We start from the raw sequence: 55,397 nt of genomic DNA on the forward strand, positions 1-55,397 counted from the left end.
ACCGGACCCGCGCCGACGTGGTGCTCGGGCGGCGGGCGCGGGACCGGCGGGCGATCTTCGACCGGTCCTGGACCCGGGTCGAGGCGGTGGACTGCGTGCTCTCCGGGGCGCTCGGCGCCGCCGCACTGCTGCGGCGCGAGCTGCTGGCCGGCGCCGGGCTGCGCCCGCGGCTGGAGCTCGGGGAGCACGCGGCCCGACCCCTCACCCTGGCGGCCGCGCTGAGCTCGCGGCGGATCGCGGTGCTGGGCGGGGAGGACTGCCTGGTCGCGGCCGAGCCGGACGAGGGCGGGTACGGGGGCGGGGACAAGGGCGGGGACGGGGAAAGGGACGAGGAGCGGGAGCCGGAGGCGGGCGCACCGGCGGGGGCGGGGGCGGCCGGCCCGGTGGCCGGCGCCGTGCGGTCGCGGCACGAGGAGTGGCTGCGCGGGGTGGCCGCGCTGGTGGAGGTGGTGCAGCAACTGGCCGAGCCCGGGGTGGAGCTGGCGGTGCTGCTGGACTGGGTGTTCGGCTGGGAGTTGCCCCAGCTGCTCCGCACCGACTTCCTGACCTTGGAGGTCGGTGCGCAGCGGCGGCTGTGCGCCGGGGTGGGCCGGCTGGTCGAGCGGCACTGTCCGCCGGTGCGGCTGCAGGCGGTGGCCGCCCGGGACCGGCTGCGCCTCGAACTGGCCTGCCGGGGCCGGGTGGCGGCGCTGCGCCGATTGATCCGCTATCAGGCGGCCTACGGCGAGCCGGCCATGCACCTGGTCACGGGGGAGCGGGTGGCGCAGCCGGTCCCGGTGGTCGGCCCGGCGGTCTCCTCGGCAGCGGGGGCCGGGCCGATGGAGCCCGCGCTGGTGGTGCAGGTGTGGCGCGGGCTGGTACCGGCCCAGCTGCGGCGCCGGCTGCGGCGGCGGCCCGCCTGGCGCGGCTTCGTCGACCGGGCCTACGCGCGCTGGGGCTGAGCGGGCGGCCGGTCCCCGTAGCGCCGTACCCGGAGCGGCCGGTGCCAGGAGGGGCGGCACCAGGAGGGGTCGGCCCGGCCCGCTCGGTGAGAGCTCAGGGAGAGGTCAGGGACGGGAGAACGCCTGATCGGCCCGTCGATCGGTGACACTGGTCGGGTGGAGAGCGAGAAGACCGCGCAGGCGGCCGGAGCGGGCGTCCGGTTCACCGAGGCGGACGAGGAGAAGCGCCGCGGCGTGCGCCGGATGAAGGCGATCGCGACCGGGTTCCTGGCCGTGGCCACGCTGGTCTACGCCCTGTCCACCTGGGCTGGCGCGGCCGGCTGGGGCAGCTGGACCGGCTATGTCTCGGCCGCCGCCGAGGCCGGCATGGTCGGCGCGCTGGCCGACTGGTTCGCCGTCACCGCGCTCTTCCGGCGCCCGTTCGGCCTGCCGATCCCGCACACCGCGATCATCCCCACCAAGAAGGACGCCTTCGGCCGCTCGCTGGGCCAGTTCGTCGGCGAGAACTTCCTCTCCGCGCAGGTGGTGCGCAGCCGGCTGGCCGCGCTCGGCATCGCCCGCCGGCTCGGCGAGTGGCTCGCCGTGCCCGCCAACGCCGACCGGGTCACCACCGAGGCGGCGGCCGCGCTGCGCGGGGTGCTCGCGGTGCTGCGCGACGAGGACGTGCAGGCGGTGGTCGGCGAGGCGATCAGCCGGCGGGCGGCCGCCACCCAGGTCGCCGAGCCGATCGGCCGGCTGCTCGGCAAGGTCGTCGCCGACGGCGGCCACCACGGCGTGGTCGACCTGGTCGCCGTCCGGGCGCACGACTGGCTGAGCGAGCACCACGGGGACGTGGTTTCGAAGGTGGCCATAAAGTCGCCGGGCTGGACGCCCAAGTTCATCGACCATCAGGTCGGCGAGCGGGTCTACAAGGAGCTGATGCGCTTCGTCACGGCGATCCGTGACGACCCGCACCACCCGGCCCGGGGCGCGATCGACACCTTCCTCGCCGACTTCGCGGTGGAGCTGCAGACCGATGCCGCCACCCAGGCCAGGGTCGAGCGGGCCAAGGCCGAACTGCTGGCCCGCGACGAGGTGCAGGAGCTGATCGCCTCCTCCTGGAGCGCGGTGCGCACCCTGGTGCTGAGCGCCGCCGAGGACGAGCAGAGCGAGCTGCGCCGCCGGATCCGCACGGGGATCGGTTCGTTCGGGCAGCGGCTGGCCACCGACGAGCGGCTGCAGCGCAAGACCGACGGCTGGCTGCAGGACGCGGCGCAGTACGTGGTGGAGACCTACCGGTCCGAGATCACCTCGCTGATCTCGGACACCGTGGCAGGCTGGGACGCCGACGACGCCTCGCGCAAGATCGAGGCCAACGTCGGGCGTGACCTGCAGTTCATCCGGATCAACGGCACGGTGGTCGGCGCCCTGGCCGGCCTGCTGATCCACACCGTGGCCACCGCGCTGGGCGGGTAGGCTGGGGCGGCGCCCGGCATGTCATGATGCGAAGTCTGTCTAGCCGGACGACCAAGGAGAAGACGAGCATGTCTCGAGGGATCGAAGGGATCCAGGCGTTCATCGCCGGGCTGCCCAAGGCGGAGCTGCACGTGCACCACGTGGGTTCGGCCTCGCCGCGCGTGGTGGCGGAGCTGGCCGCCCGCTACGAGGGCCGCAGCCAGGTGCCGGCGGATCCCGAGGCACTGGCGGAGTACTTCACCTTCACCGACTTCGCGCACTTCATCCAGGTCTACCTCTCGGTGGTCGACCTGGTCCGTGACGCCGAGGACGTGCGCACGCTCACCTACGGCGTGGCCCAGGACATGGCCCGCCAGCAGATCCGCTACGCGGAGCTGACCGTCACGCCGTACAGCTCGGTCCGCCGGGGCATCCCGGACGTGGCGTTCATGGAGGCCATCGAGGACGCCCGCAAGTGCGCCGAGCGGGACTTCGGCGTGGTGCTGCGCTGGTGCTTCGACATCCCGGGCGAGGCGGGTCTGGCTTCGGCGGAGGAGACCGCGCGGCTCGCCCTGGAGGTGGGCGCCGAGGGGCTGGTCAGCTTCGGTCTCGGCGGGCCCGAGATCGGGGTGCCGCGGCCGCAGTTCAAGCCGTACTTCGACCGGGCCAGGGCGGCCGGCCTGCACAGCGTGCCGCACGCCGGGGAGTCCACCGGGCCGCAGACGGTCTGGGACGCGATCCGCGAGCTGGGCGCCGAGCGGATCGGGCACGGCACGCAGTCGTACCAGGACCCGGCGCTGATGGACTACCTCGGCGAGCACCGGATCCCGCTGGAGGTCTGCCCGACCTCCAACCTGGCGACCCGGGTGGTGGAGCGCCTGGAGGAGCACCCGATCAAGCGGTTCGTGGACGCGGGCCTGCTGGTCACCGTGAACAGCGACGACCCGCCGATGTTCGGCACCGACCTGAACACCGAGTACGCGGTCGCCGCGCAGCTGCTCGGGCTGGACGAGGCCGGGGTGGCCGCCCTGGCCAAGAACGCGGTGACGGCCTCGTTCCTGGACCAGAGCGGCAAGCAGCGGATCAGCGGCGAGATCGACGCCTACCTCGCGGGCTGGGAGCGCCGCTGACGGGACGGCTTGCCCGCGGGCCGGGGCGCGGCGACGGCCGCGGCCCGGCCCGTGCGCTTGCCGGTGCGCCGGGGTGCGGCCGGGGATGCGGTCCGGGGCGCGGGCAGGGCGGGTGCCTCGGCCGGGGCGGTCGGCGCGTCGGGCGCCCCGGCGCCGCGGTGCAGCAGGGCGCGCTCGGCGGCGGTCCAGGCGCTGGTGGTCAGCAGGTAGAGCGCGGCCGCCAGCGGGACCAGGGCGGCGAACAGCACCGTGCCGAACGCCAGGTAGGGGGCGACGGCCGCGCCCGGAGCCTGCGGCGCGGCCTTGGCGGCGGCCTTGGCCCGCCGGAAGCCCACGTAGCCGACCGCGGCCAGCGCCGCGTAGAGCACGCCGAACACGGCGTACTGGCCCACCCCGTGCGCGGCGCCCAGGTGGGTGCCGAGCGGTACTCCGGCCAGCGTGTGCCCGAGCAGGTCGTTGTGGACGCCGTCCACGGTGGGCAGCGTGAAGAGGCGGTACATCACCGAGAAGAACGGGATCTGCACCAGCATCGGCAGGCAGCCCGCGAACGGTGAGGCCTGCTCCTCCCGGTACAGCTCCGCGAGCGCGGCCTGCAGTTGCTCGGGACGGCCCTTGTGCTTCTTGTTGAGCTCGGCGACCCGCGGTGCCAGGCGGGTGCGGCTCTTCTCGCCGCGCGCCGCGGCCCGGGCCAGCGGGTGCAGCGCCAGGCGCACGCAGATGGTGAAGAGCACGATCGCGGCCGCGGCCGGCACGACGTGGGCGAAGGCGCCGACCACGGTGTGGGCGAGGCCGATGGCGGGATCGAAGATCGAGAAGATGGACATGCGGGGAGGGCCCTCCGGCGTCTGACGGAATGTGAGACGGCGGACGGCCGCGCAGCGGGCGCGGCGGGACGTTCGGTGCCCGGACGTGGGCTACCGGCGGTGGGACGCGGGGAACGGGACGTGCGGTCCCGGGAGGCTACGCGGCCGCCAGGGCCGCGCCCGGTGCCCTGGGCCGGCGGCGGCCCCGGGCGTCCGGATCACGTTGTGGCAGGAAGGCGGTGCGCAGGGCGTGCCGTCGCAGGGTGCCGTCGCGCACCGCGTGCGGGGCGCGCGAGCCGAGCAGCCGGGTCAGCACGAAGCCGGCCGAGAGCACCCCGGCCAGCACCACCAGGGTGGCGGCCGTGGCCAGCGCGGTCAGGCCGGTGCTGCCGCCGGGCAGCAGGTCACCGGTCAGCACCCGGAGCATGCCGAGCAGCAGGACGAGCGGATGCACGACCGGACCTCCTCGGGGCTGTGGCGGTGACGCGGGAACACGCCTAGAGGCCGATGGTACGACAACCGGGGTCGGTCACCCAGGGCCGCTGTCCGGCGGTCGGCGGTTTTTCGGCGGCCGTCAGCGCAGCAGGACGGTGTTGCCGGTCGCGGCGCTCTGCCGGGCGGCCTCCAGCACGCTGAGGGTGGCCACGGCGTCCAGCGGGTCCACCGGGGGCGGGGTGCCGGTGGCCAGTGCGTGGGCCAGGTCCGCGTAGAAGGCGGGATAGTCGCCGGGGTCGGTGACCAGGGGTGTCGCGTGCTCGTCGGTGCCCAGGGTGCCGTGCCGGGCGGGGTCCTCGACGCCCCAGGGCCGGCCGTCGCCGGGGCGCCGGCCGGCCCGCAGGTCCGCCTCCTGCGGATCCAGGCCGTCCTTCACGTAGCCGGCGCGGTCGCCCAGCACCCGCAGCCGGGGACCGGCCAGCGGGGCGATCGCGCTGGTCCACAGGTGCGAGCGGACGCCGCCGGTGTGGCCGAGGGCGAGGAAGGCGTCGTCGTCGACGACCGCGCCGTCGCGCCGCACGTCGATCTCCGCGTAGACGGTGCTGACCGGGCCGAACAGGGTCAGCGCCTGGTCCACCAGGTGGCTGCCCAGGTCGTAGAGGGTGCCGCCGGCCTCGGCCGGGTCGGCCAGCTCGCGCCAGCCGGCCTTCGGCTTGGGCCGGAACCGCTCGAAGCGGGACTCGAAGCGGTGCACCCGTCCCAGCGCGCCGGCCTCGATCAACCGCCGGGCGGTGCGGAAGTCGTTGTCCCAGCGCCGGTTCTGGAAGACCGTCAGCAGCGCGCCGCGGGACTCGGCGAAGCCGCACAACGCGCGGGCCTCCTCCGCGGTGGTCGCCAGCGGCTTGTCCACCACGGTGGCCAGGCCCACGGTCAGCGCCGCCCGGGCCAGCGGCACGTGGGTGCGGTTGGGGGTGGCGACGACCACGACGTCGTACTCGGCGGCCTCGGCGAACAGCTGCTCGGGGGTGTCCAGCGCGCGGGCGTCCGGGTGCTCCTCGGCCAGCTTGGCGCGGCGCTCGGGGTTGGCCGTGACCACGGCCGTCAGGCTCAGGCCCGGGGTGGTGGCGATCAGCGGGGCGTGGAAGGCGGAGCCGGCCAGACCGTAGCCGATCAGGGCGACGCGGTACGGGGCGGGGGAAGCGGCGGTCATGCTCCTCACTCCACCACGTGGGCCCGGGTCCGGTGGGCGGGACGCGCTGCCGCGGCGCGGGTGGGCCGACTAGGCTTGGCCCCGTTGGGGCAGCCGGTGGCGCTCCGGCCGGCCGCCGACGTCCGGTCCGGTGCGATGCGGGAACATCCGGAACCATCGCAAGACTTCGGGAGAGACGTACGTGGCAGAGCGCAAGCCCATCGAGTCCTGGCTGACCGACATGGACGGGGTCCTGATCCACGAGGGCACCCCGATCCCGGGCGCCGACGAGTTCATCCGCCGGCTCAAGGAGTCCGGCAAGCCGTTCCTGGTGCTGACGAACAACTCGATCTACACCCCGCGCGACCTGGCCGCCCGGCTCTCCGGGATGGGCCTCGAGGTGCCGGAGGAGTGCATCTGGACCTCCGCGCTGGCCACCGCGAAGTTCCTGGCCGGCCAGCGCCCAGGCGGCACCGCCTACGTCATCGGCGAGGCGGGCCTGACCACCGCGCTGTACCAGGCGGGCTACGTGCTGACCGACAACAACCCGGACTACGTGGTGCTGGGCGAGACCCGCACCTACAGCTTCGAGGCGCTGACCAAGGCGATCCGGCTGATCAACGCCGGATCCAGGTTCATCTGCACCAACCCGGACGAGACCGGCCCCTCCACCGAGGGCGTGCTGCCGGCCACCGGCTCGGTGGCCGCGCTGATCACCAAGGCGACCGGCGTCGAGCCGTACTTCGTCGGCAAGCCCAACCCGTTGATGATGCGCGAGGCGCTGAACACCGCCGGGGCGCACTCGGAGAGCGCGGTGATGATCGGCGACCGGATGGACACCGACATCGTGGCCGGCCTGGAGGCGGGCATGGAGACGGTGCTGGTGCTCACCGGGCTGACCGCGGCCGAGGACGTGGAGCGGTTCCCGTACCGGCCGACCCGGGTGGTCAAGTCGATCGCAGACCTGATCGAGCTGGTCTGACGCACGGTTGGGGGGAGGCTCGGGGGGCGGAGCGTGCCAGTGGGGGCGGCCGAGGGGGCCGAGCAGGCGCAGGCCGAGGAGAAGCGGGTCAGCTGGGCGGAGGGCTACTTCGACCTGGTCTTCGTCTTCGCGATCACCCAGGTCTCCGGGCTGCTCAACCGGGACCACGGCGCGGGCGGGCTGCTGCGGGCGCTGGTGGTCTTCGTCCCGCTCTACTGGGCGTGGGTCGGCACCACGGTGCAGGCCAACGTCCGGGACGTGGACAACCCGCGGGACCGGTTGGGGATCTTCGCGGTCTCGCTGAGCGGCCTGTTCATGGCGCTGGCGCTGCCCGAGGCCTACGGGACGCGCGGGCTGCTCTTCGGCGCCTCGTACTGGGCGGCGCGGCTGGTGCTGTTCGGCCTGATCGTGCGGGTGCGCGGCAGTTGGCGCGGCCCGTACGGCATCGGCGCGGCGATCAGCGGCCCGCTGCTGCTGGCGGGCGGGCTGCTGCACGGCGAGGTCCGGCTCGGACTGTGGGCGCTGGCGGCGCTCACCGACCTCGCCGGGCCCTCGGTGCTGCGCCGCCGGCTGGCCGCGGTGGTCTACCACCCGGGCCACCTGCCGGAGCGGTTCGGTCTGCTGGTGCTGGTCGCGCTCGGTGAGTCGATCGTCGGCACCGGCGCGCCGGTGGCTGCCGGGCGCAGCCTGACCGGGGCCGAACTGGTCGCCGTGGCAGCGGCGTTCACCATCTCCTGCGGGCTCTGGTGGCTGTACTTCGTGCACGCGGGGGAGGCGATGCGGTACGCCGTCGAGGTGGCCGAGTCGCGCCGCGACATCATCCGGCTGGTGTACTCCTACGGCCATCTGTCGCTGGTGGCCGGGGTGATCGCGGTGGCGGTCGGCTTCAACGAGACCGTCGCCCGCCCGGACCGGATGCTGGATCCGGGCACGCTCGGCCTGCTGTACGGCGGCTGCGCGCTCTTCCTGCTGACCTTCAGCTACACCCGCTGGATCATGTTCAAGGCGGTGGCCTGGCTGCGGCTCGGCACGGTGGCGGTGCAGCTGCTGCTGGTGCCGCTGCTGTGGCGGCTGCCCGCGCTGGGCACGCTGCTGACGCTGGCCGGGCTCCTGGTGCTGCTCAACCTGCTGGAGTTCGTCTGGCTGCGCCGGGCCGCCTCGCGGTCGGCGGGCCGGGAGGCGGCGGAGGTTGTCGGCGCGGCTGTGTAGCGTTCGCGGTGAACGGTTGACGGGCGGGCCGCTGGGCCCGGTGTGGGAAGGTTGATGTGGTGACCGAGGTCGCTGAGGTGGACGCCGCCGTGTCGAGCAGTGATGGGGGCACCTCCCTGACGGAGTCCGGGGGGGAGTTCGAACTGCCGCAGTCCTGGCGGGAGGTGCTGGCGGGGGAGACCGAACAGCCGTACTTCGCCGAGCTGGCCGCCTACGTCGCCGCCGAGCGGGCCGAGCACGAGGTGTTCCCGCCGCGCGGGCAGGTCTTCTCGGCGCTGGCCGCCACCGCCTACCAGGACGTGCGGGTGCTGGTGCTCGGCCAGGACCCGTACCACGACAACGGCCAGGCGCACGGCATGAGTTTCTCGGTGCTGCCCGGGACCAGGACGCCGCCCTCGCTGCGCAACATGTTCAAGGAGCTCAACACCGACCTCGGCCTGCCGGTGCCGGACAACGGCTACCTGATGCCGTGGGCCGAGCAGGGCGTGCTGCTGCTCAACGCGGTGCTCACGGTCCGCGCGCACGAGGCCAACTCGCACAAGGGCAAGGGCTGGGAGAAGTTCACCGACGCGGTGATCAAGGCGGTCAGCGCCCGGCCCGAGCCGTGCGTCTTCGTGCTCTGGGGCAACTACGCCAAGAAGAAGCTGCCGCTGATCGACACCGAGCGGCACGTCGTGGTGCAGGGGGCGCACCCCTCGCCGCTGTCGGCCCGGCTCTTCCTCGGCAGCAAGCCGTTCTCGCAGATCGACGAGGCGCTGACCGGCTTCGGCAGCGAGCCGATCGACTGGCGGATCCCGGACCTCAAGGCCTGACGAGGCGTCGGCCCGCTCGGACCGGTGGCCCGCGAGCCGGCCGGGCGGGGCCGAGCCGGCCGGCCAGGGCCGAGCCTGACCGGCCGGCTCGCGGCCGGCGCCTCAGGCCGCCGGGCTGCCGGAGGCGGGGGTGCCGGTGGGGGCGCCGAGGAAGCTCTCCCAACCGCCGGACGGCGCCTGGCCGATGCCCAGCGTGCGCAGCTTGCGCAGGGTGGACTCGTCCTGCACCTCCAGCCACTCCACCAGCTGACGGAACGACACCAGCCGGACCTCGGGCTTGTCCGCGATGGCCTTGATGGTCGCCTCCACGGCGTCCATGTAGATGCCGCCGTTCCACTGCTCGAAGTGGTTGCCGACGAAGAACGGGGCCCGGTTGCCGTTGTACACGCGGTCGAAGCCGGCCAGGTAGGAGCCGGCGGCCGCGTCGCGCCACTCGTTGAACTTGCCCGGGTCGCCCTTGGGGTCGCCGTTCGACTGGTTGGCCATGATGTTGTAGTCCATCGAGAGCACCTCGAAGGAGTGCCCCGGGTACGGGATGGACTGCAGCGGGAAGTTCCACAGCTGGCCGTTCTGCACCTTCTGCGGCCAGACCTGCTTCTCGCCCGGCGAGCTGGCGTCGTACTTCCAGCCGAGCTTGGCGGCGGTCGGCAGCAGGTTCTTCTGCCCGTCGAGGCAGGGGGTGCGGCCGCCGATCAGCTCCTTGGTGTAGTCGAAGGGCAGCGGCGGCAGGTCGGTGAAGCCGGTGTTGGTCTTCCACTGGGTGACGAAGGAGACCGCCTGCTGGATCTCGCTCTCCCAGTCCTCCGGCGACCACCGGTTGACGCCGTTGTGGTCGGAGCGGGTGGAACAGAAGTGGCCGTTGAAGTGGGTGCCGATCTCGTGCCCCGCCAGCCAGGCCTGGCTGATCATCTTGATGGTGTTGCGTATCGCGCCGTCGGACAGGTACGGGATGTCGGAGGCGCCGACCGAGTGCTGCGGCGGGTGGTAGAGGCTGGTCTTCGTCTTGGGCAGCGTGTAGATGCCGGAGAGGAAGAAGGTGAAGGTGGCCTTGTGCTGGTCGGCGAGCTTCAGGAAGCGGTCGAACTGGCCGTCGTCGGTGGCGCCGGCGCCGTCCCAGGAGAAGACCACGAACTGCGGGGGGCGCTCGCCCGGCTTGAGCTTCTCGGCCTTGGGCTGGTTCGGCTGTGGGCCGGTGTCGGAGGTCGAACCGTCGCCGATCGGGGTCACCTTGCCGGACGGCGGGACGGAGGGCACCAGGGTGGTGCCGCTGCTGGGCGAGCCACCGGGGCTGCCGGCGCCGGCCGGGGCGCTGTCGGAGTGTGAGGCACCGCTGCTGCCGCACGCGGTGAGTGCCCCGAGGGCGGCCGTGGCCGCGGTGGCGCCCAGTACGGTCCTGCGCGAGATGCTGCTCATGGTCTCCCCAGCCAGCTCGATCCGGGCCGTTCCGCGGGCATGGCGGAAGCTGCCAGGATAATTACGGCATTTGATCAGATTTTTTCAACCAGGATGTCACGGAGCACTGGTTCAATCCAGGAGCAACCGTACCCGTGACGCCTCTGCAGATGACGCCAGAAGTCGGCCGCCGGCTGCGCCGACAGGGGTTCTGTTGCAGGCCTGGGACACTTCGGGCACGCGGGTGCCGGGGGAGAATCCGGGAAGCCGCGGGGGAATCGAGCCTCAGGCGGGGTCGACGGGCAGCACGGCGGCCAGCCGCCGGTGCCGGCGGACCAGCCGCGCGACGGACGCGCTGATCGCGGTCGCGGCGGCGCAGGAGACCGCCATGCTCAGCCAAGTGGTGTTGAACCAGTGGCTGTTCAGCCAGCCCAGGGTCACGATGTAGCCGGCCCAGACCAGGGCGGCCAGCGCCGACCAGCGCAGGAACCGGTGCGAGGGCGCCGGTGAGTGTCCGATCGCCAGGTCCAGCACGGTGCGGCCGCCCGGCACGAAACGGGCCACGATCACCACGGCGGCGGCGGTCCGGTTGGTCCGCCCGTCCAGCGCGTGCTGCACCCTGCGGACGTTGCCGGCCAGCTTCGGCCGCTTGGCCAGCCGGCGGCGCAGGAAGGGCGCGCCGCGTCGGGCCAGGGCGAGCAGCAGGACGTCCCCGAGGAAGGAGGAGACCGCGACGGCGCCCGCGAGGATCAGCGGTGCGCCGGCTATCCGGTCGGTCTTCAGGACGGCCAGGATCACCAGGGTGCCGCTGGGCAGGAAGGGCAGGAAGGCGTCGCCGAGGACGGCCAGCACTGCCAGCACAGAGAACCAGGACGACGTCACGAGCGCCGCGCTTCCCATGGATCCAACTCCCTCCGGACCGCCCGGAGGAGAACAGGTGGCTCGGGGTACCACGCTATCGGCTCTGTATGAAGGCTTGCTGAGGGCCCCCCACGCTGCGCGCTCCCCCGGGTACCGAGCGGTGCCGCAGACAGGCGTGGACCCCGGCGACGGGGTGTCCGTCGCGGGGGTCCACGAGGGTCGCCCGGAACTGGTCCAGTCCACTGGCGTGACTGTGGCGCGGGCGCTGGTCGGCGCCCCGCTGCGGGATCCAGCCTGCCCGACCCGAGGGGCGCCGCGCGAGATCGGCGGCTGGCGAGAACCGGCGCTGGCGTGATCCCGCCAACACGGAGGGCGACGACGGGGTGGTGGTCGGCGAGCCGCCCGATGGACGCCGCTTCAGCCGCGCAGCGGGTCCGGCACCGCCTGCCAGGGCCGGACCAGCAGCACGAAGGAGGCCAGCGCCGCCAGCGCCATGCCGAGGATCACCACCGTCATCGGCAGCGCGCTGTCGTGCCCGCCGAGCCCGACCAGGGCCGGCGCGATCGCCCCGGTGAGGAACTGCATGGTGCCCAGCAGCGCGGAGGCGGTGCCGGCCGCGTGCGGAGCGCGCTGCAGGGCCAGCGCCGAACTCGGCGTGCTGACGGTGCCGAGCCCGGCCGCCATCAGGAAGAGTCCCACGGTGATCCCGGGCAGCCCGCCGTGGTGCCCGGCCGCCATCAGCACCAGCGCCACCCCGGAGAGCGCGAGCAGCAGGACCCCGGCCAGCTGGATCAGGTGCGAGGGAAACCGGCCCAGCAGCCGACGGCCGGTCAGCTGGGACAGGCCCACCAGCCCGGCCTCGACCAGTGCGAAGACCAGGCTGTAGCGCTGCGCCGAGCCGTGGTAGACCTCCTGCACCACGTACGGCGAGCCGGCTATGAAGGCGAACAGCGCGCCGAAGCCGAAGGACACCGTCAGCAGGTAGGCGCTGAACAGCCGGTCGGCCAGCAGGGCGCGCATGGTCCGCAGGGTGTCGCGCAGCCCGCCGGTGCGGCGCCGCTCGGGCGGCAGCGTCTCGCGCACCAGCAGTGCTGAGGTGACCAGGATCACCAGGCCGAGCACCGTGAGCGCCCCGAACACCCCGCGCCAGGAGGTGACGCGCAGCAGCTGCCCGCCGAGCACCGGTGCCACCAGCGGCGCCGAGCCGGAGATCAGCATCAGCGAGGAGGCGAACCGGGCGGCGGCCAGACCGTCGAACAGGTCGCGCACCACGGCCCGCGAGATCACGATCCCGGCCGCGCCGGACAGGCCCTGCAGCACCCGGCAGGCGATCAGCACCCGGACGTCCACCGCCAGCGCGCAGCAGGCGGTGGAGATCACGTACAGCGTCATGCCCACCAGCAGCGGACGGCGCCGGCCGAGCGCGTCACTGAGCGGCCCCGCCACCAACTGGCCGAGCGCCAGACCCACCAGGCAGGCCGTCAGGGTCAGCTGGACCATGGCGTCCGAGGTGTGCAGGCCGGTGGTGATGCCGGGCAGCGACGGGAGGTACATGTCCATCGAGAGCGGCGCCAGCGCGCTCAGCGAGCCCAGCACCAGGGTCAGCAGCAGGCCGACCGACTGGACGGTGGTGAGGGGTTGCGGGGCGCGGGCGGGCGCCGGGGTGGTCGCGACGCGGCGGCTGTCAGGCATCACCCCACCGTAGGGCCTGTACCGATGTCTCGAACACCACAACGGCCGAGGCGGGGAACAGGCGCGGCCGGCGCGCTGTTGTCCCGCAGCGGAACGGCAGTGCGAAGCGGAAGGTTGACCCATGACCGGCGAGGACCAGCGGCAGACCAGGCAGGACATCCGGGGGGTCGCGCGCGGCACCGCCCCCGCCCCGCTCTCCATCCTCGACCTCGCCCCCGTGGGTGCCGGCTACACCGCGGCCCAGGCGCTGACCGCCACCACCGAGCTGGCCCGCGGCGCCGAGCGCTGGGGCTACCACCGCTTCTGGGTGGCCGAGCACCACGGCATGCCGGGGGTGGCCAGCTCCACGCCCGCCGTGCTGATCGCCCACCTCGGCGCGCACACCAGCACGCTGCGGCTCGGCTCCGGCGGGGTGATGCTGCCCAACCACGCGCCGCTCGCCATCGCCGAGCAGTTCGGCCTGCTGGAGGCGCTGCACCCGGGCCGGATCGACCTGGGGCTCGGCCGGGCGCCCGGCACCGACCCAGCCACCGCCCGGGCGCTGCGCCGGGGCGAGCACGAGGACCCGGACGACTTCCCGCGCCGGCTGTCCGAGCTGACCCACTTCCTGGACGGCGACTTCCCCGCCGGGCACCCCTACGCCCGGCTCAGCGCGGTGCCGAACGGTCCCGAGCGCCCGCCGCTGTGGCTGCTCGGCTCCTCCGGCTTCAGTGCCCAGCTGGCCGGGCGGCTCGGTCTGCCGTTCGCCTTCGCGCACCACTTCAGCGCGGAGAACACGGTGCCCGCGCTGGAGTTGTACCGCAGCAGCTTCCAGCCCTCCGAGGTGCTGGCCGAACCGTACGCGCTGATCGGCGTCAGTGCGGTGGCCGTGCCCGAGGGCGGACGGCAGGCCGCGCGCCGGCTGGCCGCCTCGGCCGGGCTCGGCATGCTGCGGCTGCGCCGGGGCATGCCCGGGAAGATCCCCACCCCGGAGGAGGCCGCCGCCTACCCCTACAGCCCGGCCGAGGCCGACTTCCTGGAGAACTGGCTCGGCAACGTGGTGCTGGGCTCCCCGCAGGAGGTCGCCGAGGGGCTGGAGGAGCTGCGCAAGCGCACCGGCGCCGACGAGCTGATGGTCACCTCGCACGTGCACGGCCACCAGGCGCGGCTGCTCTCCTACGAGTTGATCGCGCAGGCGTACGGCCTGGCAGCCGATCAGGACGCTGACGACAGGCCCTAGGCGTACTCACCAACCTCCGTGGTCAGTACGCCTAGGGCCGCAGCGCGGGGTGGTCGGAGCCGGGCAGCTTGATCCGCCCCTCGCGCAGCATCCCGGCGACCAGCGAGGCCTCGCCGGGCCGGGCGAAGTACCAGCCCTGCGCGGTGTCGCAGCCGGTCAGCCGCAGCCGCTCGGCCTGGGCCGCGTTCTCGATCCCCTCGGCCGTCACGGTCAGGCCCAGGTCGTGGGCCAGGCGTACCATCGCGCCCACGATCTGCTCGTCCGCCTCGCTGCGGCGCGAGCGCAGGTCGGGCCGGCCGACCGGGGCCGGGTCGCGGAAGCCCTCGATGAAGGTGCCGTCCAGCTTCAGCGCGTGCACCGGCAGGCGGGAGAGGTAGGCGAGGTTGGAGTAGCCGGTGCCGAAGTCGTCGATGGCGATCCGCACGCCCATGTCGGCCAGCGCCTGCAGGGCCTGCAACGGCCGGCCGCTGGGGCCGAGCACGGCGCTCTCGGTCAGCTCCAGCTGGAGCAGCCGGGCGGGCAGTCCGGTGCGCTCCAGTACCTGGGCGACGTCCGCCACCACGTCGGAGTCCCAGACCTGACGGGCCGCCAGGTTGACGCTGACGAAGGCCTCGGTGTCGGGGAACTCCGCCAGCCAGCCGCGCGCCTGCCGGCAGGACTCCTCCAGCACCCACTTGCCGAGCGGCACGATCGCCCCCGACTCCTCGGCGAGCGGGATGAACCGGTCCGGTGACAGGGTGCCGAACCGGGGGTGGCGCCAGCGCACCAGCGCCTCGGCGCCGTGCACGGTGCCGTCCGCCAGACCCACCAGCGGCTGGTACTCGACGGTGAACTCGCCGCGCTCCAGCGCCGGGCGCAGCGCGGTGGTGAGCAGCCGGCGGGTCAGCTGGTGGGCGCCGCGGTCGCGGTCGTAGAGGGTCCAGCGGGCCCGGCCGTCGGACTTGGACCAGTAGAGCGTGGCGTCGGCGTCCTTCACCAGGTCGGTCGGGCTGGTGCCCTGCACCGGGCGCTCCACCACCCCGACGCTGGCGGTGACCGCGAGCCGGTGCCCGGCCACCTCGAAGGGCCGCTCCAGCAGGGTGAGCAGTTGGGCGGCGAGGTTGGTCAGCTGCTCGCTGCCCTCGCTGTCGGCGACCAGCACGGCGAACTCGTCGCCGCCCAGGCGCGCCACCAGCAGCCCCTCGCCGGTGACGAAGCGCCGCTCCAGCCGGGCCGCGACGGCGCTCAGCAGCTGGTCGCCGATGTGGTGGCCGAGGGTGTCGTTGATCGCCGCGAAGCCGTCCAGGTCCACGTAGCAGACGCCGACCCGGCGGCCGCCGCCGTCGCCGGGGCGCTGCGGGTCGGGCAGGCAGGCGGCGTTGAGCCGGTCGAAGAAGAAGGTGCGGTTGGGCAGCCGGGTCAGCGGATCGTGCAGTGCCTGGTAGGCGAGCCGGTCGCCGAGCCGGCGCCGCTCGGTGATGTCCTCGAACATCGCGAACGTGTAGAAGGGGCGGCCCTGGGCGTCGCGGACCAGCGAGATGGTGACGTTGCTCCAGACCTCGCGCCCCTCGCGGTGCTTGAGCTGCTTCTCCACCCGCAGTCGGTCGCGCTTGCCGTTCACCAGCTCCAGGTAGAGCCGGCGCGGGGTGTCCTCGGGCTCGATGATCTCGTGCAGGTGCATCCGGACCAGCTCGCCGACCTCGCGGCCGAGCATCGCGGCGAAGGCGGGGTTGGCCTCGATCACCAGGTCGTCGGTGTCGATCAGCAGCATGCCGATGCCCGCGTCGGCGAAGGCCGCCCGGAACCGGGACTCGCTGGCCCGCAGCGCGGCCAACAGCTCGTCGGTGTCGGCCGCCAGGGGCTCGCCCTGCCCGGCATCGGCGACGGCGGGTGGCCCGGCGGGCGGCGGTACGGGTGGCAGCGCGGCGGCGGGCAGGGGGGCGGCGCAGTGGGGGCAACTGACGGGGGAGGGCAGCCTGGTTGGCGGCGGATCGGTGATGGGGAGCAGAGTGTTGGGACGCACGCCGTTGCGGTGTGCGTCGGCCCCCTCGTTCCGGCCTCGCACTGCTCGCTCCCGTCCGCCGCTGACGCTCGCTTGCTCACGCTCTTCAGGGGCGCTGCTGATTGACGTCGCGTCAGTCGCATGGGCCGATGCCCCGACCGGCAGGGCCGGACGGTTGTCAAGAGCAGAGCACTGTGCTCGATCATAGGCCGCCAGGGGAAGCCGAGGCCACAGCCGTCAGGGTGAATCACCGCTTCCGGTGGAAGCACGGCCGGGGATGGACACGCCCCCGGCGGACACCATGCGGTGTCCGCCGGGGGCGTGCGCGGGGCAGTTCGCGCCCCTGCCGGGCCGGGAGGCTCAGGCCAGCTTCGCGCTGAGCGTGATGGTGGTGCCCGCCAGCGCCTTGCTCACCGGGCAGTTGGCCTTGGCATCCTCGGCGGCCTTGACGAAGCCGGCCTCGTCCAGACCCGGTACCTCGCCGACCACGGTCAGGTGGATCCCGGTGATGCCGGTGCCCGGCTGGAAGGTGACCTCGGCCTGCACGTCGAGCTTGGTGGGCGGGGTGCCGGCGCCGGCCAGGCCGTGCGAGAGCGCCATCGAGAAGCAGGCCGAGTGGGCGCCCGCGATGAGCTCCTCAGGGCTGGTCTTGCCGTTCGGCTCCTCGGAACGGGCCGGCCAGGAGACCGGGAACTGCCCGATTCCGGAGGAGGCGAAGGTCACCTCGCCGCTGCCGTTGAGAAGGTTCCCCTGCCATGCGGTGCGAGCGGTGCGAACAGTTGCCACGATCGGTACCTCCTGCTGCTCTGATGCTCTGGAAAGAGACGTCGGTATGACAGATCCGGTCACGCCGGTCCCAGACTACTGGTCAGGGCAACTGACAGAAGGTCACCCGGGCACCGCCGGGATCGGTGCACGGCACCATCCGTCCGTACGGAGAGTCGAACGGCTCGCGCAGCACCTGGCCGCCCAGGCCGAGCACCTGGTCGGCCACGTGGTCCGCCTCGGGCACCGCGAAGTACACCGACCAGTACGGCTGCGGCACCGCCGCCCGGTAGCGGCCGCAGACCGGCAGGCCGTCGGAGCCGGGCACGCTCCAGGCGGTGTAGTCGAACGCGCGCCCGTCGCCGACCTGCTTCTGCTGGTAGGGGAAGAGCTCGGCGTAGAAGGCGTCCGCCGGGTCGGCCTCGGGGGTGGTGAGGTCGTGCCAGCACATCGCGCCCGGCTCCCCGTAGACCGCAGCGCCCGGGTGGCCGCCCGGCTGCCAGAGCCCGAAGGCGGCCCCCGTCGGGTCGTAGCCGAACGCCAGCCGGCCCGCGCCCGGCACCTGGTGCGGGCCGAAGACCGCGGTGCCACCCGCCCGGCTCACCCGGTCGTAGACCGTGTCCAGTTCACCGGTGGCCAGATAGAGGTTCCAGGACCAGGGCAGTTGCTCGGCGCCGGCCGGCGGTGGCAGCAGTCCGGCGGCGGGCCGGCCGTCGAGCAGGCACATGGTGTAGCCGTTGTACTCGGCCCCGAGCTGTTCGAACTCCCAGCCCAGGATGGGGCCGTAGAAGTCCTCGGCGTCCAGGGGGTCGGCACAGGTCAGGTCGGTCCAGCAGGGGGCGCCGTCGGGGTAGGAGTCGCGCAGGGGCATGGGGCGGGGCCTTTCAGCGGGGGAGCTGTCTCTGCGTCAGAATCCGGCCCGGCGTCACTGTCCGCAACTGGAAGGTGATCGAGCGTGGCCGCTCGGCGCCGGTCTGGGCCGTGACGTCTGCCGGGCCGGTCGCCGGGTCGGGTGACCGGGTCGGGGCACCGGGACGCCCGGAGGTTGTCCGGATGGTGGGCGATCCGGGCAATTGGGGAGAGTCCGGGCCGGGGTGCCTGTTAGATTTGCCCGGCCCGCGCGCCGGGCAGTCCCCAGGCCACCGGCCCCTTTCGCGCCCGGCCCCGTGGCCCGGCGCCCGAACCGGAGCAGACGCGATGACCGAGCAGCCCGCGACCGAATCCACCGCCGCGATGGCGGACGTCGACGACGCCGTCCGCGAGGAACTGGCCGACCTGCGCCAGAGCATCGACAACATCGACGCCGCGGTTGTCCACATGCTCGCCGAGCGGTTCAAGGCCACCCAGCGGGTCGGCACGCTCAAGGCCGCCCACAAGCTGCCCGCCGCCGATCCGGCCCGCGAGCGGAACCAGATCCGGCGCCTGCGGGAGCTGGCGGCCGGTGCGCGGCTCGACCCGGTCTTCGCGGAGAAGTTCCTCACCTTCATCATCGCCGAGGTGATCCGCCACCATGAGGCGATCGCCAGCGACGCCGCGACCGGCGGGCCGGCCGGCGGCTGACGGCGCGCCGGGCCCGCGCACGCAGCAGTTCAGCCGCGACCAGTGCGGCCGCGACCGGGACCGGGTCAGTGCAGCCGGGACCGCCCACCGCCGGGCGCCGTGGCGCCGCGGCGGGTGCGAGTGGGGCGGATGTCCGGCCGGCCCGGCCGCTCCTCGGTGGGCGGGGCCGCCGCGCGCTGGCGGGCGCCGAGCAGGGCCAGGGCCGCGGCCGCGGGGGGCTCGGTGAGGCCCAGTTCGCGCATCGCGGCCTGGTGCTCGGTGCACCACAGCGGACTGGCCGGGCTGCCGTCGGCGTAGGCGAGGCCCTCGGGCGGGAGGTAGTGGACCCCGCACTCGGTGCACTGGAAGAGGAGCCGCATCTCAGTTCACGTGTCCCTTCCCGCCGCAGTGGGCACAGGGGGACAGGTAGTTCTCCTGCTTGGGCTGCCGCGTGCCGTCGGGCGCGGTCTCGACGGTGTGTCGGATCTTCTCGGTGACGCCAGTACCGCCGCACCGCGGGCAGATCTGGTGACTCACGGTGCCGACGCTACTCCGGACGGCCGCCGCTCGGGAGGGGTTTCACACGTTCGTGGGACACGCTCGGCACCGGCGGGTCGAGGGCCACCTGGTCGGGCTCCGCGCCGCCCGCTCCGCCGACCTGGGCGGCGAAGGCACCGAGCAGCACCAGCAGGCCGCCGAACAACTGCAGGGTGCCGAGGTGCTCGTCCAGCAGGAACCAGGCGGTCACGGTGGCGACCACCGCCTCGATGTTGGCCACCACCCCCGCCACCGGCGGGGAGAGGTGGCGCACCGAGACCACGCCGGTCAGGTAGGCCAGGACGGTGGCGACGAGGATCATCCAGGCCGCGGGCAGCAGCGCGGGGATCTGGTGACCGGCCATGGTGACGTGGCCGCCGAGCCTGCTCCAGTGGCCCTGCCAGGGGCGGGCGACCACGGTGAGCACGAGGGCGCCGATCAGCAGCCCGAACGCGGCCATCCCCAGCGGGTCGGCGGGCTTCTCGCCCCGGCCGCCGGCGTCGGCGAGCACGAAGTAGCCGACCTGGCAGCAGGCCGCGCCGAGCGCGAAGAGCACGCCGACGGCATCGAAGCTCAGCCCCTGCCAGACCTCCACCACGCAGGCCAGCCCGGTGACCGCGACCGCGGCGCCGATCGCCGCGCCCCGGCTGACCGGGCGGCGCTGGACGAAGCGGACGTAGCCGAGCAGCAGCGGCGGCCCGAGGTACTCGATCAGCAGCGCGACGCCGACGGGTATCCGGGATATCGCCGCGAAGTAGCAGGCCTGCACCCCGGCAACGCCGAGCAGCCCGAACCCGAGCACCAGCGCCGGGCGCTCGCGCAGCACCGCGCGGTGGCGCCAGGCCACCGGCAGCAGCACCAGGGCGGCGCCGGTGGCCCGCAGCCAGACCACCTGGAGCGGGGACAGGCCCGCCTCGATCAGCGGTTTGGCCGCGGTGCCGGAGCCGCCGAAGGAGACGGCGGAGATCAGCGCCAGGGTGAGGCCGATGGCCCGGCGGGAGTGCTGCGCGGGGGCCGGGGTGGAGTGCATCGGAACATTCTGCCAGCAACCCGAACATATGTGCCGGTGGCCCGGGGTGGGGTGGCCCGGGCGGCCCGGGACCGCCCGCTGTCAGGCCGCCTCGCCGACGGCCGTCAGGCTGCTGCCCGTCCCGGAGGGCTGGACGGGCGTCGTCGGCGGATTCGACGACGGGCGGGACGGGTCGGGGGTGACCGGGGGCCGCGACGGCCGGCTCGGCGAGGTGGGCGGCGCCACCGGGGTGGACGGCGTCGAGGGCTCCTCGGGCCGGACCGGCGGCGTCCTGGTGGGCGGCTCGCTCGGCACCTCGGGGGTGGGCGAGGGGGCCTGCGAGCGGCTGTCGGGCGAGGTGTCGGGGCGCTGCGGGGTGGCGGACGGCGAGGGGCCCGGCCTGCCCGGGCGCAGCGAGGGGGTGGGCGAGGGATCGGCGGCGGCCTCGTCCGGCGCGATCGCGCCCGGCGGGGTGAACCGGCCCACCGGCGTGCCCTGAAGCGCGGACTTCATGTAGGCGGTCCAGATCTGTGCCGGGTAGCCGCCACCGTTGACCCGCCCGCCGCCGGCCGTGCCGGAAAGCGTGACCTGCTTGCCGGTGCCGGCCTGCTCGCCGAACATCGCCACCGAGGTCACCACCTCGGGCGTGTAGCCGACGAACCAGGCCGAGCGGTTGCCGTCGGTGGTCCCGGTCTTGCCGGCCGCCGGACGGCCCAGCTCCTTGGCCCGCCAGCCGGTGCCGCCCTGGTCGGCCACCACGCCCCGCAGCATGTCGGTGACCTGCCGCGCGGTCTGCTCGCTCACCGCCCGGCTGCTCTGCCGCGGCGGCAGCGGAACGTCGGCGCCGTCCAGCTGGAGCGACTGGACCAGGTACGGGGCCTGCTGCTGCCCGTCGTTGTCCAGCGTCGCGTAGACCCCGGCCATGTCCAGCACGCTCGGCATCGAGACGCCCAGCGGCAGCGAGGGCACGACGTTCAGCTCATTGGTGTCGGCGGGCAGGCCGAGCGCGATCGCGCTCTGCTTGACCTTCTCCAGGCCGGTGTCCTGGGCGAGTTGGGCGAAGGCGGTGTTGACCGACCAGTCGGTGGCCTGGCGCAGCGTGATCTGGCCGTACTCGGCCTCGCCCTCGTTCGGCGGCGCGTACGGCGGCTTGGCGCTGCCGCCGCGCACCGGGCGGCGGTTGGCGCCGTCGTAGACGGTGTCGGGGGTGACGGTCCGCCCGTCCTGGGTCTTAGCGCCGTTCTCCAGTGCGGCGGCCAGTGCGATCGGCTTGAAGGTCGAACCGGCCTGGTAGTCGCGGCGGGTGGCGTTGTTGATGAAGTGCTGGGTGTAGTCGGCGCCGCCGTACATGGCCAGCACCGCACCGGTCTTCGGGTCCACCGAGACCGCGCCGGCCTGGATGTCGCCGTCGCCCGGGCGCTTGGCCGCATCCAGCTTGTCGGTCAACTGCCGCTGCACGGCGGTCTGCAGGTCCGCCTGGCGGGCCGGGTCGATGCTCAGGGTGATCCGGTAGCCGCCCTTGGCGAGCGCCGCCTCGTCCACCAGCTTGTGCGAGACCAGGTAGTCCTTGGCGGCGTCCACCAGGTAGCCGGCCTGGCCGGACAGGCCGAGGGCCGGCTGCGGTGCGCGGACCTGCGGGAAGGTGGTCGCGGGCCGGTCGGCGGCGGACAGCCAGCCCTCCTGGACCATGCCGTCCAGCACGTAGTTCCAGCGGGCGGTGGCCGCGCGCTTGCCCGCCTCGGTGGCGGTCGAGACGTCGTAGACCGAGGGCGCGTTGAGCAGCGTCGCCAGGTAAGCGCCCTGCGCGGCGTCCAGCTTGCTCGCGTCCACGCCGAAGTAGGCCTGCGCCGCGGCCTGGATGCCGTAGGCGCCGCGCCCGTAGTAGGTGGTGTTCAGGTAGTTCGCCAGGATCTCCTGCTTGTCGAGCGTCGCGTCCACCTTGATCGCGATGAAGATCTCCTTGACCTTCCGGCTGACCGTCTGCTCCTGCGTCAGGTAGGCGTTCTTGACGTACTGCTGGGTGATCGTCGAACCGCCCTGGGCGCCCTTGCCGGTGGCGGTGTTCCAGCCGGCCCGCAGCAGCGCGGCCGGGTTGACGGCGCCCTCGCGGTAGAAGCCGCGGTCCTCGGCGGCCAGCACCGCGTGCTGGGCCTCGGCGGATATCTGGTCCAGCGGCACGCTCTGCCGGTTGGTCTGGCCGGTCTGCGCGAGCACCGTGCCGTCCCGGTAGAGCCAGGTGTTGCGCTGCGCGGTGGCGGCGGCGTGCGCGTCCGGAACCTTGACCAGCACCACGCCGAGCGCGAAGAAGCCGGCGCCGAGCAGCAGCACGGCCAGGGTGGAGAAGAGGCTGAACCGCCAGGTCGGCACCAGCCGGTGCCAGCCGCGGCGGCGCGGATGCCCCGAGTGCAGCAGACGGCGCGGCAGGGAACGGGTAGCGGGTCGCGGCACGAGGCCATTCCTCTCAGCCTGGGCAGGGGACCGTGAAAGCCTGCCTGGCTCCGCCTGGTGAACGGTAGGGACTTTTGTCCCTTTTGAGGAAAGTGACAGGAGAACAGACGGTTGCGGGTGAATCGCACCCTCGGTCCGCGCGACCGGTCAGGCGGCCCGATGCTCCGTCAGGTCCGTGGCCAGGTCGGGCAGCGGCAGCCAGAGCCGGACCGCGAAGCCGCCGCCGCACTCGGGCGCCGCCTCGATGGTGCCGCCCAGCAACGTGGCCCGCTCGCGCAGCCCGATCAGGCCGTGCCGCCCGCCGGGCAGGCCGGAGTCCGGGCACGGCCCGGCCGGCGCCTCGTTGCGCACGCTGACGTGCAGCGCCTCGGGGGTGATCCGGACCAGCACCTCGGTCTCGGCGCCGGGCGCGTGCTTGCGCACGTTGGTCAGCGCCTCCTGCACCGTGCGGTACGCCGCGCGCTCCACCGGCTCGGGCAGCGGCCGCTCCGGGCAGCCGTCCAGGCTCAGGGTGGCGGCCACCTCGGCGGCGGCCACCAGGCGGGGCAGATCGGCCAGCCGGGGCTGCGGCACCAGCTCGGTGGGCCCGGCCCCCGCCGCGCGCAGCACCAGGATCATCGAGCGCAGCTCCTCCAGGGTGGCCACCGCCAGGCCGCGCAGGGTGGCGGCGGTCTCCCGGGTCACCGGGTCCTTGGTGGTCACCTGGAGGGCGCCGGCCTGCACCGCGATCAGCCCGGCCTGGTGCGAGACCACGTCGTGCATCTCACGGGCGATCCGGGCCCGCTCCTCGGCGATCACGGTCTTGGCGTAGAGCGCCCGCTCGTGGTCGCGCAGTTCGGCGAGTTCGGCGACCCGCTCGGAGAGGTCCCGCTTGGTCTGGGCGAGCAGTCCGAGCGCCACCGGGCCGACGCCCAGCATGGTCGCGAAGATCAGCTGCTGGGTGATGCTGCTCAGGCTCTCGGCCTTGAAGGCGCTGATCGGCCAGGGCAGGAAGCTGCCCAGCACCACCAGCAGCGCCGCGAGCGAGCGCTGCCAGCGGGCGCGCTCGGTGCGCGCCACGGTGTACGCGGCGACCACGGCGGCGACCAGCGCGTTGCCCGCGTACAGGCCGGGGAGGGTGAGCAGCAGCACGGTGCGCGGGAAGGGGCGGCGCAGCACCAGGGCGGCGGCCGCCAGCAGCGAGACCGCGAAGTGCCAGTCGTGGGTGGACGGCACGTTGAGCAGGGCGTCGAGCGAGGCGGGGATCACCAGGAGCGAGTCCACCAGCCACGGGTGCCAGCGCCGCTCGGGACGCCAGAGCCGGCCCATCGACCGCTCCGTCCACCCCTTCGCTCCGGCTGCCACGCTGCTCGCTTTCGATCCTGACCCGACTGGCCCCGGGCACTCTGGCGACGGTACCTCACCGCTCCGGCGGGTGCGCGGGAGTGCTCGGCGGATGGGACCGCGCAGCGCCCGTGGACGGTTCCCGGGCCGGCGCCCCGGCCGCCGCCGTCAGCAGGCGCTGCCCCGGGGCAGCCGGTAACGGGCGTCGATCCGGTACTCGCCCGGGGTGGTCACGGTCAGCTTGGTCCAGTCGCCGTCCTGGCTCAGGCAGGCGCCGCCCGGGCCGTGCACGGTGAGCCAGGGCGAGTAGGGGATCCGCAGCTGAACCGGTCCCGCGGCGCCGACGGTGAGCTGGATCTTCTCCGGGTCCGCCCGCAGCACGGTGGTCGGCCCGTCGGCCAGCGGCCGGGCGTCGGTGAACCGGAAGAGCTGCCAGTGCTCGTCGTGCCAGACCTCCTGCAGGTAGCCGAGGCCGCCGCGCACCAGCGCGGCCTCGGCGTCCCCGGCGATGTCGGTGGGGCCGGAGGGCAGCGCGACGTAGCCCACCGCCCAGCGCTGCAACCAGTCGTGATAGCTCGCCGCGGTGAGCGTCTTGTCGTAGAAGAGCGGGTTGCGCTGGACGTCGGCCTGACGGTTCCAGCCGCGGGCCAGCTGGGTGACGTCGGCCAGCCGCCAGGACTCGTAGTGGTTGAGCATCGGGACCGCTTCCAGGCGGGTCTGCCCGGCGTTCAGCTGACGCAGCTCGGCGACGAGCGCGTCCGCCTGGTGGGTGGGCGAGGGGGTCGGGATGCCGATGATGTTCGCGGTGATCGTCCAGTAGGCCGCCATGCCGAACCCGGCGACCAGGGCGGTGAGCCGCCGCCAGGACCGGATCGGGCGCCACTGTTCGGCGCCGAGCAGGGCCAGCAGCACCACGCCGCCGAAGATCAGCGCCAGCCGCTGCACGTTCATGCCGATCGGCGTCGCGAAGGCCAGCGTCAGCCCGGAGCCCACCGCGTACACCAGGGCGCCGAAGCGCACCGCGCGCCAGTCCTTGGGGACCAGCAGCGCCACCACCAGCGCGGTGCCCGCCGAGAAGATCGCGGTGGAGGAGGAGATCGGGTCGACCCCGAAGAACGGGAAGAGCGCGGCGCAGCCCAGCACCACCACCGGCGGCGGCACGGCCATCGCCCAGCCGGTCCGGTACCGCTTGGTGAGCAGCAGCGCGGCCGCGGCCACGTCGACGAAGAGGCCGGCCACCGGGCTGGACGCGGTGGCCAGCAGCGCGCACAGGGCGACCGCGGCGACCCGCCACCAGCTCGCCGCGCGCTGCTGACCGGCCACCACCACCGCGGCCAGGCCGAACATCAGGCCCAGCGCGAAGGTGACCCGTCCGGCGGCGATGTCGCAGGTCAGCGCGAAGGCCCCCCAGAGCGCGGCGGGCAGCGGCCGGCGCACGCGGGAGCGCTCCAGCAGCACGGCGAGCAGCGCGGTCGAGAGCACGGCCGCCGCGACGGCGGTGGTGCGCACCCCGAACAGGGCCATCAGGTCGGGGGCGAGCACGCTGTACGAGGCGGGGTGCATGCCGCCGTACCAGGAGAAGTTGTACGCCGAGTCCGGGTGCTTGGCCACGAAGTCGGCCCAGGCGAACTGCGCCGAGAGGTCGGCGGTGACCCCGGCCATGAAGCACGCCCAGAGCAGGCCCAGCACCAGTGCGGTCGCCGTGGAGAGCGTGACGGGGGAGGAGGTCCAGCGTCTCCAGCCGTCGCGCCGCGCCACCGGGGCGGCGGGCTCGGGTGGCGTCGGCGGTGCGGTGGGCTGCTGCAGAACGCTCACTGCGCGTGGTTCTCCCGTCTGGGTGGGGGCAACAGGTCGGCCGGTGCGGCCGGGTAGCTCCAGCCCCCGCGAGCTGTCACCGCCTGCTCGTCCATCTTGCGACGATGCTTCCCCGCCACCGCCACCGGGGGCGGCCCCCTACTGGCGGACCCTCTTACCGGAGAGAACGGATCGGCAGCTGGGAACGGCTCACAGACGGTGCCTCACCGGCGGTGGCTCGCAGGCGCTGCCTACCCGTGGTTGGGAAAGGCGACGGGCCGCTCTCCCGTAGGAGAGCGGCCCGTCGTGTTGTGCGCCGCCAGGGACTCGAACCCCGGACCCGCTGATTAAGAGTCAGCTGCTCTAACCAACTGAGCTAGCGGCGCCTGTTTCAACGCGGAGAACATTACCTGACCAGCGGGCCTATGCCGAAATCGGGTGAGAGCAGTGCTCTCGTCATGGAGCGCCGCTCGCCAGGAACACCCGCAGCAGCAGCCCGTGCAGCTGCTCCTGCTCGGCGGCGGACAGCGGGGCCAGCACCTCGCTCTGCACGGCCGCCGCCTCGGTGCGCAGCTCGTCGAGGGTGACGCGGCCGGCCGGGGCGAGCGTGACCTGCATGCGGCGGCGGTCGGCGGCCGCGCGGGTGCGCTCGACCAGGCCGGCCCGGCTCAGCTCGTCCAGCAGGCGCACCAGGTCGCTCGCGTCGATGCCCAGGCGTTCGGCCAGCTCGCGCTGGGCGTGCGGGCCGAAGTCGGCGAGCGCGGCCAGCACGGACAGGTGCCACAGGCGCAGGTCCCGCTCGGCGAGCCGGGCCGCCAGCCGCCCCCTGGCCCGTCGCCCGGTCTGTGCGAGCAGGTAGCCGGTGAGGTCGAGCAGGCTCGGGGGTGTGGCATCCATGCCAGGGATTGTAGGGTGAACACCAATGATGGGTAGTCACCCACTAATATCCGCTCCCGCCGCCCGGAGGGCCCGTTGGACGCGCTCTACCCACGCCTGCTGGTCACTCGCTTCGCCGCGTGCTTCCGCTTCTATGACGCCGTCCTGCCCGAGCTGCTGGGCGCGGTGCGGCAGAAGGGGGACGAGTGCGGCCCGTACGCCAACTGGGACGTGGCCGACCAGGCCGTCCTGGTGCTCTACGACCGCGCCGCGCTGGCCGACGCGATCGGGACCGGCGAGCTGCCGCCGCCCGCGCCGCCCGCGCAGGACGCGCAGGACGCCGCGATGCTGGTCTCCCGGGTCGCGGACGTCGACGCGGCGCTCGCCTTCTGCCTGGAGAACGGCGGCACCCTGGTGACACCGGCCACCGACCGCCCCGAGTGGGGGCCGACCCTGCGCTCGGCCCATCTGCGCGACCCCGAGGGCCGGTTGATCGAGCTGCAGTCCTACTGAGCGGGTCCGCGGGGGTGCGCCGCGGGCCGGCGCACCCCCCCGGGCGGGTCAGGAGGCCGGGGCCTTGGTCCGCAGGATCTCGATGAACGCGCGCAGCCAGCCCGGGTGGTCCGGCCAGGCGCGCGCCGAGACCAGCACGCCGTCCACCACGGCCTCGCCGTCCCGGTAGTGCGCGCCGGCCGCCCGCACGTCCGGTTCGAGGGCCGGATAGGCGGCGGTGGTCCGCCCGCCCAGCACGCCGGCCGCCGCCGTGATCTGCGGGCCGTGGCAGATCTGCGCCACCGGCTTCTCGGCCTCGAAGAAGTGGCGGGTGATCCGCTGCACCTCGGGGTCGTTGCGCAGGTACTCGGGCGCCCGGCCGCCGGGGATCACCAGTGCCACGTACTGGGCCGGGTCGACCTCGCCGAAGGCCAGGTCGGCGGGCCAGGTGTAGCCCGGCTTCTCGGTGTAGGTGTCGAAGCCGTCCTCGAAGTCGTGCACCACGAAGCGCAGCTTCTTCCGGCTCGGGGCGGCGATGTCCACCTGGTACCCCTCCTCGCGCAGCCGCTGGTACGGGTAGAGCACCTCCAGCGACTCCGCGGCGTCCCCGGTGATGAGCAGCACCTTCACAGCCATCCATGGCCTCGATTCAGAAGTTCCCAAGGGGTGGGCGGCACGGGCGGGTGCGGTAGCCGCCCGCTCACGCAGCGGCACCGCCGTCCGGCCCCGCGTACCTCCCCGCCGGGCGCGGCCGGGAAACGCGGGCCGTCGGTGCGGGCGGGGGAATCCGCCCGGGAAACGCCGAAGGCCCCTCGCTCTCGCGAGGGGCCTTCGACCGTCGGTGCGCCGCCAGGGACTCGAACCCCGGACCCGCTGATTAAGAGTCAGCTGCTCTAACCAACTGAGCTAGCGGCGCGTGCTGACGTCGAGAACATTACACGGCCCGGTCGGAATAGCCGAATCGTCACCGGCTCGTCGCGCACTGTTGAGGTCGCGTGCACGGGCGTGCTCAGCTCGGGGCCGGGGCTCCGTCCCGGGCGTAGCACCACCAGCAGACCGCCAGGCAGAACGCGTAGAAGGCGACGAAGACGTAGAGCGCGTCGGTGGCCGGGGCGAGAGCGAACATCGCCGGGACGAAGAAGGCGCCCCAGGCCGCGAGAGCGGTACCGACGCCGGCGGCGGCCGAGACCTCGCTCTCGGCCGTCCGGCGCCCGGCCGGGTCCTGGGGCGCCGCCCGGTGCGGGCCGAGCAGCACCCGCGGCAGCTGGCGCAGACCGGAGCCGGTGCCGAGACCGGCGAAGAGGAAAACCAGCAGGAAGGCGGCGCAGCTGAGCCGGAAGTTGCCCGGGTCGCCGGCCGAGGGCAGCGCCCTGACCGCCACGATGACGGCGAGCGCCAGCCCGGCGAAGCAGATCGTGGTGCACCAGGCGTCGCTCACCCGGGCGCCCAGCCGGCCACCGAGCGGACGGGCGAGCACGCCGACGAGCGGGCCGACCCAGACGAACCCGGTCGCCGAGCAGCTGGGGTCGGCCGCGGTGAAGGTGCGGTCGAGCAGGTTCGGCAGGGCGGCGGCGAAGCCGAGGAAGGAACCGAGGGTGCCGAGTTGAAGCAGCGCCAGCAGCCAGGTGTGCCGGTTGCGCAGGGCGGCCCGGTACGGCGCGCCGGGCACCCGCAGGTCGTTCATCAGGAACCAGGCCAGGACCGCCAGCAGCGCCGACGCCGGGATCCACAGGAGGGCGGCGTTCTGCGGCCAGAGCTCGCCCCCGCCGCGCGCGCTCTGCCCTCGCCCGGCCGGTGCGCCGAGGAACCCGGTGGTGATCACGATCGGCGTGAGCACCTGCGCCAGGGGGATGCCGAGGTCGCCCAGGCCGGCGTTGAGGGCGCGGGCCCGGCCCCGGAGCGCCGGCGGGTAGAAGGGGTCGAGCGTGGCCTGCGAGGAGGAGGCGCTCGCGCCGCCCAGCCCGCACAGGGCGGCCAGGGCCAGCAGCACCCCGTACGGCGTGGCGGTGTCGCGCACCGCGAAGCCGAGCCCCAGCAGCGGGCCGATCAGGGCCGCCGTGCTGAGCGCCGTCCAGCGGCGCCGGCCGACCGCCGGGCCGAGCAGGGCGTAGCCGGCCCGCAGGGTGGCGCCGGTCAGACCGGGCAGCGCGGCCAGCCAGAACTTCTGCGCACCGGAGAGCGCGAAGCCCGCCCGGTCGAGCTCCACCACCGTCACCGACCAGATCTGCCAGACCGCCGTGGCCAGGAGCAGGGCCGGCGCGGAGACCGCCAGGTTGCGGGCCGCCACCCGGCGGCCGGTGGCGGACCAGAACCGGGGGTCCCGCGGGGTCCAGTGGCGGATGGCGGCCCCGGGCCGGTGGTCCGGGCGGCGCCGGGTCGCGCAGGGCTCGTCGACAACGCTCAACGGGGCTCCCGGGAAAGGCGGTCGAAGGTCAGCGGTCCCCACGCGGAGCGCGCCACCAGACCAGCAGCACGGCCAGGAACGAGCCGATCGAGAAGGCCGTGGTCCACCAGGCGGTGTCGGTGTCGCCGATCATCCAGGCGTTGGTGGCCACCGTCAACGCCCACAACTGGCCGACCACGACGGCCAGGACGATCAGCGAGCGCGCCGCGAGCAGGGCCGGGCGTCCGGGCGCCGGGCGGCCGTCCGGGCCCGGGCGCGGGCCGAACCGCCGGGCCCGGGGACCGGTGCGGCCGATGGCCGGGCGCAGCCGCGGCGAGCGGCCCGGGGCAGGGCGGTCGGCGCGTCGAGGGGCGCCGTCCGGGCGCCCGTCGAGCGGGTAGCCGTGGTAGCCGGCCGGCAGCCTGGCGTCCTGAGGGTCCGTCATGTGCTGGCCACCGCCGTGGCGCTGGCGGGGGCGGAGGCGGGGGCGCCGGGCGTGTCGTTGCAGCCGGCCTGGTCGGCGAGCTGGGGGTCGCTCTCGCGCAGCTGGCGGCAGAGGCCGTTCTCCTCGCTCTCGCCGGAGCGGGCGGTGCCGATCGCCCAGATGCCGCCGGCCGAGTCCTCCACCAGCACCACCTTCGGCAGGCCGCGCGGCGGCGGCCCGCCCGTCACATCACCGGTGCGCACGTCGAAGGTGCCCTGGTGGCAGGGGCAGTAGAGCTCGCCGGCGGTGCCGCGGTCGGGGCGCCACAGGACCCCGCAGGCCTGGTGGGTGCAGACCGCCGAGTAGCCGACCACCGCGCCGTTGGTCAGCCGGATCCCGATCGCGCGGTCGTGTGCGGTGGGGTAGTCGAAGGTCACCGTCTCACCGGGGCCGAGCTGGTCGGCGACCTTGAGCGGGTCCGCGCCGCCGTCGCCGTGCCGGGGCAGCACGCCCGCGGCCACCACGGTGGAGCCGACCGCGAGGCCGCCCGAGACGGTGGCCAGCAGGCGCAGGCAGTCGCGGCGGGTGGTGTCGGGAGTGCCGCGGCCGAAGGCCGGGGGGACGGCGGCGCCGGCCTCCTCGGGCCGGCCGGGCTGCTCCTCGGGGGGCGGCACGGTCACGCGGACACTCCCTCTCCGGTCGTCCGGCGCCGGTCGGCCCCGATGGGTGTGGTGGTCACCTGGCGTCCCGCCGCGGCTGGGCGAAGTAGGCGTCGCCGCACAGCAGCCGGCGGCAGCGCCCGCAGTACGCGGCCCACCGGTCGAAGCCGAGGCGCGCGAGGACGCGACGGGCCTCGGCGGGTCCAGCGGGGGCGGTGGGGGCGGACCCGGTGGCGTCCGCTCCGGCCGGGGTGATCGCCTCGCCGCAGCGGCGGCAGGCGAAGGTCGCGCCGCTCAGTCGCCCGGGCCCGGCCAGGCCCGCGAGCCGGGCCGGCCGCAGGCCCGCGGCGGCCGGGCGCGGCAGCGGGCGGGTGAAGGCGCCGAAGGGCAGCAGGACCAGGGTCGGCACCACCGCGGCCAGGTGCAGCACGGCCAGGAACTGGTAGCCGCCGCCGTGCAGCGCGAGAGCCGAGAAGGTCAGCAGCAGGCCGGTCACCGCGATGGTCAGCAGCGCGAGCAGCGGCAGGAACTCGGGGCCCGGCCGTGGCCTGCCGCCCGGCTCGCCGCCGCGCGAGCGCCGCCACAGCAGGTGGCCGGCGCCCGCGATGACCAGCACCGCCGCCAGGTCCAGGCCGCGGAACAGGACCCAGCCCAGCGGGCCGTCGGCGTCGAAGGAGAGGAGCCGAAAGCCCCACACCCGCAGCTGGTAGCCGGAACCGGCCGGGTCGGCCGCGGTGCAGCTGAGCCAGCCCCAGGTCAGCGGGATGGTGATCACGGCGGCGAGCAGAGCGCCCCAGAAGACCAGCTGGTGGGCGACCCGGCGCAGCGGCGCGTCCTCGCCGGTGGGCTGCCGCAGGCCGATCAGCGCGAGCGCGCGGCGGGGCACCGCGGCCGCCGCGGCCCGCAGCCCGCGCCAGGAGCGGGCGGTCCGGCCGGCCGGGCGGTCGCCCAGCCACAGGGAGCAGCGGTGGGCCAGGCCGAAGGCGAGGAAGACGGTGCCCACCGTGTAGGGGAGCAGCGTGACGTCGAAGTCGCGCAGGCCCCGGCTGCCCAGCAGGATCGCCGCCAGCACCGTCAGCACCGTCAGGGTGCCGGCCAGTGTGGCCCGTTGGGCGGGGGTGCGGGCGAACCGGTCCGGCTCCGCCCAGGGCGGTGGGACGGTGTCGAGGGGGCCGGTGGCCGGCGGCTCGGCGTCCGGCGGCTGGGACGCGGCCCTCTCCTGATCGGACACGGCCACCTGGGGACCTCCACGGACGGCTGCCGCGCACGTCCGCCCGGCACTCCCCCGCACGCTAGGCGGGCGGCGGGGGCGGCGCCCGCCGGGGCGGGCGTCCGGGTGACGGGGAGTCAGGAGGGTGGCTGATGGCGTGTCAGCCGTGGTGGGGGTCGGGAGGTCACAGCTCCGGGTAGTGGCAGGCCGCGGCGTGGTCGACGCCGGTGGCGGCGGCGGTCAGTGGCGGCGCCGTGGTCTCGCAGGCGGGGCGGCGCTCGGGGGCCAGGGCGGCGTAGACCGGGCAGCGGCTCCGGAAGGCGCAGCCGGCGGGGCGGCTGGTGGGGGAGGGTGGATCGCCGGGGAGCAGCAGGCGGGTGCGGCCGCGCTCGGCGACCGGGTCGGGGATCGGCACGGCGGAGAGCAGTGCGCGGGTGTAGGGGTGGCGCGGGGCGTCGAACACCGCGTCGATGGCGCCGTGTTCGACCGTGCGGCCCAGGTACATCACGCTGACCCGGTCGGCCAGGTGGCGGATCACCGACAGGTCGTGCGAGACGAAGAGGTAGGCCAGGCCGAGTTCGGCCTTCAGCCGGCGCAGCAGGTTGAGCACGCCGGCCTGGATCGAGACGTCGAGCGCGGAGACCGGCTCGTCCAGCACCAGGAGCTGCGGCTCGACGGCCAGTGCCCGGGCGATGGAGATGCGCTGGCGCTGGCCGCCGGAGAACTCGTGCGGGTAGCGGGCGGCGTGGCCGGCCTCCAGGCCGACCTGCCTCAGCAGCTCGGGGATCCGGCGGGCGATGTGGGCGCGGTCGGTGCCCTGGGCCTGGAGCGGCTCGGCGATGATGTCGCCGATCGGCAGCCGCGGGTCCAGGCTGGCCATCGGGTCCTGGAAGACGATCTGCAGCTGGGCCCGCAGCCGGTGCGCGGCCTTGGCGTCGAGGGCGGCGGTGTTCTCGCCGAGGAACTCGATCCGCCCGCCCTGCGGGGCGCGCAGGCCGAGGATCTCGAAGAGCGTGGTGGACTTGCCGGAGCCGGACTCGCCGACCAGGCCCAGGGTTTCGCCGCGCCGGAGGTCCAGCGTGACGCCGTCCACCGCGTAGACCTCGCCGACCTTGCGCTTGAAGACGGTGCCCTTGAGCACCGGGAAGGTCTTGGTCAGCCCGTCGACGGCGAGCACGGTCGGCAGCGCCTCGCGCGCCGCGGTCGGGTCGCCGGACGCGGCGCCGGGCGCGGCGGCGGGCAGTTCGGGGACGGGGTAGACCTCGGCGGGAGCCGGCCGGTCGGCGGCCAGCTCGGCGGCGCGCAGGCAGGCGGCCTGGTGGTCGGCGGGTCCGGCGAGCGCGGGCTCCGCCTCGTGGCAGCGCTCCTCCACCAGCGGGCAGCGGGCCGCGAAGGGGCAGCCGGGCGGCAGTTCGGTCAGGGCCGGCGGGTTGCCGGGGATCGGCACCAGCGGACCGCCGCGCCGGTCCAGGCGCGGCACGGCGCCGATCAGGCCCAGCGTGTACGGGTGGTGGGGTGCGCTGAACAGCTCGTCCACCGAGGTGTTCTCCACCACCCGCCCGGCGTACATCACCGCGACCCGGTCGGCCATCTGGGCGATCACCCCGAGGTCGTGGCTGACCAGCACCAGGGATGCGCCGGTTTCGCGCTGGGCGGTGCGCAGCACGTCCAGGACCTGGGCCTGGATGGTGACGTCCAGCGCCGTGGTCGGCTCGTCGGCGAGCAGGATGTCGGGCTCGTTGGCCACGGCCATGGCGATCATCGCGCGCTGGCGCATGCCGCCGCTGAACTCGTGCGGGAAGCCGTCCAGCGCCCGGTCCGGGTCGGGGATGCCGACCAGGTCGAGCAGTTCGGCGGCGCGGCGGCGGGCGGTGGCCTTGTCGACCTGCTGGTGGACCTGGACGGCCTCGGCGATCTGGTCGCCGATCCGGTAGACGGGGGTGAAGGCGGAGAGCGGGTCCTGGAAGACCATCGCGATCCGCCGGCCGCGGATCCGTGACAACTCCCGGCCCGGCAGCCCGATCAGCTCGCGCCCGTCGAGCTCGACCGAGCCCCGGACGCTGGCGGAGCCCGGCAGCAGGCCCAGGATCGCCAGCGCGGTGACGGACTTGCCGGAGCCGGACTCGCCGACGATGCCCAGCGTCTCACCGCGGCCGAGCGTCAGGTCGACGCCGCGCACGGCGGTGGTGGCGGCCTTGCCGCGGCCGCCGGCGAAGTCCACCCGCAGGTCGCGGACGGCCAGCAGTGGGGTGGCGGTGGTGGTGGTCATCAGGCGGTGCCCTTAACTCGGACCTTGCGGCGCTTGCGAGGTGAACTGTGGCGCCCGGCCTGGGCGGTGGGGTCGAGCGCGTCGCGCAGCCCGTCGCCGATCAGGTTGACGGCCAGGACGAAGAGGACCAGCAGGCCGGCGGCGAAGTAGAACATCCAGGGGTAGGTGGGGGCGGCCTCGGTGCCGTCGGCGATCAGGGTGCCGAGCGAGACGTCGGGGGCCTTGACGCCGAAGCCGAAGTAGGAGAGTGCCGTCTCGCTCATCACCGCGGCGCCGACCGAGATGGTGGCGTCCACGATCAGGTAGGAGGCGGCGTTCGGCAGGATGTGCCGCCAGATGATCCGCAGCGGCCGCACGCCCATGAACTGGGCCGCGCGGACGAATTCGCGCTGCTTGAGGGAGATGGTCATGGAGCGCACCACCCGGGCGGTGATCATCCAGTTGAAGGCGGCGAGCAGCACCACGAAGGCGATCCAGCCGGTGTCCTTCAGCCGGGGCGAGACGATCGCGATGATCAGAAAGCTCGGGAAGACCAGCATCAGGTCCACGAAGAAGATCAGCAGCCGGTCGGTCCAGCCGCCGAAGTAGCCCGCGCAGGCGCCGACCACCCCGGCCAGCACGGTGGAGAGCAGGGCGACCAGCAGCCCGATGATCAGCGACTTCTGGAGTCCGCGCAGGGTCTGGGCGTAGACGTCCTGGCCGAGGCTGCCGGTGCCGAACCAGTGGGTGCCGGAAGGGGGTTCGCGCAGCGCGGTGTAGTCGACGTCGGTGTAGCTCCAGTGCGTCAGGTACGGGCCGACGAAGGCGAGCAGGAAGAGCAGCACCACCGCCGCCAGGCCCAGCAGCGCGCCGGGGGCGCCCAGCAGGCGGCGCAGCACCAGGCGTCCGCGGCTGGCCGCTCTCGCGGGGGCGGCGTCGCCGGGGGCGGGCGGCGCGTCGATGACGGTGGTGGTCACAGCGGCATCTCCCATCAGACACGCACCCGCGGGTCGAGGGCGGCGTGCAGCGTGTCGGCCAGGAACCCGGAGGCCAGGATCGTCACCGCGGTGAAGAGGTTGACGGCCACCACCGCGTTGATGTCGTTCTCCTGGACCGCGCTGATGAACCACTCGCCCATGCCGTGCCAGCCGAAGATCATCTCGGTGAAGGTGGCGCCGGTGAAGATGCTCAGGATGTTGTAGGCGAAGAGGGTCGACATCGGGATCACCGCGGTGCGCAGCCCGTGCTTGAGCAGCACCTTGCGGCGGCTCAGGCCCTTGGCCTCGGCGGTGCGCAGGTAGTCCGAGCCGAGCACGTCGAGCATGGTGCCGCGCTGGTAGCGGCTGTAGGCGGCGATGCCGGTGAGCGCCAGCGAGAGGGTGGGCAGCAGCAGGTGCACGCCCCAGTCGAGCAGGTGGGCACCGAGCCCGCCGCTGAGCCCCGGGGTCTCGTAGCCGGTGAAGTTGATCAGCTGGTGGCCCGAGGCCTGGTTGACCGCGATCGCGCCGTTCTTCAGGAAGAGCGCGATCAGGAAGATCGGGGAGGAGAGCAGCACGAACGAGAAGACGGTCAACGCCCGGTCGGAGATCCGGTACTGGCGCACCGCGCTCCAGGCGCCGGCCGCGACGCCGAGGACGGTGCCGAGCAGGCTGCCGATCACCAGCAGGCGCAGCGAGACCCAGAGCCGGCGGCCGAAGTCGGCGTTGACCGAGGTGTTGTGGATGCTCTGGCCGAGGTCGCCGTGGAGCACGCCGTCGGCCCAGTGCCCGAAGCGCACCACCACCGGGGTGTGGTCGTTGATCCCCAGCGCGGTCAACTGCCGGTCCACCGCGGCGGCGGAGGGTCGCGGCTGCTTGTTCTCGAAGTAGGCGCGGGGGTTGAGCGCGGCGCTGGAGAGCGCGTAGGCCAGGAAGACCGCGACGACCAGGAGGACCACGTAGTAGGCGAATCGTTTCGCCAGATAGCGCAGCATCAGCGCCCTCTCCTGGCGCAGCAGAGGCCGCGACTCCCGATAGTCATGCTCAATTGCCTTCGCTCGATGGGTATTCGGAGCAGCTTCGCGCAGCGGAATTCTGGGACCGGTTGGTCGACCGGTCAAGACCATGCGCAAGGACTGCTTCGACCGGTTCGGCGAAGCAGCAGGTCAGAGTGTTTCAGGCGGTCACAGCCGGGGTGTTGCGGCAGTGTTGCGCCCCGTTGCGATTCGATCAGATGTGATCACGCCCCTCTGGTCGGGGAACTGATCGGCTGTTACGTTCTGCTGGCCGGACACCCATTTGGCTGCCCACGTTCAAGTCCTGCCACACCTGGCTGCCGCACACCGATCCGCACACCCGATCCGTCCCGCGCAGCCCGATCCACCCCTGATGCCTGAGGAGAACCCTCCATGGATGCCACCCAGCGGCCCGGCCGCACCCGTTCGCGGCTCCTGCGGTCGATGGTCCCGGTCGCCGCGCTCGCCATGGTGATCACCGGCTGCGGCTCCAGCGGCTCGGGATCGGGTTCGCAGGCGGCGCCGAGCGCCGTGCCCAAGCTCAACGCGGAGGACATCAACCCGCAGCCGCTGGACAACGTCAAGGACGGCGGCGAGTTCCGCGAGCCGCTGCAGCAGTGGATCGACCAGTGGAACCCGCTGCAGGTGGACGGCACCTACGGCGACTCGGTCGAGATCATGAAGATGGTCGAGCCGATGCTCTTCCGGATCGACGCCAGCGGCACCTTCCAGCCGGTCCCGGACTTCCTGCAGTCCGCGACCGTGGTCTCCACCTCGCCGCAGGTAGTGCTCTACAAGCTCAACCCCAAGGCGCACTGGTCGGACGGCAAGGCGCTCAGCTACCTGGACTTCAAGGCCCAGTGGCAGGCCGCCAACGGCAAGAACCCGGCCTTCAACGTGGCCACCACCGCCGGCTACGACCAGATCAGCGACGTCTCCCAGGGTGACGACCCGACCCAGGTCAAGGTCACCTTCGACAAGCCGTTCGCCGACTGGCAGAACCTGTTCTACCCGCTGCTGCCGGCCGCCGGGATCTCCACCCCGGACCAGTTCAACAAGGGCTGGATCGACCAGATCCCGATCACCGGCGGGGCCTTCAAGCTCGGCTCGCAGGACAAGGCCGCGCAGACCCTCACCGTGGTGCCCGACCCCAACTGGTGGGGCCAGAAGCCCAAGTTGGACAAGTTCGTCTACCGGGTGCTGTCCTCCTCGGCGATCACCCAGGCCTTCCTGAACAACGAGATCGACTACGCGAGCGCCGGCCGCGCGGACGCCTACAGCCAGCTCAAGGCCGACTCGAACGCGGTGATCCGCACCGCCGGGCCGTGGGACGAGGTGCACATCTCGTTCGGCTCCAACGGTGCGCTGGCCGACCAGAAGGTCCGCCAGGCGCTGGGCAAGGCGATCGACCGCAACGCGCTGATCCAGGTGGCCAGCAAGGGCGTTCCGGTGGTCTTCCCGGCGCTGGGCAACCACATCCTGATGACCAACCAGGCCGGCTACCAGGACAACTCCGGCGAGTGGGGCAAGTTCGACCCGGCCGCCGCCAAGCAGCTGCTCACCCAGGCCGGGTGGCAGGACGCCGGGTCCGGCAGGACGCGCACCAAGGACGGGCAGCAGCTGGAGCTGCACTACGTCATGCCGCAGGGCTCCCCGCAGCAGGCGGTCGACATCGCCACCGCGACCCAGAACATGCTGGCGCAGGTCGGGGTGAAGCTCGACGTCGACCGGGTGCCGGACAACGACTACAGCGAGAAGTACATCAACGTCGGCAAGTTCGACCTCGCGAGCTGGCGCAACACCGGGTCCTTCCCGCCCTCGGTGGCCATTCCGAACTACCAGATGCCCAGCGGCGACAACGTCTACCAGAACTTCTCCAAGCTGAGCACGCCGGAGATCGACGGTCTGCTCAAGCAGGCCGCCTCCACCCTGGACCCGGCCGCCGCCGCGAAGCTCTACAACCAGGCGGACGCCAAGATCTGGGAGCTGGGCCACACCCTGGAGATCTACCAGCGACCGCAGGTGACCGCGTTCCGCAAGGGCCTGGCCAACTATGGGGCCGCCGGTCTGGCGGACATCGACTACACGAAGGTCGGCTGGCAGAAGTAGGACTGAGTGATGGTCAGAGCGGCGCGCTGTCGGGCAGCGCGGTGATCACGAGGCCGGTGCGGACCGGCGGGGGTGTGCCTTCCCCGCCGCTGCCGTACCGGCCTTGACCTTCCGCGTTGCCCGCAGGACGCCTTTCTCGCTGTTTCCCTGGGAGGGAATCTATCCGGACATTCGGGGCGATCGCACCACGCGACACCCCAGGCGGGCGTGGCGGTGGGGACGCTGTCACCCGGTTCGCGCACTGCTTCGTCAACTCTCCTTGACCGCCGGGCGGTAGCCGGCGGGGCGGTTGCGCGGGCCAGGTGACGCTTCCCGGTGGCGTGCCGTCGCGGTGCGTGCGCGGACCACCGTCGGCTGCCACGATCGGCCGGGAAAGCCGAGCGTGTTGGGAGTGTCGAGCGTGTTGGGAGTGGCGCAGCGATGACCGGAGAAGCCGTACCCGGGGTCCGGGGGAACCGAGCAGGAGCCGTCCGATGAGCGCCGAGGCCGCCGAGCAGGGCGGCGCCGCGCGGGACCCCGTGGTGCGGCGCATGGTGCCGCGCAGCCGGGGCGAGGCGCACCGCACCGCCACCTCGCTGGAACTCTTCTTCGACCTCTGCTTCGTGGTCGCGGTCGCCCAGGGCGGACGCCAACTGGCAACCGCGCTGGGCGAGGGGCACCTGCGGGTGGCCCTCCTCGGCTACCTGCTGGTCTTCTTCGCGGTCTGGTGGGCCTGGATGAACTTCACCTGGTTCGCCTCCGCCTACGACTGCGACGACGTGCCGTACCGGCTCACCACGCTGCTCCAGATCACCGGCGCGCTGATCCTGGCGGCCGGGATCCCGCGGATGTTCCTGAACCGGGACTTCACCCTCGGCGTGCTCGGCTACCTGGTGATGCGCCTGGCGCTGGTCACCCAGTGGCTGCGCGCCTCGCGCGGGGAGAGCGGCGCGGCGCGCTCCATGACGCGCCGCTACGCGGCCGGGATCGCGCTGGTCCAGGCCGGCTGGGTGGTGGTGCTGTTCCTGCCGAGCCCGGTGATCCCGTGGGTGCTGCCGCTGGGGGTGATCGCCGAACTGTCGGTGCCGGCGTTCGCCGAGCGGCAGGTGCAGAGCGCCTGGCACCCGCACCACATCGCCGAGCGCTACGGGCTCTTCACGCTGATCGTGCTCGGCGAGACGGTCTCGGCAGCCACCGTGGCGGTGCAGAGCGCGGTGGACGAGCACGAGGCGCTGGGCAAGCTGATCCCGATCGCGATCGGCGGCATCCTGATCTGCTTCGCGGCCTGGTGGATCTACTTCGCCGCGCCGATCCACGAGCATCTGCGCTCCAACCGGCAGGCCTTCCTCTGGGGATACGGCCACTATCTGATCTTCGGATCGGCGGCCGCGATCGGTGCCGGGCTGGAGGTGGCCGTCGAGTACGCGGTGGGCAAGGCACACATCTCCGCCGTCGCCGCCACCGCCGCGGTGACCGTGCCCGCCGCGCTCTACCTGGCCACCGTCTGGGCGCTGCACTCGCGGCACAGCAAGACCGGGGCGGCGCAGTGGGTGCTGCCGGTGGCCGCCCTCGCGGTGCTGGCCTGCACCGCGGCCGGGGAGTGGGGGGTGCTGGCGGCCGGGCTGGTCGCGGCGGCGGCGATCGCGGTGGGGGTGTGGCTGCACAGCCGGCCGGCGGTGGGGTGAGGGCGGGGCGGGGCGGGGCGTTGTCAGCGTCGCCTGCGAGGATTCCGTGACCCTTTTGTCCCTCCGCTGAGGAGCCTTCCGTGTCACTCGCCGACCTGCCCTACGCGCACCTGCTCCAGCCGCACACCGGACCGCTGCGCCGGGACAACCGCTACGACACGGTGCACTTCGACGGCCTCACCTTCGAGGGCGAGCAGGCCGGCGGCACGCTCTTCCTGGAGTGCGCCTTCACCGACGTCACGCTCACCGAGGTGAAGCTGCGCCAGGCCCGCCTCACCGAGGTCCTGCTGGAACGCTTCCGCCTGGTGGCCTGCGAACTGGTGGAGAGCGAGTGGCAGGACGTCACCGCAGTGGGCGGGCTGCTCGCCGGGATCTCGGCGTACGGGGCGCAGCTGCGCCGGGTGACGCTGCGCCAGTGCAAGCTGGAGTCGGTCAACCTGCGTGGGGCCGTGCTGCGCGAGGTGGTCTTCGAGGACTGCCAGCTGCGGGACGTGGACTTCGGCGGCGCGAAGCTGACCGGGGTCACCTTCCCCGGCAGCTCGCTGGAGGAGGTGCGGTTCGGCGGCGCCACGCTGGCCAAGACCGACCTGCGCGGGGCGAGCCGGCTGCTGCTGCCCGACGGTCACGAGGGGCTGCGCGGCGCGCTGATCTCCTCGGCGCAGCTGATCGAGCTGGCCCCGCAGTTCGCCCAGGCACTCGGCGTGCAGGTGCGCGACTGAGGCCGACAGGCCCCGGGCCGCCCGGTCGACCGGTTCGACGCCGGCTACTCGCAGCGCTTCACCGGCCACCTGGAACCGGGAGCGGCGAGCGTCACGGGGTGGGGCGGGCCATACTCACACCTGGGCCGGAGGTACCGGTCCCGGGAAGGGCGCGGATGGATCAGGACATCGTCGGCGACTACATCCGCTTCGCCGGAGCCTGCCCGGTCTGCGGCGGTGAAGCCGCGTGCTGGGGCGGGCAGGTTCTGGTCCGCGAACGCCTGGAGTGGAGCATCGAGGCGGACTGCCCTGCCTGCGGTCCCTCGGCAAGCTGCGGGAGCGGGGGCATCCCGGACGATCTGCGCGAGCGGTTGATCGGCGAGTGCGGTCCCGGCCACGTCGATCTCCCACGGCCGGATGCCCGGGCGGCGGTCGTCATGAAGGTGATCCGGGCGGGATCGGACCTCGACCTGAGTCAGGCCCGAGGAGCGCTCCAGGCCCTGCGATCGGGGCAGTACACAGGGACCATGCCCGAGATCGAGCTGCTCGCCCGCAGGCTGCGCGCCGCGGGCGTCGCGGCCCGAGCCGTGCGCTCCTGAGCGTGCTCACGCTGCGGCCTGCCCCACGGGCAGGCCGCAGCGTGGCGTCCGGTCAGGCGGACGGGGTGCGGAAGTAGTGGCCCTGGTCGAGGTCGTCCAGCAGGTTGGAGCGGGTGGGCTGCCAGGCGAGTTGGGTGCGGGTCAGGTCGGCGGAGGCCGGGCTGTCGAGGGCGGCGAGGGCTCCCAGGAAGCCGAAGTGGCCGGTGGCCTGATCGGGGGAGATGGCGGTCACCGGGATGTCCAGGTGCTTCCCGATCAGCTCGGCGATGCTGCGGAACGGCACGCCCGGGTCCGCGACCGCGTGCAGGGTCGAGCCTGCCGGGGCCTGCTCCAGGGCGAGGCGGAACAGGTGGGCGGCGTCGAGCCGGTGCACGGCGGGCCAGCGGTTGGAGCCGTCGCCGACGTACGCGGAGACGCCCTTGGCGCGGGCGACGCCGATCAGGGACGGCACGAAGCCGCCGTCCCCCTCGCCGTGGCAGGTCGGGGGCAGCCGCAGGACGGACGAGCGCACGCCGCGGGAGGCCAGCGCGAGGGTCGCCTCGGCGGTGGCGTGGCGGATCTCCAGGCCGGTCGGCGGGGTGCCGTGGAGCTCGTGGCCGTCGCGTTCGGTCGCCACCTGGCCCGGGCTGACTCCGAGCAGGCCGGAGGCGATGACGAACGGACGGTCGGAGCCGGCGAGCGCCTCGCCGAAGGTGTCGACGGCGCGGCGGTCCGCCTCGGCGGCGCCCTGGAAGTCGCCGGAGAAGGCGATGTCGTGCTTGAACGCGAGGTGGAGCACGCCGTCGCAGGCGGCGGCGGCATCGCGCAGGACGTCGAGATCGTCGAGCGTGCCGCGCAGCGTCTCGGCACCGGTCTTGGTGAGGGTGGCGGCCGACTCCTCGGAGCGGGCCAGGCCGACGACTTGGTGACCCGCGTCGATGAGTTCGGGAACGACGGCCGAACCGAGCCAGCCGGACGCGCCGGTGACGAACACGCGCATGGGGAACCTCCAGGTGCTGGGCTGCCTCGCGGCGCAGGACAGGCCTGTGGCGAAACAGGTGATGTCATTTGCTGACATCACCAGCGTAGCCCTGATGTCAGTGGATGTCATCACGTATGATCTGCCCCATGGGTCGATGGGAGCCGAACGCACGAGGCCGGCTGGAGCAGGCGGCTCTGGAGCTCTATGTCGAGCGCGGATACGTGCAGACCACCGTCGCGGAGATCGCCGCACGGGCGGGGCTGACCGAGCGGACGTTCTTCCGGCACTTCGCCGACAAGCGCGAGGTCCTGTTCGGCGGCGCGGGCACCCTGCGCGAGCTCATGGTGGGCGCCGCCACGGATGCGCCCGACTCCGCCGCCCCGATCGACGCGGTCGCCGCGGCGCTGCGGGCCGCCGGTGCCATGTTCGAGGAGCGTCACGACGGCGCCCGGCTCCGCCAGAGCGTCATCGCCGCCAATGCCGAGCTCCAGGAGCGCGAGCTGATCAAGCTCGCCTCGCTCGGCGCCGCGCTCGCCGAGGCGCTGCGCGGGCGCGGCGTGGGCGATCCGGCGGCGGGCCTGGCCGCGGAGGCGGGGATAGCGGTGTTCCGGATCGGCTTCGAGCAGTGGATCAACGGGCCCGGCGAGCCGAGCATCACCCAGGTCCTGGAGGCATCGCTCGCGGAGCTGAAGGCCGTGCTGGCGGGCGGCGGTTCGGGCTCTGGGGCGCGCCGCCCGCCGCACGGTCCCTGACGCTGACGCTCCAGGAGCGGCGCACCGCACCCTCTCTGACGCGTCAGGCGGTGGAGCGGGCGCGGTCGAGGCAGGTGGTCAGGTCGTGCCAGGCGTCGGCCGGCGCCGTCGGGTCGCCGTACATCACGGCCGGCTCGTCCCGTTCCTTCCGAGCGACGGGGATCAGATGGTGTCGAACTCGCCGCGCTTCACTGCTGCCAGGAAGGAGGTGAAGGCGGTGGCGGGGAAGGCGAGGGCGGGGCCGGTCGGGTTCTTCGAGTCGCGCACGGGGACGAGGCCGGGGAAGTTGGGGGCGATCTCGATGCACTCGCCACCATTGCCGCTGTACCGCGACTTGACCCATTGGGCGTCGGTCAGGTCGATGTTCATTGAAGTTCCTTCCGCACGGCGTGGATCATGGTTCGGGAAGCCCCTGTGGACAGCGACTCCACCTGGAGGTGATCGTAGTCTCTCTCCCAAGCTGAGACGGTGTCATGGCCTCGCTCCAGGAAGCCTCGCAGGTGTGATTCGGAGTAGCCGACGACTGTGCGATCCGGCAGGGTCAACAGGGTGACCGGTAGGAGGAACGGGCGGTACTCAGCGAGGCTGAGCGGCGCGACTTGGATGGTGATGTGCGGGAGGCTTGCCAACTCCTCGATGTGATTCAGTTGTTCGATCATCACCGAGCGCCCCCCGATCGGCCGTAGTAGGCAGCTCTCGTCCATGACCGCTTGGATGACCGGCGGCGACTTCCGGTCGAGCACTTGTCGCTGCCGGGTGGCGAGAAAGGCACTGCGCTCGTCGGCTTGCGTCTGGGTGATGCTGCCACGCCGCACGGCTGCTGCTTCCATTGCCGCGGCATATGCCGGAGTTTGAAGGATGCCAGGGACGACCGCGAGTTGGAACGTCCGCAGGCGTCGGCACCGCCGCTCGCAGTCGGCGAACTCCTCGAAGCCCTCCAGCAGGGCGGCGCGGGTGTATCGCCGCCACAGTTCGACGAACTTCCCGTCCGTCTCGAACACTTCGTCGGCTTTAACAGCGAAGTTCCTTGTTGGAGGACGCTTCCCTCCTTCGATGTACGAAACAAGGGTGTTCGAATAGCCCATGCGCCTCCCGAGCTCGATCTGCGACCAGCCCCTGGCCCGGCGTGACCTGCGGAGTTCCAGGCCGAACCGCGTTGCCTGTGATGACGTCGCGTCAACTTCCATGTCGTCCACGATTGCTCGGGCCTTCCACGCGTCAGTTTCGTCAAAGTTCAAGCCCTATCGATCCTAGGACTCGGTGCCGATTCTTGTAGTGGAACGACTACAGAGCGCACTCTCTTCCCGGTCGGTGCGCGAGAAGCAGGGGACCGCCATGACCTCAGACCTCACGCCCCAGGCCGCCAGCCACATCGAGACCTGGCGCCCCCCGTCGCTCGACCGCGGGCTGCCCGAGTGTGCGTGTCCCGCCGGCTGCGGGGGGCGTCCGGAGGCGATGATCCGCCTCGCGCCGGCGTACCCCACGGTCGTCCCCGGCGGCGCCCAGCCGCCGGCCGACGCCTACGAGCCCACTGTCAAGGGTGAGTTGGTCTACGACGCGCTGAACCGCCGCGCCGGCACCCTGATGGAACGGCTCGGCGACCGGGTCTACCTGCGCCCTGTGAACGGCGGCGTCGAATGGGAGGCGACGCTGCCGTGGTTGCAGCGGCCGGGCGCCCCGTCGTGAATCCCGTGCGGCTAGTGCTGCTCGTCGAGCATCAGTGAGAGCAGGTCGCGCAGGGTCTCGCGCTGCTCCTGGCTCAGTGGCTTCAGGGGGTGGCCGGCGAAGGGCATGCGGGCGCGCAGGTCGGCGATCACCGTCAGTCCCGTCTCGGTGGCCGCGACCAGTTTGACCCGGCGGTCGCCCGGGCTCGGGCGCCGTTCGGCCAGGCCGCGCGCCTCCAGGCGGTCGACGATGGCCGTCACGTTGGACGGTTCGGCGTGCAGGTACTCCGCGAGCCGGCGCATCGCCACCGGCTCCTCGGCCGCGAGCAGGGCCTTGGCCTGGAGCGGGGTCAGCTCGTACGGGGTGGCGGCGGCCTCGGACTCCCGGGCGTAGCGGCGGTTGATCGCGGCGAAGAGGGCCACGACCTGCGAGGTCAGTTCATCCGAGGGCACGGGAGGCATGACACCAGTCTACCGAGATGCTTGACAAGGGAAAACATCGGCCTGCATAGTTATCAAGCCAGGTAGTTATGGTTAATAAGTATTAAGGATGGGCAGATGACCGCCACCAAGACCGTTCTGATCACCGGCACCTCCTCCGGCATCGGCCTGGCCACCGCCATCGCCGCCGCTCAGGCGGGCTGGCGGGCCGTGGCCACGATGCGTGACACCGCCAAGTCCGGTCCGCTGCTGAAGGCCGCCGAGGCCGCCGGCGTGCGCGACCTCGTCGAGGTCCGGGTGCTGGACGTGACCGACCCGGCCTCCGTCGAGACCTGCCTGGCGCAGGTCGTCGCCGACCACGGGCGGCTGGACGCGGTGGTCAACAACGCCGGGGCCGGTCACGTCGGGACGATCGAGGAGGAGACGATCGAGGACGTCCGGGCCGTCATGGAGGTCAATTTCTTCGGCGTGGTCCAGGTGACCCGGGCCGCGATGCCGCTGCTGCGCGCCAGTGGCGGCCGGTTGCTCGCCGTGACCAGCGTCGGCGGCGTGGTCGGCCAGCCGTTCAACGAGGCGTACTGCGCGGCCAAGTTCGCGGTGGAGGGCTTCATGGAGTCGCTCGCGCCGGTGGCCGCCACCGTGGGCGTCAAGGTGAGCGTGGTCGAGCCGGGCGCGGTGGCCAGTGAATTCGTCGCCAACGTCGGTTTCGACCCGACGGCGGAGCCGGCCCCGGGCCCCTACGCGCCGGCGTTCGCCGCTTACCTGTCGCACGCCCTCGGCGCGTTCGGCGCCGCGCAGACCATCGAGCAGGCCGCCGTCCCGATCATCGAGGTGCTGACCGCCGAGCACCCCGCTTTCCGGGTGCAGACCTCCGACGCCGCCCGCGCCTTCACCGGCGTGAAGCTCGCCGACCAGGACGGTTCCGCCGTGCAGGCGTTCACCGCGCCCTGGGTGAAGTAGCGCGGGCCCGCCCGACCTCCTCCGAATGCGGCCGCGCGCGAGCGGTGACATGTTGGTGACAGCCCTGGTCGACGAACCGCGAGGAGGAGCCATGGGCATGATGGACAGGATCAAGGAGATGCTCGGCGGCCACAGCGAGAAGGCCACCGACATGGCGGACACCGCCAAGGGGCGGGCCACCGACGCCGGCCAGCAGGCCGCCGACAAGGCTCAGCAGCAGATGCCGGATCCGGCCTCCGATGCCATGGGGAACATGACCGGCCGGGCGAAGCAGGGCGGCGAGAGCGACATCCAGCAGGCCGAGTCGGACATGGAGAGCGAGGGCGGCCACGAGTGGGAGAAGTAGCCCTCCCGGCCGATCGACAGCAGAGCGAACCAGACCCGAGCGAACCAGACCCGAGCGAACCAGACCCGAGCGAACCACAGCAGAGCTAACCACAGCGGGCGGGGCGCATCCGAGGACCGGATGCGCCCCGCCCGCTGTGGCGAGCGCCCGCCGCGGTCACCCCCGCGGCGGCAGCGGCGGTCGGCGCAGGTCCGGGTGCGGGGTGTCGGCCGGCGGCGGGGCGGCGGCCGGGTGGGCGTGCAGCAGCTCCAGGGCGACCCGGACCGCCTCGGCCAGCTCGGTGTTGTGCCCGGCCGCCCAGTCGGCGGGGCTGCGCAGCACCGGGATGTCCGGCTCCACCCCCCGGTTCTCCATGCCGAAGCCGTAACCGCCGCTGAACCAGGAGGCGTTGGCGGGCACCGAGATCTGGGTGCCGTCGCCGAGCGTGTGCCGGCCGATGGTGCCGACCACGCCGCCCCAGGTCCGGCGCCCCACCACCGGTCCCAGGCCCAGCAGTTGGACGGCGGCGATGATCACGTCCCCGTCCGAGCTGGTGGCCTCGTCGGCCAGTGCCACCACCGGCCCGCGCGGCGCGTCGCGCGGCCAGCGGGCCGGGCGGCGGCCGCGGGTGTGGTCCCAGGCGAGCACCCGGCGGCTGAGCTTCTCCAGCACCAGTTCGGAGACGTTGCCGCCGGCGTTCCCGCGCACGTCCAGCACCACGGCGGGGCGGTCGAGTTCGCGGCGCAGGTCGCGGTTGAACTGCGCCCAGCCGGAGCCGCCGAGGTCCGGGATGTGCAGGTAGCCGCAGAGCCCGTCACTGAACTCCCGGACCAGGGTGCGGCGTCTGGCCACCCAGTCCTGGTAGCGCAGCGGCCGCTCGTCGGTCAGCGGGGTGATCGCCACCCGCCGCACCGGCGCGTCGGGCCCGCGCCGGAAGGCGACTTCCAGGGTGCTGCCGCCGGCCCCGGCCAGCAGCGGGGCGGGGCCGCGCACCGGGTCCGGGGTGCGGCCCGCGATCGACACCAACTCGTCGCCCTCGCGCACCTGGTGGCCCGCCAGCGGGGCCCGGGCGCGCGGGTCGGAGGACTCGCCGAGCAGTACCCGGTCCAGCAGCCAGCGCCCGTCCGGCTCCTGGTGCACCCCGGCGCCGAGCAGCCCGAGCGCGTGCTGCACCGGGGCGGGTCCCTCGCCGCGCCGGGCCGGGGTGACGTAGGCGTGCGAGGTGCCCAGCTCGCCGAGGAGTTCGCGCAGCAGGTCGGCGAAGTCGTCGGGGGAGGCGATCCGCTCCAGCAGCGGCTCGTACTGGGCGACCAGCGTGGGCCAGTCCAGGCCGCCCAGCGCCGGGTCCCAGAACTGCTCGCGCACCACCCGGGCCGCCTCGTGGTAGGCCTGGCACCACTCGGGGCCCGGGTGCACGGTGTGGGTGATCCGGCGCAGGTCCACGGTGACCGCACCGCCGCCGGCGCCCAGCGGCAGCAGCTTGAGCACCCCGGAGGCGAAGGTGGAGACCGCCGAGCCGTCCCCGGCCACCGCGTAGCCGTCCACCTGCTCCTGCACGGTGCTGCGGGTGGCGGTGGCCAGGTCGAAGTGCTCCAGGGCAGGGCGTCCGGAGATGTCGGTGGGGCTGGCGAAGGTCTCGCCCAGGGTGCCGGAGATCGGCCAGCGCAGCCAGAGCAGGCCGCCGCGCACCGGCGCGGGGGTGGAGTACTTGGAGGCGATCACCGGGAACGGCACCAGCCGCTCGCCCAGGCCCTCGACGTCCACCAGTACGCTGCCGTCGCCCGGCGCCGGGTCGGCCTCGTCGCCCACCGGGGCGGCGAACGGCGAGGGCGTGTCGGCGGCCAGCGGCACCAGGTAGGGGCGGCAGCCGAGCGGGAACGAGAGGTCGCCGGTGTGCACGTCGTGCACCGGGTCGAAGCCGCGCCAGGAGAGGAAGACCAGGTAGCGCCCGTCCCGGGTGAAGACCGGCTGCTCGTCCTCGAACCGCCCGTCGGTGACGTCCAGCGGCAGCGCCTGCGCGCTGTCCAGGCACAACAGCCTGATCCGGCGCAGCGAGCGCCCGGCCACCGGCTGCGACCAGGCCAGCCAGCGGGAGTCGGGCGAGAAGGCCGGACCCCGGATCGGCCCGTAGCCGGCCCTGGCCAGCTCGCGCACCGAGCCGTCGGCGCAGGTCACCAGCAGCAGCCGCCCGTCACCGGCGGCCACCGCCAGGCTCTGCCCGTCCGGGCTCGCGACCAGCTCCAGCACCCGGCCGAGCAGCCCCGCCGCGATCCGGCGCGCGGGCGGCTGGCTCTGGCTGCCGGGCAGCGCGGCCAGTTCGAGGGCGTCCTCGCCCTCGGCGTCGGTGACCCAGGCGACCTGCCCGGTGTGGCCGAGCACCGCGGGCAGCCGGGCCCGCACCCCGGGGGTGTCGGCCAGCGCCCTGGTCGGGCCGTCGCGGTGGGTGAGCCAGTACAGGCTGCCGCGCACCCCGACCACCCCGGCCCGTCCGGTGCTGTCGCAGACCAGGTCGTTGAGGTGCCGGGCGGCGTTCACCTGGTACGGGCGGCGCCCGGTGCGGGAGCCGCCCAGGCGCACCGAGAGGCGGCGCGGGCCGGGCGCCGCCAGGCTCTGCAGCAGCCACAGGTCGCCCGCGTGCTGGTAGACCACCCGGCGGCCGTCGGTGGCGGCCTCGCGGGCGTAGTAGGTGGCGTGGTCGGTGTGCCGGCGCAGATCGGCGCCGTCCAGCGCGCAGGAGTAGAGGTTGGCGATGCCCTCGTGGTCGGAGAGGAACGCCACCCGGGGGCCGTCGGGGCCCTCGACCAGCATCGGCGAGGAGAGGTGCCCGGGCAGCTCGGGCAGCAGCTGCGCGCCGTCCAGCCAGAGCCGCCCGGTGGCGCCGCCCCGGTAGCGCTTCCAGGCGGCGGGCTCGTGCGGGGCGGCACCGGTCAGCAGCAGGGTGTGGCCGGCGGTCAGGTGCGCGTCGCGGACCGGGCCGAAGGGCAGCCGGCGGCCCGGCGCGCCGTCCGGTGGCAGGGCGCGGGCCCAGGTGTAGTGGGCGAACGGTTCGTGGTACGAGGTGACGGCGAGCACCTCGCCGCTCGGCAGCCAGCCGCGCACCCGGGTGTCCTGGCTGCCGAAGTAGCTCAGCCGGACCGACTCGCCGCCGGTGGTCGGGGCCGTCCACACCTCCGGGGTGAGCGCGGCCCAGCTGGTCCAGGCGATGGTGCGCCCGTCGGGGGAGAGCCGGGGGTGGCTGACCCGGGTCCGGTCGCAGCTGACCCGCCAGGCGCGGCCTGACGACCCGTCGGGGTCGAGCGGGGCGAGCCAGACGTCGTCCTCGGCGGTCAGGGTCAGCAGCTCGCCGCTCAGGTGCGGGTGGCGCAGGTATCCGGGCTTCTCGCTCACCTCTCCCATGGTTCGGCGGTGCCTGGGGCCCGGCAACCGGAGGCGCTCGGCGCTCCGGCGCACGGCGGCCTTCCCGCAGGTCAGGCGGCATCCGGCGGAGCGGGCGCGAGGGCGCCGCCCGGGCAGCCGCCGCGCCGGGCGCCGATGGGGCGGCTGCCCGGGCGGCGCGGCGGTCAGGCCGCGAACAGGTCCAGGATCGGCTGCTGCCCGATCACCGGAACGTCCAGCACCGGGTCGGCGGCCAGGATCGCCTGGTGCAGCTTGCGCAGCCGCTGCGAGGGCTCCAGCCCCAACTCCTCGACCAGACGCCCGCGCAGGCTGTGGTAGACCTCCAGCGCGTGCCACTGCCGGCCGGAGCGGTAGAGCGCGGCCATGCACTGCGCGTGCAGCCCCTCGTGCAGCGGGTGGCGCACGATCAGGCTGGTCAGCTCGGCCACCAGGTCGGCGTGCCGGCCCAGCCGCAGGTCCGCCTCGATCCGCCGCTCCAGCACCCGCAGCCGGCTCTCCTCCAGCCGGGCCAGCTCGATCTCCAGCACCGGCCCGACCTTGACGTCCACCAGCGCCGGACCGCGCCAGACCGCCAGCGCCTCGCGGTAGATCAGCGCCGCGCTCTCGTCGTCGCAGGCGTCCGCGGCGTCCCGGCCCAGCTCGGCGAGCCGGTCGTACTCGTGCACGTCCACCCCGCCCGGCTGCACGTGCAGCAGGTAGCCGCCGTGCCGGGTGGCCAGCACGTCCTTGGCGCCGAACACCGGGTCGGGGCCGAGCGCGCTGCCCAGCAGCCGGCGCAGGTGCAGGATGTAGGTCTGCAGGGTGGTCAGGCCGCTGCGCGGGATGTCCGCGTCCCAGAGCTCCTCCATCAGCGTGTGCGCCGGCACCACCTGATTGGCGTGCAGCGCCAGCAGCGCGAGGATCTGCCGCGGCTTGCCCGCGCTGGGCACGATGGACCCGGCGGTCGCCTGTGCGCTGAGCGGGCCCAGTACCTGGATCTCCATGGGTCTCCTCCGTAATGCCGTCACTCCTGACGAGCACTCAACCCGCGTGCCGTGATGGCCCGGTGGCCATACCAGAGTTCCTGATCAAGGGGCTGGGCAGCCAGTGCAGGGCTCCCGACTCGGGTGTGCGTTTCACCCGGTCCGACCTATGAATGTTTCACATCGGGCGCGTGAGCGCGGCACTGGCCGAACGGCCGTGCTGGAAACAGACTCTTCCCCAGCCCGACCGACCGAGGCCGAGCCGGCGCCCACCACCGAAGGCGCCCCCACCGCACGTTCGCCGAGACCCGAGGAGTACGTCATGGGTGCCAGCTCGCCCCTGCCCTGCCACGAGTGCGACGACCTGCTGATCGAGGAGCTCACCCCGGGACTGCAGGCCGTGATGGCCGCCGACCTGTGTGTGTCCACCTTCTGCCGGGCCGACTCGGCCTGGTCCGCCGCCCCGGTCTTCCAGCGGCCCGTGTTCGCCTGATGGCCCGACAGAGCGCGGTCGGCGACCGCTTCCTCGCCTTCAAGCCGCATCTGCAGATCGAGCCGGTCCCCGGCGAGGCCGTCTACGTGCTGGCCGGCCAGCAGGTGACCGCCCTGCACGGCGCCCAGATCGCCCGGCTGGCACCACTGCTGGACGGCACCCGACGGCTGGCCGACCTGCAGCGCGAGGTGGCCGACCAGATCCCGGCCGAGCAGACCGCCGCCCTCACCGCCAAGCTCGCGGCCGCCGGCCTGCTGCACGAACTCGCCGGCGAGCCGCCCCGCGCCGAGCGGGCCGCCGAGCACGCCTACTGGGCGGCGGCAGGCCTGGACGCGAGTGACGCCGGTGAGCGGTTGGCGCAGGGCACCGTACGGGCGGCCGCGGTCGGCCCCGGCGGCACCGGCCCGCTGCACGAGGCACTGGTCGGTGCCGGGCTGCGGGCCGTCGAGCAGGGCCCGGCCGACCTGACGGTGGTGCTCTGCACCGACTACCTGGACCCGGCGCTCGGCGACCTGGACACCGTGCTGCGCGGCGAGGGCCGGGCCTGGCTGCCGGCCCGGGTGACCGGCCCCGACCTGTGGATCGGGCCGTTCTTCACCCCGGACGGCGCGTGCTGGTCCTGCCTGGCCGACCGGCTCTGGCGCGGCCGGCAGGTCGAGGCGCACATCCAGCGCTCGCTGGCCCGCTCGGGGCCGGCCCACCGGCCGGCCAACGTGCTGCCCGCCGGCCGGGCCGCGGCACTGAACCTGGCCGCCCTGGAGGCCGCCAAGTGGCTGGCCGGTCACCGCCACGACGGGCAGCAGGCGATCTGGTCGCTGGACAGCCTGCGGCTGACCGGACGGCACCACCCGGTGCGCCGCCGCCCCGAGTGCCCGGCCTGCGGCGACCCGGGCCTGATCGCCGCCCGGATCCAGGCCCCGGTGGTGCTGCGCTCGCGACCCAAACTGCACCTGGACGCGGGTGGGCACCGGACGCTGACGCCGGACCAGATGCTGGAGCGGTACGGCCACCTGGTGGACCCGGTGACCGGGCTGGTCAAGGAGATCCAGCGCGACCCGCGCGGACCGGAATTCCTCAACTGCTTCCACGCCGGGGCCAACCCGGTCGGCGGCGAGCAGGGCCTGGCCTCGGTGCGCCAGGGCCTGCGCAGCACCTCCTCCGGCAAGGGCACGACCGCGCTGCAGGCCCAGGTCGGCGCACTGGCCGAGGCGCTGGAGCGGTTCTGCGGCTACCGGCAGGGCGGCGAGCCGGTGCGCCGGGCCGGATACCGGGAACTGGGCGAGCAGGCCCTGCACCCGGACACCGTCCAGCTCTACGACCCGCGCCAGTACCAGGGGCGGGAGCGGTGGAACGCCGAGCACGGCGCCTTCCACCAGATCTGCGACCCGTTCGACCCCGAGGACAGGATCGACTGGACGCCGCTGTGGTCGCTGACCGAGCAGCGCCAGCGGCTGCTGCCGACCTCGCTGCTCTACTACAACGCCGCCCAGCCGGCCGGGCGCCGCTACTGCCTGGCCAACTCCAACGGGTGCGCGGCCGGCGGCAGCCTGGAGGAGGCCGTGCTGCAGGGCACCCTCGAGCTGGTCGAGCGGGACGCGATCGCGCTGTGGTGGTACAACCGCACCCGGCAGCCGGCGGTGGACCTGGACGCCTGGCAGGACCCGTGGATCGCCGAACTCCGCGCGGTGCACAAGCGGCTGAACCGCGAGGTGTGGGCGCTGGACCTGACCGCCGACCTGGGCATCCCGGTGATGGTCGCGCTCTCACGGCGCACCGACAAGCCGGCCGAGGACCTGATGCTCGGCTTCGGCGCGCACCTGGATCCGGGTGTGGCACTGCGCCGGGCACTGGCGGAGGTCAACCAGCTGCTGCCGGGCGTGGTCGAGGCCACGGCGGACGGCAGCGGCTACGGCATCGCCGACCCCGACATCCTGCACTGGATGCGCACCGCCACCCTGGCTGACCAGCCCTACCTCGTACCGGACTTGACGAAGCCCGCAGTAAGACCAGGCGATTATGTCAATCCGCCGCGTGGCGACCTGCGCGAGGACCTCGCCGTGGTGGAAGATGCCTTGCGCGCAGCGGGGTTGGAGTTGCTGGTGCTCGACCAGAGCCGACCGGAGGTGGGCCTGCCGGTGGTGAAGGCCGTGGTGCCCGGGCTGCGTTCGCACTGGAACCGCTACGCCCCGGGGAGACTGTTCGACGTGCCGGTACAGCTGGGCCGACTGGCCGCACCGACCCGCTACGAGGACCTCAACCCGATCCCCATGTTCCTCTGAAGAGCCGACCGTGCGGCCGGCCGGTGAACCCGCCGACCGGACGGCCCGCGCCGCTGACAGCCTCCCACCCCTGAGCATCCAGGAACCATCGTGCGTATCGACAGTCTCGCCGCTCCGCAGCTCACCGAACTCTGGTCCCTGCGCACGGACACCCTGATCGAGGGCGACGCCGTGGACGGGACCGCGCTGGACGTCCATACCCGCTGGGGTCTGGTGCACTTCGCCGAACCGAGCCCTGAGCTGCGCGAGGCGCTGCGGCGGATGCAGCTCGGCCCGGTCTCCCTGCGCAACGTGCTGCCCGGCTTCCCGGCCGAGGGGAAGCCCGGGGCGGCGGTGGCCGACCCGCGGGTGCGGGCGTTGCAGCAGGACCTGGACCGGCTGCGCGGCGTGGTCGTGCGTTCGCTCGCCTACGGCGGGATGCCGCTGCTGTCGGTGGTGCCGGTGGCCAAGGACGCCGTCTACGAGCCGATGCCGGTGCCGCCGGGGCGGCGGGCCAGGCTGTCGCGCTTCGCGGTGCTGCGCTACGCCGAGGGCGGGCTGCGGCTGGAGTCGCCGGTCGCCGACCACCGGGTGGAGCTGCACCGTCCCGAGGCGGCCTGGCTGGTGCGGCTGCTGGACGGCTCGGGGCCGCTGCCGCGCTTCTTCGGCGAGCAGGTGGACGCGCTGCCCGCTCCCTTGGTGGCCCAGGCGGTGGGCCACCTGGTGGGGGCCGGGGTGGCGGTGCTGGCCGCCGAGTGCGAGGGCGAGTGCGAGGGCGGGCCGCAGGTGGCGGCCGAGGACGAGGACCCGCACCGGATGGGCTGGTCGCCGGACGACCTGATGACCCACACCGGCAGCCGCCTGGGGCGCCACGACCGGGACTTCGGGACCGCCGGGTCCGGTGCGCCCGCGGCGGGGCCCGGCTCCCCGGCGCCGATCGCGCTGTTCCGCCCGGACCTGACCAGGCTGGCGATGATCGAGCCGGCCTTCACCGAGGTGCTGGAGGCCCGCCGTTCGGTGTGCGACTTCGGCCCGCAGCCGCTGACCCTGCGCCAGATCGGCGAACTGCTCTTCCGGGCCGCCCGGTCGCGGACCCCGCGCGAGTCCTCGCCCGGCGAGGCGCTCGGCCGCCCGCGCGGCGAGCGGCCCCAGCCGGGCACCGGCGCGGTCTACGCCCTGGAGGTCTACCTGGTGGTCGGGGCGCAGGCCGAACTCGCGCCCGGTTGCTACCACTACGACCCGTACGCCCACCGGCTGCAGCCGCTGCAGGGGCCGCCCGACGCGGCCGAGGAAATGCTGACCGCCGCCCGCGCGGCCGCCGACAGCACCGGTGGGCCGCCGCTGCTGATCGTCTTCACCGCCCACTTCCGCCGGGTGATGCACGCCTTCAGCGGACTCGCCTACGCCAGCCTGTTGAAGGAGGTCGGGATCCTGCTGCAGAACTTCTATCTGGTCACCACCGCGATGGGGCTGGGGGGTTGCGCCCTGGCCGCGGGTGACTCGCGCACCGCCGTACGGGCCTTCGGGCTGGAGTGGCCGATCGAGTCCAGCGTCGGCGAGTTCGTGGTGGGGACGCTGCCGGCTCCGCTGCCCGCCGAATCCGGAGTGGGGGGATAACCGGCCGTCTGTCGGCCGATGGCCTTTTTGCCGTGCGACTCCGGCCGAATCGGCCCCATCTCCCGTAAGATCGAGGCGGCTTCGGCGGCGCGAAGGTCAATGGGGGAGTGTTGAAGGCCAGAGCATCACAGATACCTGCTCCTTACCGACGTTTCAGCTTCGAGCGTTTCAACTTCGAGCGTTTCAACGAGGACAGGCAGCGGCAGCTGGTACCGAGAATGGCGATGATGATCACCGCTGCGGTCTTTCTCGGCTACCTCGCGGTCGCGGTGACCTACATCAGAGCCGAGAAGCCCTCGGCGCTGACGCTGGCCGGTGGGATCGGCACCCTGTTCGCCCTGCTGGCCTTCCAACTGGTGCACTCCTTTCCGCGATTCGTCCCCACGTTGACCCGGTACTGGCCGCTCACCCTGGCCGCTCAGGTGTTTCTCACCTATGCGCCCTTCGAGGTCTTCGGGCACGCCTGGATCGGCATTCCCAGCTTTCTCGCAGGAACCCTGCTCCTGCTGCTGCCGGCCCGGTTCGGCTGGCCGGCATTCGCGGGCGTCGTGGTGCTCAGCAACGTGCTGATGACCGACGGCGGGTTCTCCTGGAGCGATTCCTTCTACATCAGCGTGGCCACCTGTACCAACGGGCTGGTGGTGTACGGGTTGTCGCGGCTGACCGACATGGTGGCCGAGGTGCACCGCTCGCGGGCCGAGCTGGCCCGCCTCGCGGT

Annotated in this window: 51 protein-coding genes and 2 tRNA genes (2 of these 53 cut by a window edge); 21 read left to right on the forward strand and 32 right to left on the reverse strand. The window is 73.4% G+C overall.

Going from position 1 to position 55,397, the window contains the following annotated elements; translation table 11 throughout:
* From ACFZB9_RS26280 to ACFZB9_RS26290, 3 genes are all read left to right on the forward strand, one after another.
* A protein-coding gene (locus ACFZB9_RS26280) for a hypothetical protein (RefSeq protein WP_391451053.1) crosses the window boundary here: on the forward strand, positions 1–941 show its 3' portion. 394 nt of this gene lie to the left of the window's left edge; the window shows 941 of its 1,335 coding nt (coding positions 395–1,335); its start codon lies beyond the left edge, outside the window; the stop codon is at positions 939–941.
* A 156-nt stretch (positions 942–1,097) separates the two neighbouring features.
* Positions 1,098–2,396, forward strand: a complete 1,299-nt coding sequence (locus ACFZB9_RS26285; protein WP_391451055.1) for a DUF445 domain-containing protein — start codon at positions 1,098–1,100, stop codon at positions 2,394–2,396.
* 68 nt (positions 2,397–2,464) lie between these two features.
* A complete protein-coding gene (locus ACFZB9_RS26290; protein WP_391451057.1) occupies positions 2,465–3,505 on the forward strand; it encodes an adenosine deaminase in 1,041 nt (346 codons plus the stop codon).
* On the opposite strand, the gene ACFZB9_RS26295 is transcribed toward ACFZB9_RS26290, so the two are convergent.
* The 3 genes from ACFZB9_RS26295 to ACFZB9_RS26305 form a co-directional block, all read right to left on the reverse strand.
* Entirely contained in the window at positions 3,478–4,329 is an 852-nt protein-coding gene (locus ACFZB9_RS26295) for a YidC/Oxa1 family membrane protein insertase (protein ID WP_391451059.1), read from the reverse strand. The two genes, ACFZB9_RS26290 and ACFZB9_RS26295, sit on opposite strands and share 28 nt — an antisense overlap.
* 136 nt (positions 4,330–4,465) lie before the next feature.
* On the reverse strand, positions 4,466–4,762 hold the full coding sequence (locus ACFZB9_RS26300; protein ID WP_391451062.1) for a DUF6412 domain-containing protein: 297 nt from the start codon (positions 4,760–4,762) through the stop codon (positions 4,466–4,468).
* Between the two features lie 120 nt (positions 4,763–4,882).
* Complete coding sequence (locus ACFZB9_RS26305; RefSeq protein WP_391451064.1) at positions 4,883–5,953, reverse strand: Gfo/Idh/MocA family oxidoreductase; 1,071 nt, start codon at positions 5,951–5,953, stop codon at positions 4,883–4,885.
* A gap of 181 nt (positions 5,954–6,134) precedes the next feature.
* On the opposite strand from ACFZB9_RS26305, the gene ACFZB9_RS26310 reads away from it, so the two are divergent.
* The 3 genes from ACFZB9_RS26310 (at position 6,135) to ung (ending at position 8,935) form a co-directional block, all read left to right on the forward strand.
* Positions 6,135–6,914, forward strand: a complete 780-nt coding sequence (locus ACFZB9_RS26310) for an HAD-IIA family hydrolase (protein WP_327067104.1) — start codon at positions 6,135–6,137, stop codon at positions 6,912–6,914.
* Between the two features lie 33 nt (positions 6,915–6,947).
* Complete coding sequence (locus ACFZB9_RS26315) at positions 6,948–8,123, forward strand: low temperature requirement protein A (RefSeq protein WP_391451067.1); 1,176 nt, start codon at positions 6,948–6,950, stop codon at positions 8,121–8,123.
* Positions 8,124–8,239: 116 nt separating this feature from the next.
* A complete protein-coding gene (ung, locus tag ACFZB9_RS26320) occupies positions 8,240–8,935 on the forward strand; it encodes a uracil-DNA glycosylase (protein WP_391451210.1) in 696 nt (231 codons plus the stop codon).
* Between the two features lie 102 nt (positions 8,936–9,037).
* Here the strand turns inward: ung and ACFZB9_RS26325 are convergent, their stop codons facing one another.
* From ACFZB9_RS26325 to ACFZB9_RS26335, 3 genes are all read right to left on the reverse strand, one after another.
* Entirely contained in the window at positions 9,038–10,348 is a 1,311-nt protein-coding gene (locus ACFZB9_RS26325; RefSeq protein WP_391451069.1) for a hypothetical protein, read from the reverse strand.
* A gap of 264 nt (positions 10,349–10,612) precedes the next feature.
* The gene (locus ACFZB9_RS26330) at positions 10,613–11,227 is read right to left on the reverse strand and encodes a DedA family protein (RefSeq protein WP_391451071.1); all 615 of its coding nucleotides are present in this window, start codon (positions 11,225–11,227) and stop codon (positions 10,613–10,615) included.
* Positions 11,228–11,605: 378 nt separating this feature from the next.
* A complete protein-coding gene (locus ACFZB9_RS26335) occupies positions 11,606–12,880 on the reverse strand; it encodes a multidrug effflux MFS transporter (protein WP_391451073.1) in 1,275 nt (424 codons plus the stop codon).
* 121 nt (positions 12,881–13,001) lie between these two features.
* Here ACFZB9_RS26335 and ACFZB9_RS26340 point away from each other — a divergent pair, with 121 nt between their 5' ends.
* Complete coding sequence (locus ACFZB9_RS26340) at positions 13,002–14,099, forward strand: LLM class flavin-dependent oxidoreductase (protein WP_391451075.1); 1,098 nt, start codon at positions 13,002–13,004, stop codon at positions 14,097–14,099.
* Between the two features lie 31 nt (positions 14,100–14,130).
* Here the strand turns inward: ACFZB9_RS26340 and ACFZB9_RS26345 are convergent, their stop codons facing one another.
* The 3 genes from ACFZB9_RS26345 to ACFZB9_RS26355 form a co-directional block, all read right to left on the reverse strand.
* Positions 14,131–16,101: a putative bifunctional diguanylate cyclase/phosphodiesterase gene (locus ACFZB9_RS26345; protein WP_391451077.1), complete on the reverse strand. Its 1,971-nt coding sequence runs from the start codon at positions 16,099–16,101 to the stop codon at positions 14,131–14,133.
* A 339-nt stretch (positions 16,102–16,440) separates the two neighbouring features.
* On the reverse strand, positions 16,441–16,866 hold the full coding sequence (locus ACFZB9_RS26350) for an OsmC family protein (RefSeq protein WP_391451079.1): 426 nt from the start codon (positions 16,864–16,866) through the stop codon (positions 16,441–16,443).
* Positions 16,867–16,948: 82 nt separating this feature from the next.
* The gene (locus tag ACFZB9_RS26355) at positions 16,949–17,716 is read right to left on the reverse strand and encodes a VOC family protein (protein WP_391451082.1); all 768 of its coding nucleotides are present in this window, start codon (positions 17,714–17,716) and stop codon (positions 16,949–16,951) included.
* Positions 17,717–18,042: 326 nt separating this feature from the next.
* On the opposite strand from ACFZB9_RS26355, the gene ACFZB9_RS26360 reads away from it, so the two are divergent.
* Complete coding sequence (locus ACFZB9_RS26360) at positions 18,043–18,405, forward strand: chorismate mutase (protein ID WP_391451084.1); 363 nt, start codon at positions 18,043–18,045, stop codon at positions 18,403–18,405.
* A gap of 65 nt (positions 18,406–18,470) precedes the next feature.
* Here the strand turns inward: ACFZB9_RS26360 and ACFZB9_RS26365 are convergent, their stop codons facing one another.
* The 8 genes from ACFZB9_RS26365 to ACFZB9_RS26400 all read right to left on the reverse strand — a co-directional run bounded on the left by ACFZB9_RS26365 (position 18,471) and on the right by ACFZB9_RS26400 (position 26,392).
* Positions 18,471–18,764, reverse strand: coding sequence for a hypothetical protein (locus ACFZB9_RS26365; protein ID WP_391451086.1), 294 nt, complete (start codon positions 18,762–18,764; stop codon positions 18,471–18,473).
* Position 18,765: 1 nt separating this feature from the next.
* Positions 18,766–18,921 (reverse strand): hypothetical protein, encoded by a 156-nt coding sequence (locus ACFZB9_RS26370; RefSeq protein ID WP_391451088.1) that lies wholly within the window; start codon positions 18,919–18,921, stop codon positions 18,766–18,768.
* Between the two features lie 10 nt (positions 18,922–18,931).
* A complete protein-coding gene (locus ACFZB9_RS26375; protein ID WP_391451090.1) occupies positions 18,932–19,951 on the reverse strand; it encodes a DMT family transporter in 1,020 nt (339 codons plus the stop codon).
* A gap of 81 nt (positions 19,952–20,032) precedes the next feature.
* Positions 20,033–22,378: a transglycosylase domain-containing protein gene (locus ACFZB9_RS26380; protein ID WP_391451092.1), complete on the reverse strand. Its 2,346-nt coding sequence runs from the start codon at positions 22,376–22,378 to the stop codon at positions 20,033–20,035.
* A 147-nt stretch (positions 22,379–22,525) separates the two neighbouring features.
* On the reverse strand, positions 22,526–23,722 hold the full coding sequence (locus tag ACFZB9_RS26385) for a sensor histidine kinase (protein ID WP_391451094.1): 1,197 nt from the start codon (positions 23,720–23,722) through the stop codon (positions 22,526–22,528).
* A 147-nt stretch (positions 23,723–23,869) separates the two neighbouring features.
* Positions 23,870–25,516, reverse strand: coding sequence for an MFS transporter (locus ACFZB9_RS26390; RefSeq protein WP_391451096.1), 1,647 nt, complete (start codon positions 25,514–25,516; stop codon positions 23,870–23,872).
* Positions 25,517–25,807: 291 nt separating this feature from the next.
* Positions 25,808–25,881 (reverse strand) — tRNA-Lys (locus ACFZB9_RS26395).
* A 70-nt stretch (positions 25,882–25,951) separates the two neighbouring features.
* Positions 25,952–26,392, reverse strand: coding sequence for a MarR family winged helix-turn-helix transcriptional regulator (locus tag ACFZB9_RS26400; protein WP_391451098.1), 441 nt, complete (start codon positions 26,390–26,392; stop codon positions 25,952–25,954).
* A 75-nt stretch (positions 26,393–26,467) separates the two neighbouring features.
* On the opposite strand from ACFZB9_RS26400, the gene ACFZB9_RS26405 reads away from it, so the two are divergent.
* Positions 26,468–26,884 carry a glyoxalase/bleomycin resistance/extradiol dioxygenase family protein gene (locus tag ACFZB9_RS26405; RefSeq protein WP_391451100.1) on the forward strand — a complete coding sequence of 139 codons (417 nt, stop codon included), beginning with the start codon at positions 26,468–26,470 and terminating at the stop codon, positions 26,882–26,884.
* Positions 26,885–26,932: 48 nt separating this feature from the next.
* Here the strand turns inward: ACFZB9_RS26405 and ACFZB9_RS26410 are convergent, their stop codons facing one another.
* The 9 genes from ACFZB9_RS26410 to ACFZB9_RS26450 form a co-directional block, all read right to left on the reverse strand.
* Entirely contained in the window at positions 26,933–27,499 is a 567-nt protein-coding gene (locus tag ACFZB9_RS26410) for a DJ-1/PfpI family protein (RefSeq protein ID WP_391451102.1), read from the reverse strand.
* Between the two features lie 206 nt (positions 27,500–27,705).
* Positions 27,706–27,779: transfer RNA gene (locus ACFZB9_RS26415), tRNA-Lys, on the reverse strand.
* 93 nt (positions 27,780–27,872) lie between these two features.
* The gene (locus ACFZB9_RS26420; protein WP_391451103.1) at positions 27,873–29,267 is read right to left on the reverse strand and encodes a nitrate/nitrite transporter; all 1,395 of its coding nucleotides are present in this window, start codon (positions 29,265–29,267) and stop codon (positions 27,873–27,875) included.
* Positions 29,268–29,295: 28 nt separating this feature from the next.
* Complete coding sequence (locus ACFZB9_RS26425) at positions 29,296–29,691, reverse strand: hypothetical protein (protein ID WP_391451105.1); 396 nt, start codon at positions 29,689–29,691, stop codon at positions 29,296–29,298.
* Complete coding sequence (locus tag ACFZB9_RS26430) at positions 29,688–30,350, reverse strand: ubiquinol-cytochrome c reductase iron-sulfur subunit (protein ID WP_391451107.1); 663 nt, start codon at positions 30,348–30,350, stop codon at positions 29,688–29,690. The genes ACFZB9_RS26425 and ACFZB9_RS26430 overlap by 4 nt, the downstream gene beginning before the upstream one ends.
* Positions 30,351–30,405: 55 nt before the next feature.
* A complete protein-coding gene (locus tag ACFZB9_RS26435; protein WP_391451108.1) occupies positions 30,406–31,566 on the reverse strand; it encodes an MFS transporter in 1,161 nt (386 codons plus the stop codon).
* Positions 31,567–31,723: 157 nt separating this feature from the next.
* Entirely contained in the window at positions 31,724–33,808 is a 2,085-nt protein-coding gene (locus ACFZB9_RS26440; protein WP_391451110.1) for a dipeptide ABC transporter ATP-binding protein, read from the reverse strand.
* Positions 33,808–34,779 (reverse strand): ABC transporter permease, encoded by a 972-nt coding sequence (locus tag ACFZB9_RS26445; RefSeq protein WP_391451111.1) that lies wholly within the window; start codon positions 34,777–34,779, stop codon positions 33,808–33,810. The genes ACFZB9_RS26440 and ACFZB9_RS26445 overlap by 1 nt, the downstream gene beginning before the upstream one ends.
* Positions 34,779–35,759: an ABC transporter permease gene (locus tag ACFZB9_RS26450; RefSeq protein WP_391451113.1), complete on the reverse strand. Its 981-nt coding sequence runs from the start codon at positions 35,757–35,759 to the stop codon at positions 34,779–34,781. Before ACFZB9_RS26450 ends, ACFZB9_RS26445 begins: the two co-directional genes overlap by 1 nt.
* Positions 35,760–36,173: 414 nt before the next feature.
* Here ACFZB9_RS26450 and ACFZB9_RS26455 point away from each other — a divergent pair, with 414 nt between their 5' ends.
* The 4 genes from ACFZB9_RS26455 (at position 36,174) to ACFZB9_RS26470 (ending at position 40,850) form a co-directional block, all read left to right on the forward strand.
* Positions 36,174–37,889, forward strand: a complete 1,716-nt coding sequence (locus tag ACFZB9_RS26455) for an ABC transporter family substrate-binding protein (RefSeq protein ID WP_391451115.1) — start codon at positions 36,174–36,176, stop codon at positions 37,887–37,889.
* 473 nt (positions 37,890–38,362) lie between these two features.
* Positions 38,363–39,553: a low temperature requirement protein A gene (locus ACFZB9_RS26460; RefSeq protein WP_391451117.1), complete on the forward strand. Its 1,191-nt coding sequence runs from the start codon at positions 38,363–38,365 to the stop codon at positions 39,551–39,553.
* An 80-nt stretch (positions 39,554–39,633) separates the two neighbouring features.
* On the forward strand, positions 39,634–40,272 hold the full coding sequence (locus ACFZB9_RS26465; protein ID WP_391451119.1) for a pentapeptide repeat-containing protein: 639 nt from the start codon (positions 39,634–39,636) through the stop codon (positions 40,270–40,272).
* A gap of 155 nt (positions 40,273–40,427) precedes the next feature.
* On the forward strand, positions 40,428–40,850 hold the full coding sequence (locus ACFZB9_RS26470) for a hypothetical protein (RefSeq protein ID WP_391451120.1): 423 nt from the start codon (positions 40,428–40,430) through the stop codon (positions 40,848–40,850).
* 52 nt (positions 40,851–40,902) lie between these two features.
* Here the strand turns inward: ACFZB9_RS26470 and ACFZB9_RS26475 are convergent, their stop codons facing one another.
* The gene (locus tag ACFZB9_RS26475; RefSeq protein WP_391451121.1) at positions 40,903–41,829 is read right to left on the reverse strand and encodes an SDR family oxidoreductase; all 927 of its coding nucleotides are present in this window, start codon (positions 41,827–41,829) and stop codon (positions 40,903–40,905) included.
* 128 nt (positions 41,830–41,957) lie between these two features.
* Between ACFZB9_RS26475 and ACFZB9_RS26480 the strand changes: the two genes are divergently transcribed.
* Complete coding sequence (locus ACFZB9_RS26480) at positions 41,958–42,563, forward strand: TetR/AcrR family transcriptional regulator (protein WP_391451123.1); 606 nt, start codon at positions 41,958–41,960, stop codon at positions 42,561–42,563.
* A gap of 162 nt (positions 42,564–42,725) precedes the next feature.
* Here ACFZB9_RS26480 and ACFZB9_RS26485 read toward each other — a convergent pair whose 3' ends face one another.
* Together ACFZB9_RS26485 and ACFZB9_RS26490 are read right to left on the reverse strand one after the other, a co-directional pair.
* Positions 42,726–42,932, reverse strand: a complete 207-nt coding sequence (locus ACFZB9_RS26485; protein ID WP_391451124.1) for a DUF397 domain-containing protein — start codon at positions 42,930–42,932, stop codon at positions 42,726–42,728.
* Positions 42,929–43,801: a Scr1 family TA system antitoxin-like transcriptional regulator gene (locus tag ACFZB9_RS26490; RefSeq protein ID WP_391451125.1), complete on the reverse strand. Its 873-nt coding sequence runs from the start codon at positions 43,799–43,801 to the stop codon at positions 42,929–42,931. Before ACFZB9_RS26490 ends, ACFZB9_RS26485 begins: the two co-directional genes overlap by 4 nt.
* Positions 43,802–43,898: 97 nt before the next feature.
* On the opposite strand from ACFZB9_RS26490, the gene ACFZB9_RS26495 reads away from it, so the two are divergent.
* The gene (locus ACFZB9_RS26495) at positions 43,899–44,249 is read left to right on the forward strand and encodes a hypothetical protein (RefSeq protein WP_391451127.1); all 351 of its coding nucleotides are present in this window, start codon (positions 43,899–43,901) and stop codon (positions 44,247–44,249) included.
* A gap of 11 nt (positions 44,250–44,260) precedes the next feature.
* On the opposite strand, the gene ACFZB9_RS26500 is transcribed toward ACFZB9_RS26495, so the two are convergent.
* A complete protein-coding gene (locus ACFZB9_RS26500; protein WP_391451129.1) occupies positions 44,261–44,689 on the reverse strand; it encodes a MarR family winged helix-turn-helix transcriptional regulator in 429 nt (142 codons plus the stop codon).
* 96 nt (positions 44,690–44,785) lie between these two features.
* On the opposite strand from ACFZB9_RS26500, the gene ACFZB9_RS26505 reads away from it, so the two are divergent.
* Positions 44,786–45,628 carry an SDR family oxidoreductase gene (locus ACFZB9_RS26505; RefSeq protein WP_391451131.1) on the forward strand — a complete coding sequence of 281 codons (843 nt, stop codon included), beginning with the start codon at positions 44,786–44,788 and terminating at the stop codon, positions 45,626–45,628.
* Between the two features lie 97 nt (positions 45,629–45,725).
* Entirely contained in the window at positions 45,726–45,974 is a 249-nt protein-coding gene (locus tag ACFZB9_RS26510) for a hypothetical protein (protein WP_391451133.1), read from the forward strand.
* A 156-nt stretch (positions 45,975–46,130) separates the two neighbouring features.
* On the opposite strand, the gene ACFZB9_RS26515 is transcribed toward ACFZB9_RS26510, so the two are convergent.
* Together ACFZB9_RS26515 and ACFZB9_RS26520 are read right to left on the reverse strand one after the other, a co-directional pair.
* The gene (locus ACFZB9_RS26515; RefSeq protein WP_391451135.1) at positions 46,131–49,349 is read right to left on the reverse strand and encodes a S41 family peptidase; all 3,219 of its coding nucleotides are present in this window, start codon (positions 49,347–49,349) and stop codon (positions 46,131–46,133) included.
* Positions 49,350–49,513: 164 nt separating this feature from the next.
* Positions 49,514–50,332 (reverse strand): BTAD domain-containing putative transcriptional regulator, encoded by an 819-nt coding sequence (locus tag ACFZB9_RS26520; protein WP_391451137.1) that lies wholly within the window; start codon positions 50,330–50,332, stop codon positions 49,514–49,516.
* Positions 50,333–50,633: 301 nt separating this feature from the next.
* Here ACFZB9_RS26520 and ACFZB9_RS26525 point away from each other — a divergent pair, with 301 nt between their 5' ends.
* The 4 genes from ACFZB9_RS26525 to ACFZB9_RS26540 all read left to right on the forward strand — a co-directional run.
* On the forward strand, positions 50,634–50,804 hold the full coding sequence (locus ACFZB9_RS26525) for a hypothetical protein (protein ID WP_391451139.1): 171 nt from the start codon (positions 50,634–50,636) through the stop codon (positions 50,802–50,804).
* Positions 50,804–53,083, forward strand: a complete 2,280-nt coding sequence (locus tag ACFZB9_RS26530; protein WP_391451141.1) for a TOMM precursor leader peptide-binding protein — start codon at positions 50,804–50,806, stop codon at positions 53,081–53,083. The genes ACFZB9_RS26525 and ACFZB9_RS26530 overlap by 1 nt, the downstream gene beginning before the upstream one ends.
* 90 nt (positions 53,084–53,173) lie before the next feature.
* A complete protein-coding gene (locus ACFZB9_RS26535; RefSeq protein WP_391451143.1) occupies positions 53,174–54,679 on the forward strand; it encodes a SagB family peptide dehydrogenase in 1,506 nt (501 codons plus the stop codon).
* Positions 54,680–54,906: 227 nt separating this feature from the next.
* Positions 54,907–55,397, forward strand: the beginning of a protein-coding gene (locus tag ACFZB9_RS26540) for a sensor histidine kinase (protein ID WP_391451145.1). Its footprint extends 664 nt past the window's final position; only the first 491 of its 1,155 coding nucleotides appear in the window; the start codon lies at positions 54,907–54,909; its stop codon lies beyond the right edge, outside the window.

Source organism: Kitasatospora sp. NPDC008050 (assembly GCF_042957465.1).
Taxonomy (GTDB): Bacteria; Actinomycetota; Actinomycetes; order Streptomycetales; family Streptomycetaceae; genus Kitasatospora.

Excerpts from the sequence above, each read along its gene's own strand:
- ACFZB9_RS26325 (WP_391451069.1), bottom strand. The coding sequence starts at position 10,348 with ATGAGCAGCATCTCGCGCAGGACCGTACTGGGCGCCACCGCGGCCACG.
- ACFZB9_RS26530 (WP_391451141.1), top strand. The coding sequence starts at position 50,804 with ATGGCCCGACAGAGCGCGGTCGGCGACCGCTTCCTCGCCTTCAAGCCG.
- ACFZB9_RS26500 (WP_391451129.1), bottom strand. The coding sequence starts at position 44,689 with ATGCCTCCCGTGCCCTCGGATGAACTGACCTCGCAGGTCGTGGCCCTC.
- ACFZB9_RS26330 (WP_391451071.1), bottom strand. The coding sequence starts at position 11,227 with ATGGGAAGCGCGGCGCTCGTGACGTCGTCCTGGTTCTCTGTGCTGGCA.
- ACFZB9_RS26375 (WP_391451090.1), bottom strand. The coding sequence starts at position 19,951 with ATGCACTCCACCCCGGCCCCCGCGCAGCACTCCCGCCGGGCCATCGGC.
- ACFZB9_RS26485 (WP_391451124.1), bottom strand. The coding sequence starts at position 42,932 with ATGAACATCGACCTGACCGACGCCCAATGGGTCAAGTCGCGGTACAGC.
- ACFZB9_RS26445 (WP_391451111.1), bottom strand. The coding sequence starts at position 34,779 with ATGGGAGATGCCGCTGTGACCACCACCGTCATCGACGCGCCGCCCGCC.
- ACFZB9_RS26295 (WP_391451059.1), bottom strand. The coding sequence starts at position 4,329 with ATGTCCATCTTCTCGATCTTCGATCCCGCCATCGGCCTCGCCCACACC.
- ACFZB9_RS26475 (WP_391451121.1), bottom strand. The coding sequence starts at position 41,829 with ATGCGCGTGTTCGTCACCGGCGCGTCCGGCTGGCTCGGTTCGGCCGTC.
- ACFZB9_RS26460 (WP_391451117.1), top strand. The coding sequence starts at position 38,363 with ATGAGCGCCGAGGCCGCCGAGCAGGGCGGCGCCGCGCGGGACCCCGTG.
- ACFZB9_RS26305 (WP_391451064.1), bottom strand. The coding sequence starts at position 5,953 with ATGACCGCCGCTTCCCCCGCCCCGTACCGCGTCGCCCTGATCGGCTAC.
- ACFZB9_RS26515 (WP_391451135.1), bottom strand. The coding sequence starts at position 49,349 with ATGGGAGAGGTGAGCGAGAAGCCCGGATACCTGCGCCACCCGCACCTG.
- ACFZB9_RS26450 (WP_391451113.1), bottom strand. The coding sequence starts at position 35,759 with ATGCTGCGCTATCTGGCGAAACGATTCGCCTACTACGTGGTCCTCCTG.
- ACFZB9_RS26425 (WP_391451105.1), bottom strand. The coding sequence starts at position 29,691 with ATGACGGACCCTCAGGACGCCAGGCTGCCGGCCGGCTACCACGGCTAC.
- ACFZB9_RS26480 (WP_391451123.1), top strand. The coding sequence starts at position 41,958 with ATGGGTCGATGGGAGCCGAACGCACGAGGCCGGCTGGAGCAGGCGGCT.
- ACFZB9_RS26335 (WP_391451073.1), bottom strand. The coding sequence starts at position 12,880 with ATGCCTGACAGCCGCCGCGTCGCGACCACCCCGGCGCCCGCCCGCGCC.
- ACFZB9_RS26340 (WP_391451075.1), top strand. The coding sequence starts at position 13,002 with ATGACCGGCGAGGACCAGCGGCAGACCAGGCAGGACATCCGGGGGGTC.
- ACFZB9_RS26505 (WP_391451131.1), top strand. The coding sequence starts at position 44,786 with ATGACCGCCACCAAGACCGTTCTGATCACCGGCACCTCCTCCGGCATC.
- ACFZB9_RS26495 (WP_391451127.1), top strand. The coding sequence starts at position 43,899 with ATGACCTCAGACCTCACGCCCCAGGCCGCCAGCCACATCGAGACCTGG.
- ACFZB9_RS26410 (WP_391451102.1), bottom strand. The coding sequence starts at position 27,499 with ATGGCTGTGAAGGTGCTGCTCATCACCGGGGACGCCGCGGAGTCGCTG.
- ACFZB9_RS26520 (WP_391451137.1), bottom strand. The coding sequence starts at position 50,332 with ATGGAGATCCAGGTACTGGGCCCGCTCAGCGCACAGGCGACCGCCGGG.
- ACFZB9_RS26400 (WP_391451098.1), bottom strand. The coding sequence starts at position 26,392 with ATGGATGCCACACCCCCGAGCCTGCTCGACCTCACCGGCTACCTGCTC.
- ACFZB9_RS26365 (WP_391451086.1), bottom strand. The coding sequence starts at position 18,764 with ATGCGGCTCCTCTTCCAGTGCACCGAGTGCGGGGTCCACTACCTCCCG.
- ACFZB9_RS26525 (WP_391451139.1), top strand. The coding sequence starts at position 50,634 with ATGGGTGCCAGCTCGCCCCTGCCCTGCCACGAGTGCGACGACCTGCTG.
- ACFZB9_RS26440 (WP_391451110.1), bottom strand. The coding sequence starts at position 33,808 with ATGACCACCACCACCGCCACCCCACTGCTGGCCGTCCGCGACCTGCGG.
- ACFZB9_RS26455 (WP_391451115.1), top strand. The coding sequence starts at position 36,174 with ATGGATGCCACCCAGCGGCCCGGCCGCACCCGTTCGCGGCTCCTGCGG.
- ACFZB9_RS26360 (WP_391451084.1), top strand. The coding sequence starts at position 18,043 with ATGACCGAGCAGCCCGCGACCGAATCCACCGCCGCGATGGCGGACGTC.
- ACFZB9_RS26355 (WP_391451082.1), bottom strand. The coding sequence starts at position 17,716 with ATGCCCCTGCGCGACTCCTACCCCGACGGCGCCCCCTGCTGGACCGAC.
- ACFZB9_RS26470 (WP_391451120.1), top strand. The coding sequence starts at position 40,428 with ATGGATCAGGACATCGTCGGCGACTACATCCGCTTCGCCGGAGCCTGC.
- ACFZB9_RS26290 (WP_391451057.1), top strand. The coding sequence starts at position 2,465 with ATGTCTCGAGGGATCGAAGGGATCCAGGCGTTCATCGCCGGGCTGCCC.
- ACFZB9_RS26510 (WP_391451133.1), top strand. The coding sequence starts at position 45,726 with ATGATGGACAGGATCAAGGAGATGCTCGGCGGCCACAGCGAGAAGGCC.